Raw genomic sequence first — 55,586 nt, forward strand, 5'->3', positions numbered from 1 at the left:
GGTGTCGTAGGGGGCGAGAAGCGGTTTGAGGCTGCCGCTCGTGCCGTCGTTGACCAGGACGCCGCGAAGCACCTTCCAGGACGGGTGGCCGACCCAGCCGCCGAGCCCCGACGACCAGTCCGCGGCGTAGAGGACCGTGGCGGTCCCGCCCGGGTCCGCCGCCGTGGTGGTGTCGACGGTCAGATCGAGCGCGCCGGCGTTGTCGCCGAGGCAACGGTCGTCGTCGTGGATCCGGAACGCCACGTCACCCGCGGCGGGCGCGGTCAGGGCGGTGTCCGTGGGCACCACGAAGGGCGGGCCGTCGCCGATGCGGGCCAGCAGGCGTCCGTAGGGTTGGTCGGTGAGGATCTTGCAGCCCTGGTAGATCTGCCGGTCGACCTCGGGCGTGTACCCGGCGGGTCCGACCCGGGGAAGGCCGGGGGATCCGACCGTCCAGTCGCCCGACCGGTGACCCACCCGGAACGTCTGTCCGGTGTCGACCCGGATGCCGGTCGGCTGCCACCCGGTCTCCGATCGCACCGTGACGCCGGTGGGGGCCGCCCCGGCCGGCCCGGCCACGGCCAGGAACGATGCCGCGACGACGGCGATCTGGGCGACCGTTCCGAGGGCTTTGTCATGCGTCAACGGTAGGCTCGTGCCCGCCCGGGGATACCCGGAATCGATCACCTGGCCGCCGGGGGCACCCAGGCCCGCGGGCCGGGCGGGTCGTCGTCGAACTCCTCCTCGGTCAGCCCGGTCGCGAACGGGAACAGGCGGAGTTCGTAGCGGCGCCCCTCGTGCGGTTCCGCCGCGGCAAGATCTTCGAGGACGTCGAGCAGGCGGCGCCGGTGCGCGGCCGGCAGTTCGTCGAGGTCGGAGACGACGCTCTCCAGCACCTTCACCACCACGTGGGAGTCGACCTCGTCCTCGTCGCACGTGTCGAGCCACCACGCGAGGTCCACGACGACGCCGGCCATCGCCGTCACCGACGCCGGATCCGGCTCGCCGACCGCGTGCCGGAAGGCCGCCACGGCGGCCGGGTCGACCTGGTCGGCCAGGTACCAGTCGAGCCACTCGAGGACGCCGGTGTGGATGCCGTGGAGCACGCCGGCCAGCGCGGCGTCGTCATCGACGGTCATGCCCGCCGACGGTACCGGACAATCAGGGGGTGTCGACCACCATCGCCGGCCTCGCCGCCGACCCCGAACCGTTGACGCGGCGGTTGACCGTCGCCGGTACCGCCTTCACGTTCCGGGCGTTGGTCGCCGGTGACGCCGCTGCGATGGCGGCGTTCCTCGCCGGTCTCGGCGACCCCGCCCGCGGGTTCTGGCACGGCGACGCCGATCCGCACGCGCAGGCGGCCGAGTGGACCGACGCGATCGGGCGGTACGACAAGCTGCGACTCGTCGTGCACGAGCCCGACAGGCCCGACCGCCTCGACGGCATGGTCGACCTCAGCTTCTCGCTGCCCGACGGGTACGAGATCACCCGGTACGCGCGCCACGGCATCGCGCTGGACCCGGACCGCACCGTCCGGTTCGGACCGTGCGTCGCCGACGCCCGCCGGGGCGGCGGTCTCGCGGCCGCGCTGCTCCCGCCGACGTGGGACGTCGTGCGCATGCTCGGCTGCCACCGGGTCGTGCTGTACGGGGGAGTGCATGCGGAAAACGGTCGGGCGCAACGGTTCTACCGCCGTCACGGGTTCGTCGACGTCGGCCCGTTCGTCGACGACACCGGGACCGACGGCATCGACATGATGCTCGACCTCGCGTGAGCCGGCGCCGGAGCGAACACCCCCGCCGGATCGTGCCGCGCGCGGATGCGCCGCAGCCGGTCGGTGTTGCCGAGGTGATAGCTCTCCGGCGGCAGCCCCGGCTCGGGAAAGTTCGGGTACGCCCCGCCGGTGCCGTGCGGATGCGTGATGGCGTACGACTCGTCGAGCCACCCACCGGGACGGTCCGCGGGCGCGACGGTGGCCGTCTGCTTGAGCAGGAACCGGGCGTCGCGGTGCGGGAACGCGGTCGCGTCGGCGGGGACGCGGTTGTAGGCACCGCCCCACGGTGAGAAGTCGAGTTCGCGCTCCTCGCCGGGTACCCGGTCGGCGGTCAGCCGCCCGATCAGGTCGGCCGCGGGCACCGTCGACCGGAAGAACTCCGAGTGCAGGTAGGCGAAGCGGGTGTCGGGGGAGTCGTCGCCGGCGAGCCGGCGCTTCGTGTCGCGGTGGGTGCCGTGCTCACGTGCGTCCGACATGGTCGTGCCGCCGATCAGGGTGACGAGGCCCGAGACGGCCGCGGGCGAGGGCGCCGCGCCGAAGACCGCGACCACGAGTGGCCGGGCCGGGTCCGCCGGAGCGGTGACGACCAGGCTCGGCGCGAACGCCTCGTCGAGGCCGGGCACCGCCTGCTGCCACGATTCGAGGACGTCGACGGCCGCGTCCGCCGGGAAGGTGAGGCGGAACGCGGTGGAGTCCGGTGCCGGGACGGTGCGGAACGTCAGCGACGTGACGACGCCCGGCGCCCCGCCCCCGCGCAGCATCCACAGCAGCTCGTCGTCGGCCTCCGTGACGCGGCCGTCGGCGAGCACGAGCGTGGCGGCGAGGAGGCTGTCGCAGGTGAGCCCGTGGCGGCGGCCGAGGATGCCGAGCCCGCCACCGAGCGTCAGCCCCGCGATGCCGACGGTCGGGCCGCAGCCGGCCGGGATGGTCCGCCCGTGCGCGGCCAGCGTGTCGTAGACCTCGGCGAGGCGGGTGCCGGCACCGACGACGGCCCGGTCGCCGTCGACCTCCACGCCCGCCATCGGGCCGACGTCGAGCACCAGGCCGGTGGTGCTGGACCGGCCCGCGAAGCAGTGCCCGCCGCCGCGCACGGCGACCGGCAGATCGTTGTCGCGGAGCGCGGCGACGACGTCGGCGGGCGTGGCGCAGGGGCGGACGGCGGCGGCCCGGATGCCGGCGAAACGCGGAAGGACCATCGAACCACCCTAGTAGTCGGTGCCCATCGCGGTTCTCACCTCGGCCAGGGTCGCGTCGCCGATCGCGTTGGCCGTCGCGTTCCCCGTGCGCAGCACGGAAAGCACGTAGCCTTCGTCGGCGGCGAGTTCCGCGCGCCGTCGCCGGTGCTCCGCGAGGAAGCCGTTGACCGCTTCGGTCGTGAGCTGCTTGAGCCGGCCCGCACCCGCGTCGCCGATCTGGTCGGCGAGCGCCTCCGGCGTCGTCCCCGAACACACCGCCGCGGTCGTGAGCAGCGCCGAGACGCCGGGCCGCGTGGCCGGGTCGAACGTGATGCGGCGGTCGGTGTCGGTGCGGGCCTTGCGGATCGCGGCCGCGGTCTCGTCGGCGGTCATGCCGAGGGCGATCGTGTTCCCGTAGCTCTTCGACATCTTGCGGCCGTCGAGGCCGGGCAGTTCGGGGACGGCCGTGAGCAGCACCTCGGGCACCGGAAACACCGGCGCGTACCGCTCGTTGAACCGCCGCGCGATGACGCGGGTCTGCTCGACGTGCGGCGCGTTGTCCTTGCCGACCGGCACCAGGTTGCCCTTGCAGAACAGGATGTCGGCGGCCTGGTGCACCGGATACGTGAGCAGCAGCCCCGACAACGCCCGGTGGGAGTCGGCCAGTTCGGCCTTCACCGTCGGGTTCCGGTGCAGTTCGGCCTCGGTCACCAGGCTGAGGAACGGCAGCACCAGCTGGTTGAGCGAGGGCACGGCGGAGTGGGTGAAAATGGTGGTCCGGGCCGGGTCGATGCCGGCGGCGAGATAATCGGTGACCGCGTTGAGCACGTGCCTCCGCACGTCCCCGATCGAGTCGCGGTCGGTGATCACCTGGTAGTCGGCGACGATCACGAACGTCTCGACGCCGGTGTTCTGCAACCGGACCCGCTCCAGGATCGAGCCGAACAGGTGACCCAGGTGCAGCGCGCCGGTGGGCCGGTCGCCCGTGAGCACCCGGTAGTTCTGCGGTTCGGCTTCGAGCCGGTCGGCCAGCACGGCGGAGCGCTCGATCGTGGCGGTGAAGGTGTCGGTCATGGTGGGCTCCCTGTCGCTTTCGGGCTTGGGAGGCCGCACGGCTGCACCGGTGGTTTCGTCAGGGCTGCCATGCAGCCCCGGAACATGCGTCGCGAACGGCTGCTAGTGCAGCCGCCACCAGGAGAGGTTCGTCGAACGCATGGCGTCCACTCTACCGTGCCGGGGCTTGCCGGATATAGTAAGCGCGCATACTATCTCCGGCATGAGCATCGAGTTGGGTTCCGGCCAGATGATGTCGACCGCGCCGCCGACGGCGTTCTTCGCCCGGTGGGCCGACCATGCCACCTGGCCGGAGTGGGACCCCGACACCCTCTGGGTGCGGATGGACGGGCCCGTCGGGCCGGGCGCCACCGGGCGCATCAAGCCGCGCGGGGGACCGGCCGTGCGGTTCACCGTCTCCGTCTACGACCCGCCGACCGAGTACACCGACGTCGCCGCGCTGATGGGCGCCCGGCTCACGTTCCGGCACACGGCCACCGTCACCGAGGACGGGAAGACGGTGGTCACCGCCCACGCGAGCCTTGCCGGGCCGTTGTCCCGGCTGTGGGCGACGGTGATGGGACGCGGTTTCCGCGACGCCGTGCCGACCGCGCTCGCCCGACTGGTGGAGCTGGTGGAACAGTGACCGGATGCTCGACACCGGGTTCGCCGACGCCGACGACAGCACCGGCCTCCTGCTCTGGCGGATCACCAACGCCTGGCAGGCCGCCCAGCGCGCCGCGCTCAAACCCTACGACCTGACCCACGTTCAGTTCGTGCTGCTGGCCGGCCTCACCTGGCTGGCCGGCGACGAACCGGTCACCCAGAAGGCGGTCGCCGCGCACACCGGCACCGATCCGATGATGGCGTCGCAGGTGCTGCGGGCGCTGGAGGCCAAGAGCCTGATCGAGCGCGGCCGGCACCCGACCGACAGCCGGGCCAACGCGCTCACCCCGACGCCGGCCGGGCGTGACCTGGCTAACCGCGCGGTGCGGGCGGTGGAGGACGTCGACCGGCGCTTCTTCGGCCCGCTCGGCGCGGACCAGGCGGCGTTCACCGCGGCCCTGCGCCGCCTGGACAAGAGCCACCCGCGCGGCTGACGGTCACGGTGAGCACGTCGGCGTCGGCGGGAAGCAGGGTCAGCGCCGCGTACCCGCCAGCGCTGTCGGCGATCGCGCTGGTGGCACCCGCGTGCACGTAGCCGTGCTGCTGCGTCACCTCGCGGCGGTTGGCGAGCTCGATGTGCACGCGGCCCGGCTCCACCCGGGTCAGCCGGGCGGCGAGATGGCGCATCAGGCCCTGCCGGTCGAAACTCTCGGCGATGCGCCGGTGCAGGTCGTCGTCCACGGGCCCCATCATCGCCCACCCACCGGGCAGAATGACGGCCGGCAGCGGGGGAGGTGCCGGGTGGACGCCGGCGAGCTTCGGGTGTGGTTGCTGGGCCGGATCCGCGTGACGCGCGGCGGGGTCGACCTCGAGCTGGGACGCCCGCAGCGGCGGGCCGTCCTCGCCTGGCTGGCGCTCGCCGGCGGCCGTCCGCTCGGGCTCGACGACCTCGTCGCCGCGCTGTGGCCGGCCGGTCCGCCACCGTCGGCGACGAACATCGTCCAGACGCACATCAAGCACCTGCGCCGGCTCCTGGAACCGGACCGGCCGGCGCGCACTACGTGCCGGCTGCTGCCCTCCGTCGGCACCGGGTACCGCCTCGCCCTCGACCCCGACAGCGTCGACCTGTTCCGGTTCCGCCGCCTGGCGGAGCGGGCGCGGGCCGCGCACCGGTCCGGCGACCCGGCCGGCGCCGGCGACCTGGCCGGCGAGGCGCTGCGGCTGTGGCGGCCGCCGCCGGCCGACCTGCCGGAGCTGGCCCGCCATCCCGGGGTCGCGGCGGCGACCGCGGAGGCCGACCTCATGTCGTCATGGCGCGTCTCCCGGCCCGTCGCGGACACGACCGCTCCGGTTCCGGAACAGCTCCCGCCCGATCTGGAAATCGTTACGGGACGCGGTGAGCAGCTGCGGTGGCTCGACACCCTGGTCTGCCGGAGCACCGCCCCACGGGTGGCCGTGATCAGTGGCCCGGCCGGGATCGGCAAGACCGCGCTCGCCGTCCACTGGGCGCACCGCGTCGCCGCACACTTCCCCGACGGGCAGCTCCACGCCGACCTCGCCGGCCCGGTCCGACCCGACGAGGTGCTGCGGGCGTTCCTCATCGCGCTCGGCGTCGCGCCGCACCGCGTCCCGGTGGACCTGTCCGCGCGGATCGGCCGGTACCGGAGCCTGCTCGCCGGTCGGCGCGTGCTCGTGGTGCTCGACGGCGCCCGCCGGGCCGATCAGGTCCGCCCGCTGCTGCCCGGAACCGCCGGCTGCGTCGTGCTCGTCACCGGCCGCGACGACCTGCCCGGCCTCGTCACGGACGGCGCCCGGTCGGTCGCCCTGCCGCTGCTGACCGCCGCCGAGGCCCGTGACCTGCTGGCCACCCGGCTCGGCACGGCCCGGATGGCGGCGGCGCCGGAGGCCGTCGACCGGATCGTCGAGGCGTGCGCCGGGCTGCCGTTGGCGCTGGCGCTCGTGGCCGCCCACGCCGTCACGCGCCCGGACGTCCCGCTCCCGGAACTGAGCGGCCGGCTCCGGCCGGGCGGCGTCATCCCGTGGTCCTGTCGTGACCTGGAACCCGACGCGGCCGTACTGTTCCGGCGGCTCGGCGTGCATCCCGGCCCGGACGTCTCGACCGCGGCGGCGGCCGCCCTGGCCGACCTGCCGGCCGACCGGGTCACGCGGGCGTTGGGCGAGCTGACCGGTGCCGGCCTCGCCGTCGAGCACCGTGCCGGCCGGTTCGCGCTGCCCGACCTCGTGCGCGCCCACGCCGCCCACCTCGCCGGTGCCGCCGACCGGTGCGCGGCCCTTGCCCGGGTCGCCGAACACTATCTGCGTCGGGCCGACGCCGGGCCCGAATGGTTCGCCACCGAGCACGCCGTGCTGCTCGCGATGCTCGGCGCGCTCGCCGCCCACGGCCTCGACCGGCACGTGTGCGACCTCGCCCGGCGCATGGCCCCGTACCTCGACGACCGGGCCGGTCAGGTGGTCGTCCTGCGGGCCGCGCTCGGGGCCGCCGAGCGGCTCGGCGACCGGCCCGCGCAGGCCCGCACGCACCGCGCCCTGGCCCGGGCGTACTCCCGGCTGGACCGGCACGGTGCCGCCCGCCGCGAACTCGGCCACGCGCTCGCCCGGTACACCGCCCTCGGCGACGACGCCGGCCGGGCCGACACCGAACTGAGCCTCGCCGAGGTGAGCCTGACCGAATCGAGGCTGGCCGAAGTGAGCCCGGCCGGCGCGGGTGGGCGGGTCCGCGCGGCGCTGGCGCACGCCGAACGCGCGCTGGACCTCCACGAGGCCGCCGGCCACCCGCGGGGACGGGCCACCGCGCTCACCACGGTCGGCCGGTGCCACGGGCTGCTCGGCGACCATGATCACGCGTTGACCTACTGCGTGCGGGCGCTGCGCGTCCACGAGGATCTCGGTGATCGGCGCGGCGCCGCCGACGCGTGGGACGCCATGGGCGACGCCAACCGGGGGCTGGCCCGGTACCGGTCGGCCACCCGGTGCTACCGCCGGGCGGTCGCGCTGTTCGCCGAACTCGGCGACCGGTTCGCGGAGGCGACGTCGTCGACCCGCCTCGGCGACAACCACCGTGCCGCCGGTGACCTGTTGGCCGCCCGCCGCACGTGGTCGACCGCCCTCGCCATCCTGACCGACCTGGACCATCCCGACGCCGAGCGGGTACGGGCGCGGATGCGATGAGCCGGCGGGTTCAGACCGGCGCCGGTAGGCGCGCGGCAGCCGCGAGTTCGGCGAGGCGGCGGCGGGCCGTCGCGGTCGTGTCCGGCCCGGCGGCGAGCAGCGGCAGTCGCACCGCGGCGGTTGGAATGCGTCCCTGCGCGTGCAGGACCGCCTTGATCACGGTCGGGTTCGGCTCGGCGAACAGCGCCGTCGACAGGAGCCCGAGCCGGCCGCCCAGCGCGCGTGCCGCGGCGACGTCGCCGGCCCGCCACAACGCGATGAGCCGGCCGAAGTCGGCGGTGGCCACCAACGCGGACGCCAGGATGCCGCCGTGCGCGCCGAGTGCCAGCAGCGCCGAGACGAACGGGTCGTCGCCACCGAGGATCGCCAGGCCGGCGGGTGGATCGGCGAGCAGGTCGACGGTGTCGGCGGTGATGCCGCCCGGGGCGTACTTCAGTCCGACCACACCGGGCACCTCGGCCAGCCGCCGCAACGTGTCCGCGGACAGGTGCTGGCCGGTGCGGTACGGGACGTCGTACACGACGAGCGGCACCGGACTGTCCGCGGCGAGCCGCGTGAAGTAGGCGAGAACGCCCGCCTCACCGGGACGGACGAACGGCGGCACCAGGCTGAGCGCCGCCACCACCTCCGACATGTCACCCAACGCGCGCAACGCCTGCGGGCTGTGGGCACCGACCAGCAGTTGCGCGCCGCGTTCCCGGCATACGCGCGCGGCCACGTCGAGCACCAGGCGCTGCTCCGGTGCGGTGAGCGTGGCCGGCTCGGCGGTGGTGCCCAGCGCCACCAGGCCACGGGCCCCGGCGTCCAGCACCCCGTGCGCGAGGGCCTCCAGGGCGTCGGGCGCGACCTCGCCCGTCCGGTGGAACGGCGTGATCAGCGGAACGTACAGCCCGGTCAGCGTCATGCCGCCAGCCTGCCCGACGAGGTCATGCAGAACCAGTTCACCTTTCTCGACTCAACCGTAAGCTGAGCTAATGCTCGACGTACGCCGGCTGCGGCTCCTCCGGGACCTGTCCCACCTGGGGACCATCGCCGCGGTCGCCGCGGCCCACTCCTACACGCCGTCCGCCGTGTCGCAGCAACTCGCCGCGCTGCAACGCGAAGCCGGCGTTCCGCTGCTCGAACACGCCGGCCGGGGCGTCAGTCTCACCCCCGCCGGGGTGGCCCTCGTGCACCACACCGAGACGATCCTGGCCACTCTGGAAGCCGCCGGCGCCACGCTGGCCGCCGCGCGCACCGGGCTGTCCGGAACCCTGCGCATCGGCGCCTTCCCCAGCGCCGTGCGCACGTTGCTGCCGCCGGCACTGGCCGCGTTCGGCCGCGACCACCCCGCCCTCGACCTCATGGTCACCGAACTGGACCCGGTCGCGATGCCCGACCAGCTCCGCGACGGGCGGCTGGACGTGGCGCTGCTGCACGACTACGACATCGTGCCGGTCGCGCCCGACCCCACCCTGGACTCGACCCCGCTCCTCGACGAGACGGTCTACCTCGCCGTGCCCGCCGACGCGGATTTCGACGCCGACCCCGTTGCGGGCGCCCGCGGCGCCGACTGGATCGTGGGCACCCCCGGCACCCTGTGCCACACCGTCGCCGTGCGGGCCTGCCAGGCGGCCGGGTTCACGCCCAGGGTGCGCCACCACGCCGACGACTTCACCGCCGTCCTCGCGCTGGTCGCCGCCGGACAGGGCGTGTCCGTGGTGCCGCAACTCGGCGCGGCCGACCCACCGCCCGGCGTCCGGCTCCTCCCGCTGGCCGCCCACCGGCGCACGCGCGTGGCCTACCGGCGGGGCGCGGGCACCCATCCCGCGGTGGCCGCGTTCAGCGTCACCCTCCGGGCCTCGACCGACGCGTACCTGCGCCGGTAGGAGGGGGCGCGGTCGACTCGCGCAGCACCAGCGTGGGCGGTTCGAGCGTCACCTCGGGCAGCGGCCCGCCCGCCACCTCCGCGACCACCGCGTCGAGGCAGGCGCGGCCCAGCGCCACGAAGTTCATCCGCACCGTCGTCAGCGCCGGCGTCCAGTAGGCGGCGCCGGGGACGTCGTCGAAGCCGACGACGCTCACGTCGCCGGGGACGTTGCGGCCGGCCTCGTACAGGGCGCGGCGCACCGCGAGGGCCGTGTCGTCGTTGCCGCACAGGATCGCCGTGACGGCCGGGTCGGCGGCCAGCCGCACTCCGGCGGCGTGGGCCGACTCCGGGTCCCAGCCGCCGGCGAGGACCGGCGGGACCGGGGCGCCGGCCCGTTCCAGCACGTCGCGCCAGCCGGCCCGGCGGGCGCTGGTGCCGGTCTCCGACGGGATCGCCACGTGGTGCACGGTGCGGTGGCCGAGGTCGAGCAGGTGGCGGGTGGCCTCGGCGGCGGCCTGCCGCTCGTCGAGGAACAGCATGGTGCGCGCCGACCCCGTCAACCCGCCGGCCTCCGTGGCCGCCACGGCGGGCACGGACGCGGGCAGCGCCCGCACCACCCCGGAGCCGGCCGGGTCGAACGCGATCACGATGACACCACCGGCGCTCGGGTCGCTGACGTGCTCGACGGCGTGGCGCACGTCGTCGGCGCGGTCGGACTCGACCACCCGGATCCCGACCGCCAGGCCGGCCGACCGGGCCGCCTCCTCGATGCCGCGCAGCGTCGACGCGTAGCCGTAGAGCGTCGTGTCGGCGGTGACGACCGTGACCGCGCCGGCCCGGCCCGACCCGAGCGCCCGCGCCGCCCGGTTCGGGCGGTAGTCCATCCGGCCGATCACGTCGAGCACCAGCTGCCGGGTGCCGGCGCTGACCTTCGGCGAGTCGTTCAGCACCCGCGACACGGTCTGGTACGACACCCCGGCGGCCGCCGCCACGTCGCGGATGCTGGGCGTGCTGTCCCGCCGCCGCCCGGCCGGCCTGTCGGGGAAAGATCGCACCACACGAGACATGGTGGCACGGTCACATCGGGTCGGCCGGCCAGGTGGCGGGGTCGGTGCCGCCGGTCCACACCAGCCCGTTGCGGATGGCCCGGACCAGCGCCACGTCGTAGGCGCCCGACGCCGTCAGCGACACCGCGCCGCCACCGGGCTGCTCGGCGGTCGATTCCATGATCGACGCGCCGCCGTCGCCCGGGTGCTGCGTTTCGGAGACCGACCGGCCCGACCCCTGGGTGGTCGTGTCGAACAGGACGTGGAACGCTCCGTCGGACACGCTGAGCGTGGTCATCACCACCCCGTCGCCGGTGAACACCATGCTGCAGGACTCCGCTGTCATGCCGGCGGGCAGGTGTCCGAGCCGGAACGGCACCACGCAGCGGAACGCGCCGTCGGTGCGCACGCTCGCCGCGATCCGCAGTGCCTCGGTCTCGTCGGCGGCGCCGACGATCTGCAGCCACCGGCCGTCGGCGGTCCGCCAGCGCAGCACCGTTCCGTTGCCGCGATCACTGCGGTCCACGGCGAACGTCGCCGGCCGGCCCGACACGGAGACGGACCTCGTCTGGCCGTCGAGCGGCTCGAAGTCCTGCGTGGTGGCGCCGAACCGCACCGTGAGACGGCGCTCGGCACCGTCGACGTACAGGTTCTCCTGCCGCTCGTCGACGAACAACTGGTGCTGCACGCTGGTCATCGCGAACGGCGGCTGCGCCAGGCTCAGCCGCAACCGCAACGCGGTGGTCGCGGTCGCGGCGGGCGGTGCCGGCCACGTCGTCAATTCCCGGTGACGCGGCGGAGCCGCCGATTTCGAGGATCCGACCGGCGACCCGGGCGTCGACCCGTACTGCGGCGCCGACGCCGGCCCGCCGTTCGGGCCCAGCACCGTCATCGTCACCACCAGCGCGGCCAGGCCGGCCGCCAGGCCCGCGCCCGTCACCAGCCCGACGCGGCGCCGCCGGTACCGGACGCCGGCCCGGCGGGCACCCGCCAGCAGCCCCTCGACGTGGACGTCGTCGCCGGCCGCCCGTTCCAGGGTGGCGCTCAAGGACCTGTCGAAGTCGGTCATCGGCTTCCCCCGGTCGAGAACAGTTCCGTGTCGGTGTCCAGCGCGCCGCGCAGCGCGTCCAATGCCCTTTTCACCTGCGTGCGGACCGTGACCGCCGAGCAGTTCAGCAGCTCGGCGATCGTCGCGTCGTCGAGGTCCTCGTAGTAGCGCAGCACCACGGCGGCGCGTTGCTTGGCGGGCAGCCGCCGGACGTAGGCCCACAACACGTCGCGGTCGGCGACCTCGGCCTCGAGATCGGATCGACCCGCGGGATCACCGGTGTCGGCGACGACGAGCTCGCGGCTCGACATCCGACGCCCGCGCGTGATCGCGGCGTTGACCAGCATCCGCCGCAGGTACGCCTCCGGTGCCCGCATGGCCGCGATCCGCTTCCAGCTCACGAACGCCCGCGCCAGCACCTCCTGGGTGAGGTCCTCGCCGCGGTGCCGGTCGCCGGTGAGCAGCCGGGCCAGCCGCACCAGCGCCGCACCGCGCGCCCGCACGAAGTCGTCGAATTCCAACGGCCCCCCTTTGTCCTCCGATGAACGACGCGGACCCGCCGAACTGTTGCACGTCCCCCGAGCGAGCTACCCACAGGTGTCCACCGGACGGTGACGACTCCGGAGCGTGAGATCCATAGCGTTCAACGCGTCGATTTCAACAGGGAGTGGTCATGCGTCTGGTGAAGCAGCTTGTCGTCGTCGGAGCGGCCTCGTTGGTGGGTTCGCTCGCCGTGGGCGCGGTCGGCGGTAATCCCGTGCTCACGCTGGTGCTCGGCGTGGCGACGGCCGTCCTCGTGATCTTCGCGTACCGGTGGGTGGTGCGCCGGACCGAGCGCCGCGCCGTGGATGAGCTGTCGCGGCCGGGTGCGGCGTCGGCGGTGGGGCGCGGAGTGGTGCTCGGCATCGCGTTGTTCGCGGCGGTCATCGCGGTGATCGCGCTGTTCGGTGGTTACGAGGTGGACGGGTGGGGGTCGGCGTCCGGCGCGGTGACGCTGCTCGGGTTCTCGATCGGCGCGGCGGTCACCGAGGAGGTGGTCTTCCGCGGGGTGCTGTTCCGGATCGTCGAGGAGCGCCTGGGCACGTGGCTCGGGTTGGTGCTCACCGGCCTGCTGTTCGGCCTGATGCACCTGTTCAACGAGAACGCCACGCTGTGGGGCGCGCTGGCCATCGCGATCGAGGCCGGCGGGATGCTCGGGGCGGCGTACGTCGCGACCCGCCGCCTGTGGCTGCCGATCGGCCTGCACCTCGGCTGGAACTTCGCCGAGGCCGGCATCTTCGGCACGATCGTGTCGGGCAAGGACGAGGCGCACGGCCTGCTCGACGCCACCGTGTCGGGGTCGACGCTGCTCGGCGGCGGCGACTTCGGCCCGGAGGCGAGCCTGGCGGCGGTGGTCGCGGGCGTCCTGGTGACGGTCGTCTTCATGCGCCTGGCGTACCGGCGGGGGAATGTGAGGCCCCGGCGCGCGGCCGTTACTGTCGCTCCGTGATCAGCCTCCGCCGGGTCCCGGACCGGTGGCGTCGCGTCGACGTCACGGTCCGGGACCTCCCGTTCGCGCTGCTGCTCGCGGCCGCGTCGCTGGTGCCGTGGCTGCACAACTACGGGACGCGGCTGGGCGACCTGCCCGACCGTCCCGCCGACCCGCTGGCGGCCGCGACCGTGCTCCTCGAGTGCCTGCCGCTCGCCGTGCGGCGACGGTGGCCGGCGGTCTGCCTGGCGCTGGTGTCGATCGGCTTCGCGATCGACCAGCTCCGCGGGTACCACACGGTCGCCGGAACAGCGCTGCCGATCGCCGTCATGTCCGCGGGAGCCCACCTGACCCGCGGCCGGCGCGTCACCGCGGTGCTCGCGTCCCTCGCGTACGTGCCCCTCGCGCTCGCCCTCGACCGGGCCGGATCGCCCGAGGGCGTCGCCGGGTTCGTGACGTTCTACCTCTTCGGGCTGGCCCTGCCGTGGGGCGTCGGGGTCTGGTTGCGGCAGACGCGGGCGGTCGAGGCGGAGCGCCGTCGGCACGTCGCCGAGGCCACCCGGCTGGCCGAGCGGACCCGCATCGCCCGCGAGCTCCACGACGTGGTCACCCATCACGTGACGGCGATGGTGGTACAGGCCGAGTCCGCCCGGTACCTGACCGCGGCGCCGGACCGCCTCGACCGGACGCTGACCGCGGTGACCGACACCGGCCGCCGGGCCATCTCCGACCTGCGGCACCTGCTCGACCTGCTGAACCCCGACCACGACACCGAACCCGTCGGCGACCTCCACACGCTCGTGGAGCAGACCCGGCGGGCCGGCCAACCGGTGGAGTTCACCGAGGACGGCGACCCCGCCGAGTCGGCCGGCAGCGCGGAGGCGGCCGCCTACCGGGTGGTGCAGGAGGCGCTGACGAACGCGCTCAAGTACGCCCACGGCAGCCCCACCGTGGTCCGCGTGCACCACGGGGCGAGGGAGATCAGCGTGGAGGTCACCACCGGGGGCGCATCGGCGTCCACGAAGCACAGCAAGCGTGGCCCGGCGACCGTGCCGCGGATTGGGCCGATCGGCGGAAGTGGCCGTGGCCTCGGCGGCCTCCGCGACCGCGTCGACGTCCTCGGCGGCGAGTTCACGGCCGGTGAGCAGGCGGGCGGCGGCTTCGTCGTGCGGGCCCGCATCCCGGCCGGGAGCGCATCGTGATCCGCGTGCTGGTCTGCGACGACCAGGCCCTGATCCGCACCGGCTTCACCACGATCATCGACGCCCAACCCGACCTGGAGGTGGTCGGCGAGTGCGGCGACGGCCGCGCCGCGGTCGACCTGGCCGGTGCCCTGCGCCCCGACGTGGTGGTGATGGACGTCCGCATGCCGGTGCTCGACGGCATCGGGGCGACCCGGCTGCTGGCCGGCGCCGGGGTCGCGCACCCGGTGAAGGTCCTGGTGGTGACGACGTTCAACCTCGACGAGTACGTGTACGAGGCGCTGCGGGCCGGCGCCAGCGGCTTCCTCCTGAAGGACGCGCCGCCGGCCCAGCTGCTGCACGGGATCCGCACGGTGGCGACCGGCGCCGCGCTGCTCGCCCCGGAGGTGACCCGCCAACTCGTCGGCCGCTACGCGGCCCGCATCCGCCCGGCACCCGCGGGCTCCGCGGACGGGATCCCGTTGACGCCGCGCGAGCTGGAGGTGCTGCGGTTGATCGCCGACGGCCGGTCGAACAGCGAGATCGCGGCCACGCTGGTGATCAGCCACGAGACCGTGAAGACGTACGTGTCGAGGATCCTGACGAAACTCGATCTCCGGGACCGCGTGCAGGCGGTGGTGTACGCCTACCGCCGCGGCCTCGTCTCCTGAGAACCGGGTGGTCGAGAGCCGCCCACGTGCGCGAGCAGCCTGTCCAGGGTGTCGAGCGTGGATCCGATGTCCTGTGTCGTGGTTTCCGGGTGGATCGTGCACATCCGGAGGACCGGTCCCGATCCGAGGTCGGTGGTGAAGACCATCGCGTGGCCGTCGGTCAGGGTGTCCTGTGCGATCTGGCGGGTGATTCTGTGGACGGTGTCGTCGTCCAGTCCGGGTAGGTGCGGGCGGAAGGTGACGACGCCGAGCCGGGCCGGTGTGACGACGTCCCAGCGGGGGTTCGCCCGGATCAGGGACTCCGTCTGCTCGGCCAGGGTGATGCCGTGCTCTACCGCCTCCCGGACGGTGTTGAGGCCGAATGTCTGCAGGGTCATCCAGATCTTCAGGGCGCGGAACGACCGGGTGAGCTGCGGCCCGTAGTCGTAGAAGTTCACCGGATCGTCGGCGGCGCGTGCCTCGGTGAGATAGACGGCGTCGAGGGTGTACGCCCGGCGGAGCTTCTCGGCGTCCCGGACGAGTGTGCAGCCGGCCTCGTAGGGTTGGAACCACCACTTGTGCGGATCCATCGCGATGGAGTCGGCGCGTCCGATCCCGTCGAGCAGCGGCCTGGCCCGCGTACTCAACACGGCGGCACCTCCGTAGGCGGCGTCGACGTGGAACCAGACCCCGCTCCGGTGGCACACGTCGGCGATCGCGTTCAGCGGGTCGATCGCGCCGGTGCTGGTGGTTCCGGCGGTCGCGACGACGCACAGCGGCACGGCGCCGGCAGCGTGGTCGGCGTCGATCGCCGCCTGTAACGCCGCGGCGTCCATGACCTGGTCGTCGGTGGTCGGCACCGCATGCACCTGGTCCGGGATGAATCCCAGGTAGGCCAGACCGCGCACGATGGCCGCGTGGGTGTGCCTGGTGACGTAGATCCTGGCGCCGGGATTCCCCGCCTGCAGCCGGTCCATCCGGGCGGCGTGGATCGCGACCAGGGTGGCCTGGGTTCCGCCGCTGGTGAGGATGCCACCGGCCGACGCCGGCAGGCCGAGGAGGTCACGCAGCCAGTCGAGCACGATCAGTTCGACCTGCGCGGCGCCGGCACCGGCCAGCCAGTGGCCGGCGAACACGTTCGCGCCGGACGCGAGGAAGTCCGCCACCGCCGCGACGAAGTTGCCGGGCGAGGGCACGTAGGCGAAGAAGCGCGGATGATCGGTGGCGGCGCATGCCGGCAGGATGTCGGCGGCGACCCGGTCGAGGACCCGCAACGGATCGCGGCCGTCGGTCGGTACCGGTTCACGGAGCGCCTTTTCCAGCTCCTCCCGCGTCCACCGTCGGGCCACCGGGCGGTTCCCGAGGTCGTGTGTGCGCTCCGCGATGAGGTCCACCGCCGCATGGCCGAGTTCGCGCATCTCGTCGACGGACAGTCGCATCTGATCCATGACCGGGAGGCTGACACGGCCGGTCGGCCCGCGTCTTGGACGATCGTGACCGCTCAACCGCGCTGGTATGCGCCGGGCGGCACGCCGACCATCCGGGTGAAATGGCGGTTGAGATGTGGCTGGTCGTAGAAGCCCGCCCGACCGGCCACCTCGATCGGCTGCACGCCGGCGTCCAGCAACTGGCGGGCGAGGTCCACGCGGCGGGACACGACGTAGGCATAGGGCGACAGGCCATGGCTCCGGCGGAACGCCCGGATGAGCGCGGCGGGTGTGACGCCCAGGTGGCCGGCGATGTCCAGGATCCGGACCGGTTCCGTGAAGCACGCGTCGAGGCGCAGTTTGACCGCGGTGGCCAGACGCCGCGCCGACCGCGTGCCCGGCTCGCCCGTCGTCACGACGCGGCTGTGCGCGAACACCGAACACAGCGCCGCGACCGTTTGCTCCCGTTGCTCCTCCGGCGCGCCGCTGTGCGTCGAGTTCACCAGGCGGCGCACCGGTTCCGACGGCTGGATGATGTCCGTGAAAGAGGGAGAACGCCCACCGCCCAACAGGTCCGCGACGACGTCCTCCGGAACCGTCACCGCCACGTACGACAGTGCACGGTCCTCGTCGACGACGCCGTCATGCAGTTCGCCCGGGTGCAGGACGGTCGCGGAGGCCGGCGTCGCCTGGCTCCAGACGCCGTCGCGTCGCAGCCGGACGGACCCGCCCCGCAACAGCCCGAAGGACCATCCCTGATGGGCGTGCCGGGGGAACCGGTGCCCGGGGCTCAGCCGCAGCCGCCGGGCGATCAACGCCATGGCCGTGCCGCTCCGGTGACGGAGCCGTCGGGGTGCATGTCTGATCTCCTCCGGTGGCGGCGTCGGTGCGGACGATACCGGGCGCCGGCGCCACCTGCTGTCGCCGTGTCGTCACCGGAACGGCGGGGGCCGCCGCCGCGAGGTGCGCGGCGACGGCCCGAGTGGTGATGCGGTCAGCCGAGCATGCACATCAGCCCGGGTAGTGACGTGACGGACGCGCCGTTGGCCAGGAAGCCTATTTCGGCGCTGCCGTTGGCGGGGATGCTGGCGTTCCACGATTCCGGATTGACGGTCACGAACGAGCCGTCGGAGGTGGCTTTACCTCCCCACGCCTGGGTCAGGGCCTGGCTGGCGGGCCAGCTCCAGTGGACCATCCAGTTCGACACCGCTCCGCCGTTGGCGCCGCGGACGGTCACCTTGCCCTGGAAGCCGCCGCCCCACGAGCTGACCACGGCGTACTGGGCGGTGCAGCCGGTGGTCGGGTTGCCCGAGGTGCTGGGGCTACCTGGGTTGCTGGGGCCGCTGCTCGAGTTCGACGGGTTCGGGTTGGGGTTCCCGCCGATGCCCGTGACCTCACCGTTGCCGCCGTCGAAGACCACGTCGGAGCAGCCGTAGAACGTCTCGGTGCTGTCCGACCGGGACCACACGGAGTAGATCAGGTGCCGGCCGGACTTGTTGGTCGGCAGGCGGCCGGTCCAGGTGTAGCGGCCGTCGTTGGTGCCCGGGCCACCGATCGACTCGGGGTTGGTCACCTGGGAGAACGGGGCGGCCTCCAGGTCGCTCCAGGCCAGGGCGCGGGTCGGGCTCCACGAGTCCTTGGTGATGTAGAGGTAGAACGTGCCCGGGTGCTTGGCCCAGTTGTTGTAGTCGAAGCGGAAGTTCGCGCCGGACGTCAGGTGGGTCACCGGCCAGTCGTTGCGGGCGAGGTTGAAGCCGGTGAAGTTGTACGGGCCTCCGGTGCCGCCGCTGCACGCCTGGCCGTCGGGGATGAAGCCGGCGGTGCGGCCGGCGCCGTCGGACCGAAGCACGGCGAACCAGTTGTACAGCGAGGTCGCTCCGCTCTGCGCGACCGCCGCCGCACAGGCGGGGTTGCGGGGGTTGATCGCACCGGTCGAGTCGAGACCGTCGCGCCAGCAGAGGTAGGTGCGGCTGCCGGGCGCCATCATGGCGCCGTGCGCCTCGGCGGGGGTGGGGGAAGAGAGCACGACGACCAGGCCCGTGGTGACGGTGACCACGGCCGCCGCCGCGAACGCCATCAGGTGTCTGACTTTCATGCGGGGGTCCTCTCGACAGACTGGGAGAACAGGGGGGTGGGAGCGCTCCCACAACCATCGACCCTCATCAAAATCCTGTCAAGAGCCGAAACAGCCCCTCAACCTGCCGGACATGTTTCCGCGGGTCCGTTCACCGGAACGGCGACCGGGCGGCGGGCCCGGAGGCCGAACGCCGTCACCACCACGGCGAGCACCGCGGCGACCAGCGGCACCCACAGCGCGACCCTGATCGCGCCGAAGCCGGCGTCGCCCGGTGCGAAGCCGGAGATCGCGAGCGTGGCGGTCACCGCCGACAGCCCCAGGGCGGTGCCGAACTGCAGCGCCGTGTACAGCAGGCCGGCGGCGAGGCCGTGCTCGTCCGGGTCGATGTCGTCGCTGGCGGCCATCGTCAGCGGACCGTAGGCCAGCGCGAACCCGAACCCGAGCAGCACCAGCGACGGCAGCATCGCGGCGTAGGTCCAGTCGAGGTCGACCCGCAGGAACACCGCGTACGCGACCGCCGCCGACACCAGCCCACCGAACAGGACACGCGCGTTGCCGAACCGGTCGACGAGCCGCGGCGTCAGCGTCGGCGCGAGCACCGTGTCGAGGGCGACCACCAGCATCGCGAGGCCGGTCTGCAGGGTGCTCCAGCCACGCAGTTCCTGCAGGTACAGGGTCATCAGGAACTGGAACCCGGCGAACGCCGCCAGGAACGCCCCGGCCGCCAGGTTCGTCCGCACCAGCGCGGCGGACCGCAGGATGCCCAACCGCACCAGCGGTGCCGGTGACCGGCGCTCGACCGTCACGAAGAGGAGCAGCGCTCCGGCGGCGGCCGCGAACACGGCCACGGTCACCGGCGTCCCCTCGCCCGGGTGTTCCAGGCGGATGACGCCGTACACGGTCAGCAGCATCGCGGCGGTGATCGCGACGGCGCCGGCGAGGTCGAACCGCGCCCAGGCGAACGCGGGCCGCCGGGCTCCGTCGTGGTCCTTCAGCAACGGGACGGCCGCCAGCAGGATCAGCGCCGACAACAGGACCGGTGCGAAGAACACCCAGCGCCAGCCGAGCGAGGTGAGGAGTCCACCGGCCACCAGGCCGAGCGAGAACCCGCCGGCCGCCGTCCCGGCGTAGACGCCCAGCGCCTTCGTCCGCTGCGGGCCGGCCGGGAAGTTCGTCGTGATCAGCGCCAGGCCGGCGGGGGTCATGAACGCGGCGGCGACGCCGGTGACGAACCGGGCGACAAGGAGCGTCCAGCCGTTGGTGGCGAGGCCGCCGATCCCGGAGAAGACCAGGAAGACCACCAGCCAGAGCACGAACATGCGACGGTGGCCGAGCAGGTCGGCGGCCCGGCCACCGAGGAGCATGAAGCCGCCGTACCCGAGGACGTACGCGCTCACCACCCCGCTGAGCACCCCGGTCGACAGGCCGAGGTCGGCCCTGATCTCCGGCAGCGCGATGTTGACCATCGCGACGTCGATCCCCTCCAGGAAGATCGCGCCGCACAGCACGAACAGGACACCCCACGCGCGCGGTGTGAACATTGACGAACCCATTCCGGTTACTCCCATGCGTGCCGGTTCCTTCTTGTAACCAGGAGCATCGTGGGGCACCATCGGTGACCATGGAAGAAGGCACTTCCCCGTCCCTCGGTAACTGCTGTGATACCGACCAGGACTACGACGTCCGGCAGTGGGACACCCGGGAGGACTGCGAAGTCCGGCAGATCCTCGACCGGATCGCCGACAAGTGGTCGCTGCTCGTGATCGCCCTGCTCGACCGGCGCAGCCTGCGCTTCACCGAGCTACGCCGGGCGGTCGACGGGGTCAGTCAGCGGATGCTCGCCCGCACGCTGCGCCAGCTCGAACGCGACGGCCTGGTGAGCCGGACCGTGCACGCCGCCGTCCCGCCCCGCGTCGACTACGAGCTGACGCCGCTCGGCGCGACCCTGCACACGACGATCCGGGCGCTCGTCGACTGGACCGAGCAGCACCAGAACGAGATCGCCACCGCGCGGGCGGCCTACGACCGGCGCGAGGTCGCCGACCGCGAGGCCCAGGACCGAGAGACCGCCCGCCGCGACGCCGTCGCCCGCGAGATCCTCGCCGGCCTGCGCTGACGGCCCTGTCGGGAGAGAAAGTTCGGTTCCGGGCTGACGTTCTCTCCCGAAACCGGCGGTCGGCGCGGGGAAGCGTGTTAATCACAACAAGGTAACGGACCCTTTCGGGCGGGGATGTGACCGGTCACACTGCCATCGAGTGTGACCGGTCACATCGATGAACGGAGAGGTGATGAGGGTTCGGAACTGCGTCTGCGCGATGGTGGTCACGTCCCTCGTGGCCGGCACCGTGGCGGCCCTCGCGGCGGCACCCGCCACCGCCGCGCCGTCGCAACTGACGGTGGATCTCGGTGCGAGCACCGGCGCGCCGCGTTACGGGGCGACCGGGTTCCTGTACGGGCTCGGCGACGAGGGGATCCCGAACGAGACCGTGCTCGCCGCGCTGCGGCCGCAGGTCACGGCCCAGAAGGCACCCGACGGGCTGCAGCACCCGAACGGCGACGCGCTGAAGGTCGCGCCGATGTTCAAGCGTGCCGGGGGCCGCGACATCCAGATCTACATGCAGGACGTCTACAAGCAGTGGCCGTACGACAACCTCGGCCTCGCCGATTATCTGTCCAAAGTGGACGTGATGACGCGGAAGGTGGTCGCCGACCCGAACCGCTCCTCGTACGTCTACGTGCCGTTCAACGAGCCGGACCTCATCTGGTACCAGGGGAACCTCAGCGGCTTCCTCGGCGCCTGGCGCACGGTGTACCAGCGGATCCGGTCGATCGACCCCACCGCGCGCATCGCCGGCCCGAACTTCGCCAGTTACCGGTCGGGCGACCTGCGCTCGTTCCTCACCTATGCCCGCGACAACGCCGTGCTCCCGCACGTGACGACGTGGCACGAGCTCGGCAACGACTTCTTCACCGACTGGCAGAACCACTACAACGACTACCGGTCCATCGAGGCGAGTCTGGGCATCATCCAGCGGCCGATCAGCATCAACGAGTACGGCCGCTCGTCGGGCGACCTCGGCGTGCCCGGCAACCTGGTGCAGTACGTCGCCAGGTTCGAGGCGTCCAAAGTGGACGGTTGCCTCGCCTACTGGACCACCGCCGGTGGCCTCAACGACCTGGTGACCCGCAACAACCAGGCGACCGGCGGCTGGTGGCTGTACAAGTGGTACGGCGAGCTGACCGGCAACACGGTGGCCGTCACGCCGCCGTCGCCGGGCGGGTCGCTGCAGGGCGTGGCGGCCCTCGACGCGGCGAAGAAGCAGGCGCGGATCGTCTTCGGCGGCAACAACCCGTCGTCGGGGACGTATGACACGAACGTGGTCGTCCGGAACGCCACCGCGCTGGGCGCCACCGTGCACGCGACGGTGTGGGGCGTCGACACGTCGGGGCTGAACCCGTCGGGCGGGCCGTACCTGGTGCGCGAGGGTGACTTCGCCACCAGCGGCGGGCAGGCGACGATCCCGTTGACCGGGCTCAGGGGCAGCTCGGCGTACCACGTGATCCTCACCCCGAACACCGATCTCACCGCCGCCGGCCCGACTACGCGCTACCAGGCCGAGTACGCGCGGATCGACGGCTCGGCCCGCGTCACGTACGGGACGAACACCGGCTACTCCGGGACCTACTTCGTCGAGGGGTACGGCGCCAGCACCACCGCCAGCACGAAGTTCGTGGTGACCGTGCCGGCCGACGGCTACTACAACCTGGGCCTGCGGTACTCGGCCGGACCGTACAGCGGCGCACCGGCGGGCCGGTCGGTCCGGATCAGGCTCAACGGCACCGATCTCACCGACCTCGCGCTGCCCGGCACCGCCGACTGGAACACCTGGAACACCGTCACCGCCAAGGTGTTCCTGCCCGCCGGCATCAGCCGCGTCGACGTCAACGCCTACGCCGGCGACGACCGCGACGCCGTGAACCTCGACTACCTCGACGTGGCCGCCACCACGGGCACCGTCACGACGTACCAGGCCGAGGCCGGCGGCAACACGCTCGGCGGCACCGCCGTCGTGGCCAGCGACGCGGCGGCGTCGGGCGGCCGGTACGTCGGCTGGATCGGCGCGGGTGCGGCGAACACGTTGCGGTTCAACGGGGTGACCGTGCCGGCGGCCGGCCGCTACCGGATGGTCGTCGGCTACGCCAACGGCGAACTCGGCGACGGTGCCACGAATTACAACAGCAACATCGTGGACCGCTACGCCGACATCAGCGTCAACGGCGGCGCGGCACGGCGGAGCTACTTCCGGAACACGCTCGGCTGGTCGAACTACCGCACGACGGTGGTCGACGTCGACCTCGCGGCCGGCGCCAACACGATCACGTTCGCCAACGCCGGACCCGGTTTCGCGCCGAACGTCGACCTCGTCCAGATCGCCGCACCCATCAGCTGAGAAACGAGCACAGCATTGGAAACCGAGGTGGTGTGGGGCCATTCGGCCCTGACCCTGGTGGTCGACGTCGGACCGGACGGACCGGTCGGTGTCCGGTCACTGTCCACAAGGGAGCGTGCCAACGAGCCGGGACAAACCCAGGCGCTCGTCGAGGTCCTGACCGCGACGGAGGGCCGGGCCCACGTCTCGCACCGGTTCGCGGAGACGGCCGTGGGGCGGCGCCTGGCCTACACCGGCAGCACCCGCGACCGGACCGGTGCCTGGCACGAGCTGCGGATCCGGTCCTGGGACGAGTGGACGGGCCTCACCGCCGAGACGTCGTTCCGGTCGGTCGACGGCGTCAGCGCGTTCCAGGCCCGCACCCGGGTCACCAACGAGGGGCCGGAACCGGTGCTGCTGCTGGGAATCACGTCCCTCGCGATGGGTCTCGGAAGGGTCGACGACCTGGACGTCCTCACGGGCGACAGCGAGTGGCTCGGCGAGAGCCGGTGGACCCGGAATCCCTTGCGGCAGAGCGTCCCCGACCTGAACCTCGGCCGGCACGGTCAGGACGGTCGCGGCTGTCTCGCGGTCACCAGCCGCGGCACCTGGTCGACCGGCGCGCACCTGCCGACCGGCGGGCTGATCGACCGGACCACCGGACGGGCCGTGCTGTGGCAGATCGAGCACAACGGCCCGTGGCGGTGGGAGGTGGGGGAGCGGCGGGACGGCGTCGCCGGTCTCGCCCTCCTCGGTCCGACCGACCTCGACCACCAGTGCGCGACACGACTGGCGCCGGGCGCAAGCCTCACGTCCGTCCCCGTGTCTGTCGCTCTTGGGGACAACGGCCAGGACAGCGCGATCGCCGCGCTCACCGCGCATCGCCGCGCCCTCGTGCGCCCGCACCGCGACCGGACCGCGTTGCCGGTGGTGTTCAACGACTACATGAACACGCTGATGGGCGACCCGACCACGGCGAAGCTGCTGCCGCTAATCGACGCGGCCGCCGACGCCGGCGCGGAGGTCTTCTGCGTCGACGCCGGCTGGTACGACGACGACGGCACCTGGTGGGACAGCGTGGGCGGGTGGGAGCCGTCGCAGACCCGCTTCCCGCGCGGGATCGAGGAGGTGCTCGCCCGCATCCGCGGGCACGGCATGGTGCCGGGGCTGTGGCTGGAACCGGAGGTGATCGGGGTGCGCAGCCCGGTTGCCGACAAGCTGCCGCCCGAGGCGTTCTTCCAACGGGACGGTGTGCGCGTCGCCGAGCACGGCCGGTACCACCTCGACCTGCGCCATCCGCGGGCGGTCGGGCACCTCGACGACGTCGTCGACCGGCTGGTCGAACAGCTCGGCGTCGGCTACCTCAAGCTCGACTACAACATCGATCCCGGCGCCGGCACCGACCACGCCGCCGACAGCGTCGGCGCCGGCCTGCTGGACCACAACCGGGCGCACCTGGCCTGGCTCGACCGCCTGCTCGACCGGCATCCCCACCTCACCCTGGAGAACTGCGCGTCGGGCGCCATGCGGATGGACTACGCGCTGCTCGCCCGGCTGCAGCTGCAGTCGACCAGCGACCAGCAGGACTTCCTGCGGTACCCGCCGATCGCCGTCGCCGCGCCGATGTCGGTGCTGCCGGAGCAGGCGGCCAACTGGGCCTACCCGCAGCCGGACATGTCGCCGGAGGAGATCGCGTACACGATGTGCACCGGCATCCTTGGCCGGCTCTACCTGTCCGGGCACCTCGACCGGATGTCGCCGGAACAGCGCGATTCGGTCCGGGACGCGGTGCACGTCCACCGGGCGATCCGCGCCGACCTGGCGACCGCGTCACCGTCGTGGCCGCTCGGCCTGCCCGGCTGGGACGACCCGTGGCTCAGCCTGGCGCTGCGCACCGGGAGTTCCACGTACGTGGCCGTATGGCGGCGCGGCGGTGCCGCCGCCGTCGCCCTGAGCATGCCGCACCTCCGCGGCCGGGCCGTCCGCGTGGAGGTCCTCTACCCGACGCACCTGCCCGCGTGGACGTACGCGTGGGACCCGGAGGCCGCGCTCCTCTCCGTCACCTCGACCGGCGAACCACCCGCCGCCCGACTCCTCCGAATCATCTGAAGGACCCCGCCATGAGAAGAAGGACCATCCTCGCCACCGTCGGCGCCCTCGCCCTCGCCGCCTGCAGCGACCCGTCGGCCGAGACCGCCGACCCGGCCACCGACGTCACCTGGCCCGACCCGACCGCGAAACTCGACGGCGTCAAGCTCACGATCTGGGCCGCGCAGAACAGCAACAAGGTGCCCGCGAAGGTGGTGGCCGGCTTCACGCGGGCGACCGGCGCGGGCGTCGAGGTGGTGACGATCCCGGACCCGTACGAGCAGGGCATCCAGACGAAGGTCGCCACCGGCGACAAGCCCGACCTGGCGTTCTGGCAACCGACCGCGTCGATGCTCACCGCGATCAACGCGAAGACCCACCTCCAGCCGCTGACCGACGCGCCCTGGCTGCCGCAGACCGCACCGGAGCTGCGCGACATCACCGGGCTGCTCAACGGGACCCGGTACGCCGCGCTGGTGACCAGCCCGGCCGTCGAGGGCGTCTACTACAACAAAGAACACGTAACGGCCGTCCCGAAGACCTTCGGCGAGATGGTCGACCTCGCGCGGTCGTTGAAGGCCAGGGGCGTGACCCCGTTCTACGAGATGGCCGCCGACCGGTGGGCGACCCAGTGGTGGGTGCAGATCCAGCTGGCCGACGCCGCGAAGGGCGGGTTCTGGGAGAAGGTCAACACCGGCAAGGCGAAGTTCACCGACCCCGTGGTGGTCGACGCGATCAAAAAGTACAAGGCACTGATCGACGAGGGACTGTTCAACACCGACATCAAGACCGCGAAGTTCGAGGACCAGGGTGCGGCCCTGCTCGACGGCAAGGCGGCCATGGTGGTGCAGGTGAACTCGTTCTTCGGCCAGTTGCAGGCGAAGGCCGACACGGCCACGCTCGACCGGAAGATCGGCTTCTTCCCGATCGCGCCGTCGGGCAACGTCGGCACGTTCATCCCCGACCAGTCCAACGCGCTCGTCGCGTTCCGCACCGGCGACGCGAAGCGCGAGGCGGCGGCCCGGCAACTGCTCGCGTACTGGCTCGGCCCGGGCTACAAGGACTTCGTCACCGACCGGAACACCGTCTCGCTGCAGACCGGCGTGCCCAACCCGCCCGGCGTCCCGAAGGCGCTGCTCGACGTCCACGCCGCGCTGCCGACGTCGGTCGGGTCGATGCAGGCGCTCGCCGTCGCGAACCCCGACCTCTACATCAACCTCGCCGACATGATCACCGGGACCATGTCGCCGGACCAGGTCGCCAAGGCCACCCAGGACCAGTTCGAGCAGCTGGCCAGGGCCGCGGGCGCGCCGGGGTTCTGATGGCGGCACCCGTGCTCGAACGGCGCGCGGCGGCGGTGTCGAAGGACCCGCCGCGCGCCCCGCGCCGCGCGATCGGGCGGCACACGCACCCGTGGTGGTTCCTGGCCCCGGCGTTCGCGATCCTGTTCGTGTTCTTCCTCGTGCCGACGGTGTTCAACTTCGTCTACGCGTTCACCGACTGGTCGAGCTTCAAGGCGTCGATCCAGCCGGTCGGGCTGGCGAACGTCGAGTCGCTCGCCTCCAACGGGACGCTGTTCCGCGCGCTGCGGATCACCGTCGTGTACGCGGCGCTGGTGGCCGTCTTCCAGAATCTCTTCGGGTTCGGCCTGGCCGTGCTGCTCGAACGCGACACCCGGCTCAACCGGTTCGCGCGGGTGATGTTCCTGGTGCCGGTGCTGATGTCGGCGCTCGCCGTCGGCTACATCTTCCAGGCGCTGCTGCGGCCCGACGGCAGCCTGAACCGGCTCACCGGCGTCGACTACGCCTGGCTGGCCGACCCGACGTGGACGATCGTGGTCGTCGCCGTCATCCACGCGTGGAAGTGGATGGGCCTGTCGATGCTCATCTACCTCGCCGGGCTGAAGACCATTCCGGAGGACCTCGTGGAGGCGGCCCGCATCGACGGCGCGTCCCGCTGGCACACGTTCTGGACGATCCGGGTGCCGCTGCTGGCGCCGGCGGTGACGTTCAACGTCGCGACCGCGCTGCTCGGCTCGATGAACGGCTTCGACATCGTGCAGGCCACCACCGGCGGCGGCCCGGCCCGCACGACCGAGATCCTCAACATCTTCATCTACCGGACGTTCGGGCAGGGCCTGTTCGCGCAGGCGACCACGATGAGCCTGGTGCTGTTCCTGCTGATCGCCCTGCTGGCGTTCCCGGTCATCTATCTCCTGCGGCGAAGGGAGCGGGTGCTGTGAGCGATTCCGCGTTCTGGCGGCGTCTCCAGCCCGTGGTGGCTGTGCTGCTGGTGGTCGTCGTCATCGGCATACCGTTGTGGCTCGTCGTGGTCACCGCCGGAAAATCTCAGGGTGACGCGCTGCGCCCTGACCTGTCCCTGCCGTCGGACTGGCAGCTGTGGGCGAACCTGCGCACGGTCTGGGCCGACGGCGAGGTTCCCGCCGCCCTGCTCGGCAGCCTGCTCGTCGTCGCGCCGACGGTGCTCGGGGTGCTGACGTTCGGCTCGATGGCGGCGTGGGTGCTGGCCCGGCGGGCCACCCGCGTCACCGCGGTGCTGTACGCGGTGGCGATCAGCGGCATCGTGCTGCCGCCGGCGGTGATCACCGTGGTGCTGCTGCTGCGTCAGCTCGGCATCGCCGGCACGGTGGTCGGGATGATCGGCGTCTACATGGGCATCTACATGTCGACCGTGGTCTTCTTCGTGACCGGGTTCGTGCGCACGGTCCCGGAGTCGCTGGAGGAGGCCGCGCGGATCGACGGCGCCGGACCGCTGACGGTGTTCCGGCGCGTGGTGCTGCCGATGCTGCGTCCGGTGCTCGCCACCGCGACGATCCTCATCTGCCTGTTCGTGTGGAACGACGTCTTCTACGCGTTCTTCGTGGTCGGTGGGCGGCTGGACACGTTGCCGCTCAACCTGTTCCGCGTCGCCAGCGCCGGCCTGTACCTGAACAACTGGCACCTGATCTTCGCCTACGTGATCCTCATGAGCCTGCCGCTGATCGTGGTGTTCGCGGTCGCCCAGCGGAAGATCATCTCCGGGATCAGCAGCGGCGCCGTGAAGTGACCGCGGCGGGTGATCAAGGTTCGTTCAAGAAACCGGTCGAGCGCCGCCGTCCACCATGACCGCGTTGTGACGCGTCATGAAAGGACAGCAATGAGTTTCAGGAAATCAATGCGGCGGTGGGCGGCCCTGGCCGTGGTCGCGGTCGTCGGCGTCACCGGTGGATCGGTGACGGCGGTCCGACCGGCCGCCGCTGCCGTGTCCGGCCTGCAGGCGGTCAGCGCCACCCTGGCCGCCAGCACCGATCCCGTCCAGACCGTGACCGTGACCTGCCCGTCCGGCACGGAACTGGTCAGCGCCGCCGGCTCCATCACCGGCGCCTTGGGCAACGCGACCATCGACGACGCCTTCCCGGACGTGGCCCGGAACCGGGTCACGGTCACCGCGATGGTGACCGATCCGCCGTACGCCACCGCCTGGCGCCCGACGGCGGTGGCCTACTGCGCCGACGACATGCCGGGGCTGGAGTGGGTCGACGCCCGCAGCCCGTACGACCCGCGGGACAAGGCCGCGACCGCGACCTGCCCGTCGAACAAGAAGCTGGTCGGCACGGGCTGGTCGACCGAGGACGCCATGGGCAACGTCCTCGTCACCGGCGTGGTGCCGAAGAACGGCGACACCACGCATGCGGCGGACTCGGTGACCGTGAGCGCCTACGAGGAGTCCGCGTTCGTCGACGACGCGTGGGGCGTCACCGCGTTCGCGGCGTGCGCCACGCCGTTGACCGGCCAGCGGGTGGCCGTGACGAGCACCGGCTTCGACGCGGTCGACCCGAAGCTCATCGGCGTGGCCTGCGACCCCGGCGAGGTGGCCACCGGTGGCGGGGTGTCGCTCCTCGCCGGTCCCGCCGCGATCGGCAACGTCGTCGTCGACGATCTGCTCCCCAGCAACCTCGACTCCGGCAACCCGCCGACCGCGACCAACCTGGCCGCGTACGTCGAGGACTCGCCTCCCGGCGACAACTGGACGCTGAAGGTCTTCACGTTGTGCGCTGACGGATGACCGCTGCCGCCGCCTGCTGCCCGCTACCCGACATGACGGGCGGTGGTTGCCGCAGGCGGCGGCGGGGACAATGTCGCCATGTCGGCGCCGACGGTCGAGTTCCGGGTGCTCGGCGCGGTCGAGATGTACGTCGACGGCCGCGGCGTTCCGCTGGGCCACGCCCGCCAACGGCAGGTGCTGGCCGCCCTGCTGGTGGAGGCGAACCGTCCGGTGCCGGCCGACACGTTGCGGGAACGGGTCTGGGGCGACGGCGCGCCGCAGGGGGCGCAGGGTTCGCTGCACACGTACGTGTCCCGGCTGCGCCGCACGCTCGGCGCGGTCCCGGACACGGTGATCCGGCGCGGCACCGCCGGCTACGTGCTCACCGTCGATCCGGACGCCGTCGACCTGCACCTGTTCCGGCGCCTGGTCGGCGAGGCCCGCGCGGCCGACGACGACGCGGCCGCCGGGCTGCTCACGCGGGCACTGGACCTGTGGCGGGGCGAGGCGTTCGCGACGCTCGACAGCCCGTGGCTGGCGGGGATCAGGACCACCCTCGACGGGGAACGGATGGCGGCCGAACTGGATCGCAACGACGCGGCGCTGCACTGCGGCCGGCACGCCGACCTCGTCACCGAACTCGCGGCCGCGGCGGTGGCCCATCCGTGGGACGAGCGGCTCGCCGCCCAGGTGATGGTGGCCATGTACCGGTGCGGGCGGCAGGCCGAGGCGCTGGAGCACTACCGGGCGGTGCGGGCGCGACTCGCCGACGAGCTGGGCGCCGATCCCGGTCCGGCGCTGCAGCAGACGTTCCAACGGATCGTGCGGGCCGATCCCACGCTCACGGTCACATATCAACCCCCGCGGGCCGCGACCGACGCCCCCGGCCCGGATCCACGGGGTCCGATACCACGGCAGCTGCCCGCCTCGTCACCGTCGTTCGTCGGCCGGGCGGCGGAGCTCGACATGCTGGACCTGTTGATGGGTCCGGATCCCGGGCGGCCGGCCACGGTCCTCGTGTCGGCCATCGGCGGCGCCGGCGGCATCGGCAAGACCTGGCTGGCCCTGCGGTGGGCGCACCGCAACAGTCACCGGTTCCCGGACGGCCAGCTCTACGCCAACCTTCGCGGCTTCGAGCCGGCGACCGCGCCGGTCGAACCGCGGGTCGTGCTCCGGCGCTTCCTCGACGCGCTCGGGGTGGAGCCGGCGCGGATGCCCGCCGACCTCGACGGCCTGGAGGCCCTGTACCGCAGCCTGGTCGCCGGGCGGCGGATGCTGATCGTCCTGGACAACGTCCGGGACGCCGCCACGGTGGCGCCGTTGCTTCCCGGCTCGCCCACCTGCGCGGTGCTGGTGACCAGTCGACACCGGCTGCCGACGCTGGTGAGCGCGCACGGCGCCCGTCCGCTCGCGCTCGACGTGCTCGCCGAGGCCGAGGCGCTCGACCTGCTCGCCGCCCACATCGGTGCCGCCCGGCTCGCGGCCGAGCCGTCGGCCGCGCGGTCGCTGCTGCGCCACTGCGCGGGGCTGCCGTTGGCGCTGGGCACGGTCGCGGCCCGCGCGGTCCTGGAACCGGGCATCGACCTGCGGACGCTGGCGGCGGAGCTGGACGCGGCCGCCGGTCGGCTCGACGCCCTCGACGCCGACGCACCGGAGACCGGCCTGCGCTCGGTGCTCTCGTGCTCGGTGCGCGCCGTCACCCCGGCCGCGGCCCGGTTCTTCGCGCTGCTCGGATCGGCACCCGGGCCGGACATCGGCGTGGCGGCCGGGTCGAGCCTCGCCGCGCTCCCGGCGGCATCCACGCGGACGGTCCTGCGCGAACTCGTCGCCGCGCACCTGGTGCAGGAACACCCGCCCGGCCGGTACCGCATGCACGACCTGGTGCGGCTCTACGCGACCGAACTCGCCGGCCGCGACGAGCCGGAACGCGGGCGGGCGGTGCGCCGCCTCCTCGACCACTACCTGCACACCGCCCACCGGGCGGCGATGCTGCTCTCACCCCACCGCGACCCGCTGGACCTGCCGGAACCGGTCGCCGGTGCGGGCGTCCCCCCAGATCCTTCCGATCTCGACGCCGCGATGGCCTGGTTCGACGCGGAGTACCCGGCGCTGATCCCGGCGATCCGGCTCGCCGACGAATGCCGCCTCGACGTGCACGCCTGGCAGCTCCCGTGGACGCTGGCGACCTACTGCGACCGGCGCGGCCACTGGCAGGACTGGGCCGCGGCGCAACGGATCGCGATCGACGCGACCGGGCGGACCGGCGACCTGGAGCACCTGGCCCAGGCCCACCGCCTGGCCGCCAACGCCTACTCCAACCTGCGCGACGTCGCCACCGCCCGCGACCACCTCGACGAGTCGCTGCGGTTGTACGAACACCTCGGCGACGGTGCCGCGGGCGCGCACGTCCAGTTCGACCTGGCGCTGCTGTCGGACCGGGAGGGTCGCCCGGAGCAGGCCCTCGGCCACGCCCGGCGCAGCCTGGACCTGTACCGCGGGTCGGACGCCGCGCCGATCAAGGTCGCCGTCGCGCTCAACGCCGTGGGCTGGTACCTCGGGCAACTCGGCCGGTACCGGGAAGCCGTCGACCACTGCCGGGAGGCGCTGGCTATCGCGCAACGGGCGGAGAGCCCGTACGGCCAGGCCAACACCTGGGACAGCCTCGGCTACGCGTACCACCATCTCGGCCAGCACGACGAGGCGATCAGCTGCTACCGGCAGGCGGTCACCCTTTTCCACGGCATGGGCGACCGCCACGCCGAGGCGCTGACGCTGGACCACCTCGGCGACAGCCAGCAGGCCACCGGCGACCGTGCCGCGGCCCACGACACCTGGCGACGGGCCGCGGACACGCTCACCGAACTCGGTCACCCCGACGCCGGAACCGTCCGCGCGAAGCTCAGCTCTTCCGAAGTGGCCTGAAACACGCCCGGACCTCGTCGACGAACAGCGCGGGCTGTTCGAACGCGGCGAAGTGGCCGCCCCGGTCGGGCTCGTTCCAGTAGTGGATGTCGACGAACCGCTTCGCCGCCCAGCGGCGCGACGGCCGCGGGTTCTCCTTCGGGAAGATCGAGCAACCGGTGGGCACGGTGATGGTGTCGGTCGCGCCGGTCCGGAAGTTCTTCTGGACCCGGCGGAAGCTCTCCCAGTACAGCCGCGCCGACGACGCTCCGGTGCCGGGCAGCCAGTAGAGCATGAGGTTGTCGAGCAGGTCGTCGCGGCTGAACACGCTGTCCAGGTCGCCGTCGCAGTCGCTCCACGACCGGAACTTCTCGATGATCCAGGCGCACAGCGCGGCGGGGGAGTCGACCAGCCCGTACCCGAGCGTCTGCGGCTTCGTGGCCTGTTCGAAGGAGTAACCGTCCTCGGACTCGCCGGCCGTTTCCAGGTCGTGCAGGGCGCGGCGTTCGGCGTCGGTGAGGTCGTCGAACGTGTCCGGGTCCGGCGGGGCCAACGGGGGGACGAGGTGGACGCCCACCACGTGCCCGGTGTCCCGCTGGGCCAGGGCGGTGCTGACGCTCGTCCCCCAGTCATGGCCCTGCGCCGCGTACCGGTCGTAGCCCAGCCGCGCCATCAGCAGCGCCCAGGCGTCGGCGATCCGCTCGACCGTCCACCCCGGTCGGGAGGGTCGTTCGCTGAACCCGTAGCCCGGCAGCGACGGGCACACGACGTGGAACGCGTCGGCCGGGTCGGCCGGGTTGGTCAACGGCCCGATCACCTTGAGGAACTCCACGACCGACCCCGGCCACCCGTGGGTCATGATCAGCGGCAGCGCTCCCGGATGCGGCGACCGCGCGTGGAGGAAGTGGACGTCCAGGCCATCGAGCGCGGTGGTGAACTGGGGGACGGCGTTGAGGCGGGCCTGGCGCGCCGGCCAGTCGTACTCCTCGGCCCAGTACCGGCACAGGTCCTTGAGGAAGGCGAGCGGGACGCCCTGCGACCAGTCGTCGACCGTCTCCGGGTCCGGCCACCGGGTGGCCCGCAGCCGCCGGCGCAGGTCGTCGATCGCTGTCGCGTCGACGTCGATCCGGTACGGGATGATCTTCTCCGACATCCGGTCCACGGTAAACCGGTTGGCGCGGTTCGGCGCCCGCTGCGACGATCCTGGGCGTGCTGGACGGATGTGTGATCGTCACCGGCATGCCCGGTGCGGGCAAGTCGACGGTGAGCACGCTCGCGGCCCGCCTGCTGCCCCGGGCGGCCCGGGTCAAGGGCGACGACGTCAACCAGATGATCCTCACCGGCCGGGTGCCGTTCAACGCCGAACCCGTCGACGAGGCCGACCGGCAGGACGGCCTGTGCAACCTGAACATGGCCACGCTGGCGAACAACTTCGTCGACTACCGGTTCACGGTCTTCATGGACACCGTCGTGGCCGACCGCGCCGAGTTCGACCAGCTGATCGGCCTCCTGGCCGCCCGGCCCGTGCGCATGGTCGTCCTCGCGCCCGGGATCCAGGTGTGCCGCGACCGCAACGCGACCCGCGACCCCAGCGAGCGCTTCGACTTCGACGGCTACGAGCACCTCGACGCGCGGATGCGGGAGGACCTCGCGGAGTTCGCCTGGTGGTACGACACCTCCGCCGTGACACCCGAGGAGACCGCCGCCCGCCTCGTCACGGAGGCCGAACGGCGCTGCCCCGCGCTCGGGCAATGACCGGTTCCACCACACGTTGATCGTCGAATTGGCACAATTGCGGTTGTTTGCGTCCAAAACAACCCAGTGAGGTGCTCGGTGTCGCTCCGTCGATACGCGGTCGCGGTCATGATCCTGCTCGGCGTGGCCCTCGCGCCCGCGGCCGCCTCCGCGGCGGACTCTCCCGACCGACCGTCCCTGCTGTTGGCCTGGACGAGCGTGGGACCCGACAGCTACCGGGCCTGGGACGCCGCCCGCACGGATCCGGAACGCCGGCGCGGATACCACTTCGACTGGAGCACCGACTACTGCACGGGCGGCCCCGACCAACCCCACGGCTACGATTTCCGCCTCGCGTGCTGGCGCCACGACTTCGGTTACCGCAACTACCGCGCCGGCGGCGGGCTCCGCCCACACAAGGACCGCATCGACGCCGCCTTCTACGCCGACATGATGCGCGTGTGCGACCGCCAACCGTCCGCCGACCGCCGGGACTGCGCCCGCACCGCCCGCGCCTACCACTGGGCCGTCCGGATCTTCGGCGGCTCGAAGGTCCAGCTTTGATGCCCGTCTACGGTCTGGGCTTGCGGGCGACGCCGATCAGGTTGTGCAGGACGGGCGTCTCGGTGTCGGTGTCGGGCCGCCACCGCGTCACGTCGACCAGGCCGGGCTCGACGAACTCGAGACCGTCGAAGTAGGCGCGGATCTCGGCCGGCGGGTGACGTCGCGGGCCTCCTCGGCCGTCGGCAGGTGCGCGAGGATCCCGGACAGGATGACGGCCACCGGCCGGTCGAGGTCGAGCGTGCGGGCGGCCTCGGCGAGCACTCGGTCGACGTCGCGGACGTCGGCGTGGACGAAGTCGGTGGCGCCGTCGGGTCCGCTGGTCAGCAGGGTGCGGGCGTGCGCCTGGACGAGCGGGTCGTAGTCGACGTAGACGATGCGGGCGGTCGGCGTCACCGCCTGCGCCACCTCGTGGGTGTTGTTCGCGGTGGTCTCGTCGATCGGGCTCACCGCGTCACCTTTCGATAGACGCGCACAGATTACCGTCGATCCGGGTCGCGGAGGGCGACCGCCGCGACCACGCCGCACCCCACGAACACCGCGGCGCCGACCGCGACCGGGACGGCGATGTGCACGGTCGCCAGCAGGCCGCCCGCCACCGAGCCGACCACCAGGCCGAGCAGGCCCAGCACCCGTGTCGCGGCGTTGACCCGGCCGCGGAGGCCGTCCGGCACCAGCGGCTGCCGCAGCGACACCGAGCAGACACCCCAGACCACCGCGTGCAGGATGTACAGCGCCAGCAGCCCCGCGGCGACCACGGCGTCCGTCGTCACCGACAGTGCGGCCAGCGACGCGGCGCCGAGGCCGAGGCTCGCCACGATCGTCCAGCGGTAGCCGATCCGGGCCCGGATCGGGGCGGCCACGGCCGTGCCGGCCAGGCCGCCGAGCGCCGACGCCGCGAGGATCACGCCGTAGCCGGTGCCGTCGAGGCCGAGCCGCTCGTCGGCGAACAGCACGAGGATCGAGAACGGCACCATGTAGCCGACGCGAGCAACGGCATCGACACGAACGCGAGGCCGTCGGCCAGGTTGGACATCGCGTTCGCGCTCCACAGCGCCCCGAACCCCCGTGTCATCCGTGATCAGGTCGGCGGGTCTTCCGCCGGGCCGAGGAGGTCCCAGCGGTTGCCGGCGAGGTCGAGGAACACCGCGACGCGGCCGTACGGTTCGGCGCGGGGTTGCGTGACGAACGGGACGCCGGCGTCGACCATCCGACCGTAGGTCGCGTCGAAGTCGTCCACGCGCAGGAAGAATCCGACCCGGCCGGCCGCCTGCTGGCCCACGGCGGCGCGTTGGTCGTCGCCGTCGGCGCGGGCGAGGAGGATGCCGGTCTGCGCGCCCGGCGGCCGGACGACCACCCACCGCTTGGGCCGCCCGTCGTTGGTGAGCGACGGCACGTCCTCGACGAGGTCGAAGCCGAGGACGCCCGTGAAGAAGGCGATCGCGGGGTCGTACTCGTCGACGATCAGGGCCACCAGGTCGATCCGCATCGCGGAAGCCTATGCCGATCATCGCGGTACGGTCGGCCGGTGACAGCATGGATCACCCGCTTCGATCCGCCTCCCGGTGAGCCGGCGGGGAACGTGGTACGGGTCGCCGTCAAGGATGCCATCGACGTCGCCGGCAGCGTCACCACGGCCGGGTGCGTGGCGGTCCGGGCCCGGGCCGTCCCCGCGACCGTCGACGCGGCGTGCCTGGCCGGCGTCCGCGCGGACAGGACCGCCGTCATCGTGGGCAAGACGACGCTCACGGAGCTCTGCGTCAGCCCGGTCGGCGACAACCCGGTCTTCGGGACCCCGGTCAATCCGCTGGCGCCCGATCGCATTCCGGGCGGCTCGTCCAGCGGCAGCGCGGTCGCGGTCGCCGCCGGGGAGGCCGACGTCGCGTTGGGCACCGACACCGGCGGGTCGGTCCGCATTCCGGCCGCCTGCTGCGGCGTCGTCGGGTTGAAGCCCACCTGGGGGCGGATTCCGACCGCCGGCGTCTGGCCGCTCGCGCCCAGCCTCGACGTCGTCGGTGCGCTGGCCCGCGACGTCGCCGGGGTCGTGACCGGCATGCGGCTGCTGGAGCCGGGATGGTCGGTCGCCGCCCGCCCGGCCGGCACCGTCGGACGGTTGCGGTTCGCCGGGGTCGAGGCCGTGGTGGATGAGCGGGTGGACGCGGCGCTGAGCGCCGCCGGTCTCGACGTGTGCGAGGTGGAGCTGCCCGGCTGGGACGCGACCGTCGACGCGTTCTACGCGATCATCCTCGGCGAACTGTGGCGCGCCCACCACGGTCTCCTCGACGCCGCGGGGGTGGGCGACCACGTCAATGGCGGCATCCGCGTGGGCCGGGCGATCACCGACGAGCGGCTCGACGAGGCGTACTCCGCCCGCCTGGCGTGGCGGGCGGAGCTCACCGCCGTCCTCGAGAATGTCGACGTTCTCGCGCTGCCGACGCTCCCGACGCAACCACCGACCCTCGACGACTACGCCCACCACCGGCTGACCGAACTGACCGCGCCGGTCAACCTCGCCGGCAACCCGGCGCTGTCGATGCCGGTGCCGTCGCCCGGGCTGCCCGTGCCGGTGAGCCTGCAGCTGATCGGGCCGATGGACGGCGAGGACCTGCTCTGCGCCACCGCGCTCGCGATCGAGGCGCGGCTCACCCGCCCGGGGCCGGCGATCACTCGCCCGGGGCCAGGACTGATGCCATGAGCCGGGCCGCGTCGGCGATCAGCGGGTTCGTGACCGGCGCGTCCTTCGTCGCCTTGGTCGACAGCACCGCCAGCACGACCGGGGTGCCCCGGGTGGTCCAGGCGACGCCGACGTCGTTGGCGGTGGCGTAGTCGCCGGTGCCGGTCTTGTCGCCGATGACCCAGCCCGACGGCAGGCCGGCGCGGAACCGTGCGGCGCTGGTGGTGTTGCCCTTCAGCCAGGTGACGAGCTGCTCGCGGTCGCCGCCGGACAGCGCGCCGCCGAGCGTCACGCGCTCGTAGCCGCGGCCGATCGCGTCCGGGGTGGTGGTGTCGCGCAGGTCCCCGGGGACGGCGGTGTTCAGGTCGGTCTCCCAGCGGTCGAGCCGGCTGACGTCGTCGCCGATCGAGCGGAGGAACCGGGTCAGGCCCGCCGGTCCGCCGATCTGGCGGAGCAGCAGGTTGCCGGCGGTGTTGTCGCTGTACTGGATCGCGGCGGCGCAGGCGTCGCCCAGGGCGATGCCGGTGTCGACGTGCTGGCCGGTGATCGGCGAGTTCGGCAGGATGTCCGCGGGCGGGAAGGCGATCACCGTGTCGAGGCCGGTCCGGGCGCGCAGCACGGCGGCCGCGGCGAGCGCCTTGAACGTCGAGCACATCGCGAACCGCTCGTGCGCCCGGTAGGCGACGACCCGGCCGGTCCGGAGGTTGCGGCCGTAGACGCCGAGGCGCGCTTCGTGCGTCTGCTCGAGCTCGCGGAACCGGGCGTCGAGATCGGTGGGCGCGGCCGTCGCGGGGTGTGCCGCGGCGGACGCGGTGGCGGCGACCACCGAGGTCGCGACGCCGACCTTGAGCAGGCCGCGGCGGGTCACAGAAGGTGCGTTGGTCATGCGCCCAGCCAAACAGGACGCGGGCGATCATGTCCAAGATGCATTATTGAAGGAGCCATGACTATTTGATATAGATGCCGGGTGGACCTGCTCGCGCACCTCGCCGCGTTCGTCGCGGTGGCCGACGAGGCGAGCTTCTCCCGCGCCGCCGACCGGCTCGGGATCGCCCAGCCGCTGCTGAGCCGGCGGGTGAAGACCCTCGAGGACCACTTCGGCGCTCCGCTGTTCGACCGTTCGCCCCGGCAGGTCGCCACCACCGAGTTCGGCCTGCTGCTCCTGCCGTACGCGCACGACGTCCTCGACCGCACCCAGCGGCTGCGGCACGTCGCCCGGTCGGCGCGGGAGTCGGCGGCCCTCGCGGTCGGCGTCCCCGCGGACTGCGACCCGGCGGCGCTGGCCCGGATCATCCGCGCCGGCACCGACCACGACCTGACGCTGAGCGTCCGCGAACTGCCGCCGGACGCGCGGGCGGCCGGGATCACGGACGGGTCGCTGGCGTACGCGCTGGTGCGGGTCCCGCCGGAGAACGCGCGGGTGCGGGTGCCGCTGGGGCTCGCGTCCGGGCCGTCGGAAACCGCGGGACGGTCGCACGCCGTCCACCTCGAAGACCTGCGACCGCGCCGCGGCCGCCCAGCCGACGCGCCGCCCCGCTCGGCGGCCGTCGTGTCGCCGAGCCGGGCAGCCCCGACGCCGCCGATCCTCACGATGGCCGAGGACGACGTGCCGGCCGGCCGCGACCGGCTCGACCGCGCCGCCGCCCGGGCCGGCCTGCCGTCGTCGCGGCTGCGGCCGGCCGGATCGTCGGCGTCCGCGCTCGCCGAGACGCTGGCCGGGCGGGCCCTGCTGCTGTGCGCCGCGCCGTTCGCCCGCCGCCACGGCGCGGCCTGGGCGCCGCTCGCCGACGCGTCCCTGCACCGCGGCTACGACGTCGCGGCGTCGGTGTCCCGCGAGACACCCGACTGGCTGGTCGCGGCGCTGGCCGGTGCGGTGGGCGCCGTACGGACCCGTACGGCCGTACGGCACGGTACAGACCGCTTGGCGGCACGCGGATGACCGTTGTACCGACCTTCGTGGCTGGCGACGGTGACCTGCTCGAGGTCGCCGAGTCGATCGCGGCGGACTGGGCGTCGCTCGGGATCCGTGGATCGTTCCTCGCGCGTGACCTCGACACCGGCGAGCACCTCGGCTTCGACGTCGACGTGCCGGTCCCGCTCGCGTCGGTGATCAAGGTGCCGCTCGCGCTCGTCGTGCTCGACCTCGTCGCGCGCGGCGACCTCGACGCCGCCCGACCGGTGACCGTCGACCCGGCCGCCGCCAGCGTCGGGCCCACCGGGCTGGCCGCCTTCCGGCACCCGGCCACCGTCGCGGTCGGCGACCTGCTGCTCCTGATGCTCGCGGTCAGCGACAACGCCGCCGCCGACACCCTGCTCGACCTCGTTCCCCCGCCCGATGTCGACGCCCGCCTGCGGGAGTGGGGCTGCACCGGCATCCGCGTCCGGCACCGGCTCAACCGGATGTACGAGTGCGCGGCGGGCGTCTCCGGCAACGACTTCGCGCTCGCCCTGGAACTCGCCATCCGCGACGAGCGCACCGGCCACCACACCATCGAGACGCTCGACCCGGCCCACGCCAACCTCGGGTCGGCCGCCGCGCTCGTCGACCTGCTCCAGCGCGTCTGGCGCGACGAGGTCGCCCACCCCGACGCCACGGCCGAACTCCGTCGCCTGATGTCCCAGCAGGTCTTCACCCACCGCCTGGCCAACGAGCTGCGCGCCGACACCCTTCAGGTCAGCGGCAAGACCGGCACGTTCCTCCACCTCCGCCACGAGATCGGCGTCGTCGAGGCCGAAACCGGCGAACGGATCGCCATGGCCGCCCTCACCCGCGCCGACCGCCGCGCCCGCCAGGCGCCCGACATCGACCAGGCCATCGGCACCGCCGCCCGGGATGCCTTCGAGGCCCTCCGCAACCACGGACCCTGACGCCTGTTGCAGTGTCCCGATACCACCGCAGAAGGCGTGGCGCTTCGCTGTCGATGAATCGCGGTCAGCGCACCGAGCGGCTGGCCCGACGAGCCCACGGGGCAAGGAAGGTGCGGGTCAGATTTATCGGCATCCCGGTTTATCGGCATCCCGGTGAACCGATCCATTCCTCGAACGGGTGACCGACTCCGAACCAGGAGCTGTGCCAGACCGTCCATAGTGGAGCGACGGGTGACGCCGGCCGCGTGGGCCAGTGAGGACGGGGCAGCGGATCAATAGTCCGTCGGGGGCGGGTGCGGTAGGGCATGCGCGCCCTCCGGGCGCAGGCCGTCGAAGATGATGGCGAGGTACCGGCGCCACAGGTCGGGTGGGGCGTTCGGGACGTAGGTGGTCACGTAGTTCGGCGCGCACATCAGCAGGATCACGTCGGCGCCGGTGACGTCCGTCCGGACCGCGCCGTGCTCCCGCGCCCGGTCGACCAGCCGGTGCACGGTGTCGAACATCCGGGTGCGGGCCTCGGTGACGTCGGTGGTCAGCGCGCTGTGCAGGAACGTCAGGTCGCGTTGCTGCCGCTGGTGGGCGGCCACGGTGAGGAACTCCAGCAGCGCGTCACCGGCGTCGGGGGCGTCGAGCAGCCGCTCGCCGGCGGTGGTGAGCTCGTCGATCCGGTCGAGGACGATCGCCGCCAGCAGGTCCTCCTTCGTCGCGAAATGCCGGAACACCGTCCCCTTGCCGAGGCCGGCCCGCCGGGCGATGTCGGCGACCGACGCGTCCAGGCCGCGTTCGGCGAACTCGTCCGCGGCGGCGGCCAGGAGGAGGCGACGGTTGCGCGCCGCGTCGGTTCTGAGGGGACGGGTCACGCGGCGACCCTAGCAAGTTGACCGCCCGGTCCGCTTTTGCTAGCGTCCCCCGCGAAACATGACCGCCCGGTCCGTTTCAGCGAAAGAGGAGACGACGATGAAGGCTGTCGTGGTGAACGCCTACGGGCCGCCCGAGACGTACACGGTCGGCGAGGTGCCGACGCCCCGGCCCGGTCCGGGTCAGCTGCAGGTGCGCATCGCCGCCGCCTCGATCAACCCGGGCGACCTGCGGCTGCCCAGCGGCGACTTCCACGCGGTCACCCCGCTGCCGTTCCCGCACGTGCCCGGCAACGACTTCGCCGGCACCGTCACCGAGGTGGGCGCCGGGGTGACGACGTTCGCGGTCGGCGACGAGATCTTCGGGTTCGCCGCGCCGCGGGCGTTGCGCGCCATGGTCGGCGCCCGGCCGTCGGTGGGCACCGGCACGCTGGCCGAGTACGCGGTGGTGGAGGCCGACACCCCGTTCCTCGCGCACCGCCCGGCCGGGCTGCCCGTCGAGGAGGCGGCGGCGCTGCCGACCGTCGGGTTGACGGCGCGGGCGTTGATGGCCGTTGCCGGGGTCGAGCCGGGGGAGACGGTGCTGGTGATCGGCGCGACCGGCGGCGTCGGCACCACCGTCGTCCCGTTGCTCGCGGCGGCGAAGGCCCGCGTGACCGCGACCGCGACCGACGCGGACGCCGCCCTCCTGCGCACGCTCGGTGCTGCGGAGACCATCGGCTACGCCGGGTCGGAGTACCCGGCGGACGTCGACGTGGTGCTCAACCTCGTCGTGCCCGGCGACCGGCTCGCCGGCTTGGCGCGGGCGCTGCGGCCCGGCGGTCGTCTCGTCACGATCACGTTCCCGGTGCCGCAGCCGGAGTGGCTCGGCCGCGACGACGTCGACCTGCGGTTCGTCCTCGACATGGACGGCGTCCACGGCGGGATGCGCGAGGTCGCGCTCGACGGGTTGACCGCGGTGATCGGCGGCCGCTACTCCCTCGACGACGGCGTGCGGGCGATCGTCGACTTCGCCGGCCGGCACACCACCGGCAAGCTGGTCGTCACGATGTGAGCCACCCCGATACGCTCCTCGGCATGTCGACGCCGCCCGATGAGCCGGGAACCGGGCCCGAACGCATCGGGGACGCGCAGCGGGCGGCCGTGCTCGACCTGGTCGACCGCGCGTACGTCGAGGGGTTCCTCGACAGCGGTGAGCACGAGACCCGCCGCGCCGGCGTGACGGGGTCGAAGGCGGTCGCGGAGCTGCACGCGCAGGTCGCCGACCTGCCGCCGCAGTTCCACTGGGTCCCCGCCCACCACCCCGTGCCGCCGTCCAACCGGGGCATGGCGGTGATGAGCGTCGTGCTCGGGGTGGTGTCCATCCCGATGTTCCTGTGCCTGGGCACCGGCGCGGCCGTCGGCGGGCTGGCCGTGTTCGCCGGGACCCGCGCGCTGCGCCAGGACTCCTCCCGGCCGACGGCGATCGCCGGCATCGTGCTCGGCGCGGTCGGCGTGGTGCTGGGGCTGGGGTTCCTCGCCCTGCTGGTCTTCTCGTCGGACCAGACCACCGTCCGGACCAGGTGACGGCGTCAGTCCCGGTTGCGGCGGCTGTGGGCGCGCACGCGGACGCGGTTGCCGCAGACGGCGCTGTCGCACCAGCGGCGGTCGGGGCGGGACGCGACGAAGAGCTTGCGGCAGTCCTCTCCCCGGCAGGCGGCGAACGACGGGCCGGTCACCACGAGGTCGACCGCGGCCGAGACGAGATGGTGCGCGATCACCGCGGCCGCCGTGCCGTCGGCCGGGACGGCGAGGGTGAGCCGATCCCCGTGCCAGCGCAACTCCGGCTCCCGCGCCGGACGCACGAGTAGCGCTGGGTCGGGCCGGTGGCCGGCGGCGACGTCGCGCAACAGCAGTTGCAGGTCGTCGCGGGTGCTCCGCAGTGCGAGCAGGCCGTCGGCGTCGACGGCGTGGCCCGCCGGGCGCAGGCCGGGCCAGGCGTCGACCCAGGCGCGCCACTCGGTGAGAGTCGCGATGCGGTCGCGATCCGCGGACGAGCGGGTGTTCGCGAACGCGATCGCGACCGGTTCAGCCGGCATCGCGGGACCGCAGCACGTTGCGGCCCGCGGTCCCGTCGGACCACGTGAAGTCCTCGATCAGCCGCAGGTGTCCGTCGGCCGCCGGTTCGACGCGCATGGTGGCCGTGCCGGTCCGCGCGCGGCCGTCGACGCCGACCTGGGCGTACGCGGTGGTCACGCGGTCGTCGACGCGGGACCCGAGCAACGTGCCCCGGCCGATCGGGCCACCGGCGTAGCTGGCCTCGACCGCCCCGGCGTGCTCGCGGAACTCGAACACGGTGCCGGCGGTGATCGCGCTCGCGGCCGACGTCTGCTCGACGTCGAACACGCGCAGGTCGAGGTCGAGCGGGTCACTGCCGACCGGCCGGCGCAGCTCGTCGATCAGGGCGTGGACGGCGGCGGCGAGCTCCAGCGGGTAGCCGAGGTAGTCGAAGATGCCGCCGCGGCCCGGATTGTCGCCGCAGACGACGAAGACCCCGCTCCCCAGGCGCTGCTTGATCACCGTTGCCAGCCACCCGACGTAGCCGCTGTTGTCGACGTCCGGCGCGAACGTGCTCATCGTGAGGCCGAACCGCTCGCCGGAGTCGCGCGCGGCGGGCACCAGGGCGCACCAGCCGTCGACGTCCCGGACCGTGGCGATGGCGTCGGCGGACGGCGCACCGGCGATGCGCCGGAAGCACCAGGCCCCGGGCAGGTGGGCGAGCCGGGTGGTGCGCAGCACCGCCCGCAGCCGCCGTTCCGACTCGACCGGACGCTCCGCGGAGATCGACACCATGCCCGCAGTATAGCTAATGGGAAGTCCCATTAGCTCCGGCGTTCGGAATCAATCGGGGTCGTTGGATTCAGGGGGCGATGTCTGATATCAAGATTCCACCCGGTGGGGGAGGGGCCCGAACGTTGCATGTCACCAGAACCGTCGCGAGCGACGGTGTCACGACGGTCGCCCTGAGCGGTGACGTCGACATGGTCGTCGCCGACGGGCTGCTCGGCGCGTTGTCGGAGGTGATCGACGACGCCGCGACCACCGGCGTGGTCATCGACATGTCCCGCGTCCGGTTCTGGGACTCGTCCGGTGTCGGCGCGCTGGTCACCGCGTACCGCAGGGCGTCCGAGCGCGGCACCTCGCTCGTGATCGGCGACATGTCGGAACAGGTCCGCCAGATCCTGCGCCTCACCGGCCTGCTCGACCTGCTCACCGACCGCCGCACGGTGCGCCGAATTCAGGGTTGATTCGTAGCTTTCCCTGAGGGCGACCCACGGTCTGCCGACCACACTGGACGGACAGCCCAAGGAGGTCGCCATGTCCGTTCGTCGCACCCTCGGCGTCGTCGGGGCCGTGCTGGCCGGCACGGTCACCGCGTCCGGGTCGAGCGTCCCACCGGCCGATCCGAAGACGGTACGCGCGCTGCTCGTCGAGATCGGCCTGCTGCGGCGGCACGCGGCCGAGGCCGCGGTGCCGGTCGCGCTGCGTCGGTTCCAGGCCCGGGTCGGGGTGACGGTGGACGGCGTTGCCGGTCCGGAGACGTGCCACGCGCTGGCCCGTTACGCTCGTGAGGCGCGGGAACTGCAGGCCCTGGGCCTGGCCGCATAGCGTCCCCGCACCTCCCCCGAAAGGCGGACATCGGGTCCGTCGTCCGGCCCCCCGGCGCCAGTCAGAGTGACCCGGGGGCACGGTGACGGGAAACGGGGCGGATCGGGGTTTGGATCAGGTGTGGCATCGCGCTGGCCGCTGGGTGACAGCGGCCGTTCTCCTCGCCCTGGCCCCGCTGCCGGTGCGCGTCGGCCAGACCCTGCTGGCCGATCGCGGCGCCACCCCGCTGACCGCCAGCGCCGTCGCGATCGCCGCCGCCGTCACCGTCGCGTGCCTGGTCGGAAGCGTGACCGCGCTCCGGTTGGCGTACCGCCCGGTCCGGGACGAGCGGGCCACGCACCAGTCGGCCCGGCAGTCGGCTCGGCAGTCGGCCCGGCACTCGGTCCGGGGTCCGGAGCGGCGGGTCGCGGTGCTGCCGAAGCAGGCGCGGCGCCGCTCCGGGTAGACCCCGACCCATTCATATCGACGAGGGTCGACATTAAGGTGTATGGACACCCACCCTTGCGAGGTTTCGATGAAACGTTCCAACCGGGCGGTCGGGGCCGCCGCGTCGATCGTGCTGGCGACGGCCGCCACCGTCGCCGGTGGGCCGGTGCCGCCGGCCGCCGCGGCAGCCCCGACGGTCAGCCACCTCGGTACCAGCACGCTGACCACCACCGGCCGCACCGCGGTGAGCTACTCCGGCCTCATGAACGGCGAGTCGTTCCAGCAGGACGGCATCGTCACGGCCAACGGCTGGCAGTACGCCGCGTTCTGGGACGAGAGCGGCTACGTCAACCTGTCGCGCCGGCAGCTGCCGTCCGGCGGGTGGCAGAACCTGCGGCTGACCGACTACCGCACCACGTCGACGGACTCGCACAACGTCATCTGCATCGGGATCTCGCCCCGCGACGGCACCGTCCACCTGGCCTTCGACATGCACTCCAACCAGTTCAAGTACCGCCGCTCGGTGGCCGGGCTGGCGACGAACGCCGCGGCCTGGGCCGCCGGCAGCTTCGGCGCCGTGCAGAACAGCATCGCCGGCACGGCGATGCCGACCGTGACCTACCCGCAGTTCCTCGCCGCCCCCGACGGGACGCTGCAGCTGGCGATCCGCACCGGTGTGAGCGGCAACGGCGACGAGGTGCTCTACGAGTACACCACCAACGGAACCTGGACCTACGTCGGCGAGTTCATCGACGGGACGTCGTACGACAACAACGCCTACCTGTTCGGCATCGAGTACGACCGGGAGGGGCTGCTGCACGCCACCTGGACCGTCCGCGAGACGTCGAACGGCAGCAGCAACCACGACCTCTACTACGCCTACAGCCGCGACAAGGGGCGGACCTGGCGCGACAACGCCGGAACCGTGCAGGCGCGCCCGTTGGCGTCGAACGCCGCCGGCCTCCGGGTCTGGCCGAACAGCCAGAACCGCGGCCTGATGAACCAGGAGTCGCAGGTCGTCGACTCGACGGGGGTGGTGCACGTTCTCCAGTCGCACCTGCCGGCGAACACGCCGAGCGTCACCGATTTCAACACCGCCCGCAACAGCGCGGTGCTCGTGCACTACTGGCGCGACAAGGCGTCGAAGGTGTGGAACCAGCGGTATCTCGGGTGGACCGAGGGCCTGAGCCGCGGCGACATCGCCGTCGACGCGCGCGACAACCTGTATGTCGTGAGTGGACACTCGGGCACCAACGTCCTGCAGATCGCGACCGCGTCGAAGGCGTCGGGCTGGTCGGACTGGACCGTGCGGAACCGGTCCGGTGCCCAGTACATGTCGGACCCGCTGATCGACCACGCGCTGCTGGTGTCGCAGAACATCCTGAGCGTCTACTGTCCGCGGGTCGGCGGCAGCCGGATCGACGTTCAGAACTGGTCCACCGCCTAGGAAGGAAGCTCACGCAGCCGGCGGAGCGGGGTGAACAGCAACGCGACGCCCACCAGCGCCAGGAACGTCGCCGCGCACCAGATCGCCGGCCGCACGCCCAGCCAGGCCGCCAGCGCGCCGCCGGCCAGCGCCCCGACGGGCATCGTCCCGAAGTTCAGCAACTGCATGCTCGCCACCACCCGCCCCAGCAGGTGGTGCGGCGTGTAGGCCTGCCGCCAACTGCCCTTGATGACGTTCCCGGCCACCACGCCGGTCCCCACCAGGACCCCGCCGGCGACGGCCGCGGCGAGGCGGGGACCGGCGCCGGTCAGCGGGATCAGCAGCGACGACGGCATCGCGACCAGTTGGCACAGCAGGATCGCCCGGGCGGTGCCGAACCGCCGCCCGAGCGCCGGCGCCAGGGTCGCCCCGACGGCACCGCCGACGCTCATCGCCGCCACGATCCCGCCCACGCCGCCCGGGCTCAGCCCGACCTCACGGGCCAGGAACACCACCAGGATCGACTGGTAGGCGACCAGGCCCAGGTTGCTCGCCGCGCCGTAGACGGCGAACAGCCGCAGGTACCGGTCGCGGCTGACGAACCGGATCCCGTCGGCCACCGCGCGTCGCAACGGCGGACGGCCGACGGGTCGTGGGCGCCTAGCGGGCCGGATCGCGGCCAGGCACAGCGCGGACGCGAGAAACGTCGCCGCGTCGAACACCAGCGCCCAGACCGCGCCGACGGCGCCGGCGATCAGGCCGGCCAGGCCCGGTCCGCCGACCTGGGCGGCGGCCTCCGTGCCCTGCAGCCGGGCGTTGCCGGCCGGCAGGTCGGTGGGTCGGAGCAGGGTGGGCAGGAACACCTGGTACGCGGTCTTGAAGAAGACGCTCGCGGTGCCGGTGCCGAAGGCCACCGCGAACAGGTGCGGCAGGGACAGCGCGCCGGTGCCGGCCGCGACCGGCACGCTCAGGTACAGCAGCAGCGACGCGACGTCGCAGTAGATCATCAGCGGCCGGGGCGGCAGCCGGTCGACCCAGGCGCCGGCCGGCAGGCCGATCAGCAGCCAGGGGAGCCAGGCGGCGGCCGACAGCAGCGCGACCTGGAACGCCGTGGCGTCGAGCACGGTGAGCGCCACCAGCGGCAGCGCGACCGACGTGACGCTGCTGCCGAGGTCGCTGGCCGCCTGTCCGGTCCACAGCAGGCGGAAGTCCCGGCCGCCCACCCGGCCGGGCGCCGCGCGGGGGATCGCGGTGGTCGTCATGCCGGGTCCCCACTTCGTGGTGACCCGCCCTGACCGGGCGGGCTCTGCTGAATGATGCCCTCGCGCAAGCGCTCGGTCATGGCTGTGCCGGGACGCCGTGGGCGAAGAAGAACACCGGTTCGCGCGGCGCGCCGTCGTCGGGGACCGCACGGGTCGCCCACCGGTCGACGAGGGTCTGCAGGTCGCGTTCGAAGGCGGCCAGTTCCGCGGGCGTCATCGAGAACCACTTGTCGGTGGAGAACGCCGCGTCGCCCCAGACCGCCTGCCGGTCGTCGGGCTCGGCGTACCAGCCGCGGACCAGGCCGACGTGGCGGTCGAGGTTGATCGACGCGGCGGCGCTGGCGACGGCCTGCCCCACCGGGTCGTCGGCGAAGTCCGAGTCGGTCCAGCGCAGGCTGCGGGACGCCAGTTCCCACCAGCGCTCGCGCCGGTTCCGGGCCCGCTCCGGCACCTCGACGATCAGCCCGGCCTCGGCGAGGACCTTGAGGTGGTGGCTGATGTTCGCGACGGCCTGTTCGGTGTGCGTCGCCAGCGCGGTCGCCGTGGCCGGGCCGTGGACCCGCAGGACGTCCATGAGCCGCCGCCGCAACGGGTGCGAGGCGGCGGCCAGGACGCGGGAGTCGCGGACCCGGGTCACATCGTCGTTCGGCATGGGTCCACGGTGACATAACAAGAGACGTTGCGCAACAGCTCTTGCGCAACGCCTCTTGCTAGATGGTCAGACGGGCGCGGTGAACGTGTACGAGCCCGCGCCGACGTGGAACGTGCGTCCACCCATCGGAACCGCCTGCGCGGGCGCGGTCACGCTGCCGGCACCGGGCACGGTGACCGACGCGGCGACGCCGGCCGGAACCGTCACCCGCAGCGTCACCACCGATCCCGCGACCGACCAGTCGCTGACCGCGCGGCCGTACGGCGTCTCGAAGGCCGACGCCGCCGACGTGAGACCACCGCCGACCACCGGCGCGATCTGCAGCGCCGCGTAGCCGGGCGCCGCCGGCGCGAGCCCGCCGACCCGCCGGTAGAGGAAGTCGCCGACGGACCCCAACCCGTAGTGGTTGAACGAGTTCATGCCGGGGTCGTTGAACGTGCCGTCGGTCCGGATGCCGTCCCAGCGTTCCCAGATCGTCGTGGCGCCCCGGCCGTTCATGTAGCCCCAGCCGGGGAAGCCGGGCTGCAGCAGGATCTGGTACGCGGTGGCGGCGTGCCCGTTGTCGGCGAGCACCGGCAGCAGGTTCTCCACGCCGAGGAAGCCGACCGTGAGGTGACCGCCGGCGGCGTTCACCCGGGCGACCAGTTTGTCGGCGACGGCCTGGGTGCGGTTGCCCGTGAGGCCGAACGCCAACGCCAGCACGTAACCCGTCTGCGTGTTGCCGCTGACGGTCCCGTCGGCCGCGACGAACCGGCCGGCGAACGCGGCCGCGACGCGGTCGGCCAGGGTGCCGTACGACGCGGCCTCGGCCGTCCGCCCGGTGGCAGCGGCCATCCGCGACACCAGCCGTGCCGACCACGCGAAGAACGCCGTCGAGATGAGGTCCTGCGCGGTGTTGTCGTTGACGTTGAGCCAGTCGCCGTACGTCGTCTGGTTGCGGATCAGGTCGGCGCCCGACGTCGCCCGCAGGTAGTCGACCCAGCGCGCCATCGCCGTGAAGTTCTCGTCGACGACGCGCAGGTCGCCGTACCGCTGCCACAGCGTGTACGGCACGATGACCCCCGCGTCGCCCCAGCCCGCCGCACCCGCGCCGCAGCACACGTTCGGCGCCACGTCGGTGAAGGCGCCGTCGGCCCGCTGCGCGTCGACGAGGTCGTCGGTGTACTTGTCCAGCAACGCCTGCATGTCGACGTTGAACGTCGACGTGGCCGCGAAGATGGCGATGTCGCCGGTCCAGCCGAGGCGTTCGTCGCGCTGTGGACAGTCGGTCGGGATCGTCAGCATGTTCGACCGTTCGCCCCAGAGGATGTTGTGCTGCACCTGGTTCACCAGCGCGTTGGAGGTGGTGAGCGTGCCGAGTTGGGTGCCGCTGGTCCAGGCCGCGCGTCCGGTCACCGTCGGCGCCGACGCGGTGCCGGTGACCTCGACGTACCGGAACCCGTGCACGGTGAACCGCGGCTCGTACGTCTCCGTGCCGCCGGTTCCGGCGAGCGTGAACCGGTCGGTGGCCTGTGCCGCCCGCAGGTTCGCGGTGTAGAGCGTCCCGTCGGGGTTGAGCACCTCGGCGTGCCGGACGGTGAGCGTGGTTCCCGCCGGCCCGCTCGCCGCGATCCTGGTCCAGCCGGTGAAGTTCTGCCCGAGGTCGAACACCCACCGGCCCGGCTGCGGCTGCGTCACCGCCACCGGCGCGAAGTCGCGCTGCACGGTGACGCCATTGTCCACTTGGGACACCAGGGTCGGTTTGGCGCCCGCCTTGACTTGCACGGGTTCCCAGACGGAGTCGTCGAAGCCGGGCTGGTCCCAGCCGGCGACGGCCAGCCGCGCGTCGTAGGTCTCGCCGTGGTACAGGTCGTCGGAACGGATCGGGCTTCCGGCGGTCCGCCACGTGCCGTCCGTGCGGACGGTCGCGGTGGTTCCGTCGGTGTAGGTGACGACGAGCTGAGCGCCGTACCACGGCTGCGTGCCGTACCGCTGGTTGCCGGCGAAGCCGAGACTGCCGGAGTACCACCCGTTCCCGAGCCAGGCGCCGAGCACGTTGTCACCCTGGCGCAGCATCGGGGTGACGTCGTACACCTTGTACTGCAGGCGTTTGGTGTAGTCGGTCCAGCCGGGTGCGAGCACGTCGGCGCCGACCTTCGTGCCGTTGATCCGGGTCTCGTGCAGGCCCAGGGCGGTGGTGAGCAGGCGCGCCTGTTGGACCGGCTTGGTGACGCCGAATGCCTTGCGCAGCAACGGCGCCGGCCCGCTCACGGCCACACCGGAGGCCCATGGCCCGCTGCCGTACGTCGCGACCGCCCGGGCGGCGGGCCACGCTCCGTCGTTGAAGCCGACCGTGGTCCACCCCGCGGCTGCGCTGGGGAACGCCTTCCACGCTGCGTCCGTCACAATGGTTGTTCCGCCGGAAGCCGTGAGTTTCGCGACCACGCCGGCCGGCGACTGGGTGGTGTTCTCCGCCGCGACCGCGATCACGTTGGTGCCGGCCACGAGCCGGCCGCGCAGGTCGACCACCGCGGCCCGGCGCCAGGAATCCGTGACGCGCGGCGACGCGCTCACCGGAACGCCGTTGACCCACACGTCGGCGGTGTCGTCGCCGGTGATGACGAGTTGCGCGTTCGGCGGGGCGGACGGGAGGCTGAACGTGCGCCGGAAGTAGCGCGTCGCGGGTGGCACGCCCGCGGCCGGATCGCCTTCGGGGTACCAGATCCAGGTGGCGCCGACGAGGTCGAGGCCGGTCGCGGTCCGGCCGACGAAATCGGCTGTCCACTGTGTACTCGACTGCAGCAGACCGGTTTCGAAGGACCGGGTGGCACTCCACGCGCCGGTGCGGCCCTCGGCGTCGAAGACGCGCACACGCCAGTAGTACCGCCGGAGGCTGGTGAGCGGCGGGCCGCCGTACGCGACGTCGACCTGTTGCGCCGTCGCGACCCGGCCGGTGCTCCACACGTCACCGGTGTGCGCGGTGGTCGTGGAGACCGTGAGTTCGTAGCCGGCCTGGCGTTGCCCGGTCGCGGAAGACGCGAGCTTCCACCCGAACCGGGGACGCGCCGCGTCGACGCCGAGCGGATCCGTCCGCCGTTCCACGGTGGCCGACGCGACCGTCAGTGGTGACGCGGCGTCCGGGTTCGGCGCCGACACGTCGGAGTTCCAGGGGGAGATGCCGTACGCGCCGGAGTCGCGCGCCGGCGTCCACCCGCTCTCGCCGAATCCCGGTTGTTCCCACCCCGATGCCGGGTCGCGGCCGGACCGCCACGCCGCGTCGGTGACGAGTTCCGTCGTGCCGCCGGCCGCGACCACCCGCAGCCGGCCGAGCACGCCGGCCGGCCCGTCGGCGGTGTTGCGGGCGGCGACCGCGATCGTGTTGGTTCCGGTGCTCAGGTTCGCGCGCAGGTCGAGGTACAGCGCCTGGTGCCACGAGTCGCCGGTCCGCGGTGACGCGCCGACGGGCTTGCCGTTGAGCCAGACGTCGACGCTGTCGTCACCGGTGACGACGAACTGCGCCTCGCTGACCGCTCCACTGTGGACGGTGAACGTCGTGCGGAAGTAGCGCGACGCGGCCGGGACGGAGACGCGGGGATCGCCCTCCGGGTACCAGATCCAGTGCGCCCCGGCGAGGCTGACCGGTGCGGCCGTGGCCGCATGGGGGAAGGGGACGACGAGCAGGGCCGCGACGAGCACGGCGGTGAGGAATGCCGGGCGCAGCGCGCGGCGTCGTGGGGAGGCCGCCGGGCGCAGCGCGCGGCGATGTGTCAGGGGCATGGGCGGTGCTCCTGTCCAGGGGTGTATGAAGTTGCGACCAGATCGCGTGAATCGTTTCATTAAAACGTTTCACGCATCGGGCCGTGTCGATACTGTAGTGAGGCCCGCCCCGATGCGCAACGTCCTCCGGAGGACCCGCCGCTGTTCGACTGGTTCTCGCAGCGCAGTCCCGGACGCCTCGGGTACATGGTCGAGAGCCTGGTGCAGGTGAAATCGAAGCTGACCAACGAGGTCGGCGAGATGGCCCGGGCCGCCGCCGACGTCAACGACTGGGAGGGAACCGCGGCCGGAGTTCGGGCACACCAGTGGCTGGAGCGTCGTCCTCGCGGTCGTCGGGGCCATCGCGGCGGTCGTCAGCGACATGCTCAAGACCGAGCGCACGCTGGCCGAGCGGCTCGCGCAGGACATGGCGATCGTCCGCGCCAACCGGCACACTCACCTGCTGCCCGATCGGCCCGACGCGTCGCGCGATCCGATCCTCAGCCTCGCCGAGTTCCGGTTGCCGTCGATCCTCGTGTCATGACGGGAGCGACGTCACCTAACTGAAGACGCCGGCGACGAACTGGGCGGCACCGCTCGCGGCTTCACCGAGCACGCCGACCATGTTCTTGACCGCCGATGCCGACTCACCGGGGCGGAACGCGATCATGAAAATGAGGAGGGCGATGGCTGCTGGCTTGATGAGCTTCTTCATCTGTCTCGGCCTCGTTCTGGTTGAACGGATGTCGGGACTGCGGGGGATCCGACGGTTCGGGTGACCGTGGGGACAGTCAGCGTAAGCGGTGCCGCTCCGGTAACAGAAGGTCGCGGTCCATTCACTCATTCAGGAGATTGGGTACACGTTTCGCGAATGGCGCCGGCTCTGCCGCCCGGTCGGGGGATCGGGGTTTGACCTGGCCCGGGGCGGGCAAGTCAGGGGTGCCGCACGCACCCACCCGAAGGCAGGATTGTCATGATCGCCACCGGCATCACCTCGGTTCTGCTGGTCGGTATCGGCATCGGTGCGCTGGGGCGCATCGCGGTTCCGCGGCGGCGCGCCGGCGTCGCCGTGACCGTGGCGATCGTCGTGGTGGCGGCGCTGGTCGGAACCGTGGTGGCACGGATGACCGGCGTGATCGGCACCGCCGAGCCCGAGTAGTCAGGTGGGGGGCCACAGGCTGGGCAGGTTGACCACCACGGCCTCCTGGCTGCTCCGCGCGATGACCACCACCGCCTCATCCGCACCGGGGTTCTCCTCGCGGTGCGGCACGAACGGCGGGACGAAGACGTAGTCACCGGGTTCGGCCTCGATGCGTACCTCGGCCTCGCCGTCGGCGAAGACGAACACCGGGCGACCCGACACCACGTAGATGGCGGTCTCGGTGTCGCCGTGGTGGTGGTCGCCCGAGGACGTACCCGGGCCGACGTGCGTGCGTCCCATCCAGAGTTTCGCCGAACCGACGGTCCGACCGGAGATCGCCTCCAGCCGGGTCATGCCGCTCGTCTGGCCGGTGTCGCCGCTGAGTTCGGTGCCGCGGATGTGCCGCAGGGGCCGATGCCACTCGTCCGTCATGCCTCATTGTGCGCGCCGCTGACCTGCGGCATCGTCGTCCATCGTTTTGACCTTCATTAGTGCAACACGTTTGATCTATGGGATTGGGCACCTCCTTGTCCCGTTTTGTCGCCTGGTGAGCGGGCACGACTGAACGGACCGATACGACACAACAAGGCAGCACAAGGAGGAACCATGAAGCGAGTTCCGTTCGCCGCGGCACTCCTCGCCCTGGCGTTGACAGCGACGTTCGCACTTTTCGCGTCGCCCGTGTCAGCCGCTCCGGCCGCGCCGCAGGCTCCGGCCGCCGATCTCGGCACCATCACCTCCCAGGTGACCGGCACGTTCACCGACGCCGCCGGCGCCGGCACGTTCACCGGTACGTTCGTCCCCTCGGAGTTCACCACGGACGGCACCAGCACGTTCGCGAACGGGGTGCTCTCCGGCAACCTGGTCAGCGCCGACGGCACCTCGCAGTCGGTGTCGCAGAACCAGACCTTCGAGGTCAACCAGATCCAGGCAATCGGTTGTGAGGTGCTCGACCTGGTCCTCGGACCGCTGGACCTGGACCTGCTCGGGCTGGTCGTCCACCTGGACCGCGTGCACCTGAACATCACCGCGGTCCCGGGTCCGGGCAACCTGGTCGGCAACCTGATCTGCGCGATCGTGGGCCTGCTCGACGGTGGCCCGCTGGCGTCGATCGTGGCGCTGCTCAACCAGATCCTGGCTCTGCTGCGTCCGTAAGTTCGTCACATCCGCAAGGTCCGTCGCGCGTGGCCGCCGTCAAGGCGGCCACGCGCTTCGGCGTCACCTTTACCGGGACGCACGTGAGCGCCGCGCCTCGACCCGCGCGGCCACCGAACCCGCCACCAGCGCCACGCCGACCCCGACCAGTTGGAGCACGGTGCCGATCACCCCGCCGGTGCCCGCGTCGCCGGTCAGGTTCCCGGTGCCGGCGCCGCTGGCCACACTGGACAGGACGAACCCGGCGATCACGAACAGTCCCAGGAACGCGCCGACGGCCGGTGCCCAGGACCATGTCGCCAGCGCCACGAACACCGCGCCGGCTCCCAGGATCAGCAGTCCCGGGGGCGGATAGAACGGGAACTCCACCCCGGACGCCCACAGCGTCCCGATCCCGAGAGCGCCGACCACCAGACCCAGGACCGTCAGTCCCCGTGCCGAAACCGTGCCGCGCATTGTGATCCTCCGATTCCGCCGAAGCGGTCCAGTGATTGCGTGGTCCAGGATCGTGACGTTCGGGTCCGGCGGCGTCCGTCCGGGAGCGGCGGTCGCCCTACGTCGGCGGGCGTAGGGACCGGCGGAGGTCCTCCGCCGCGTAGGCGGCGACGCGGGCCGCGTCCGTCCGGCCGCGGGCGGCCTCGATCAGCGACCGGACGGCGAACGCGTCGGCCTCCAGCACCCGGTACCCGTTCGCCCGGACCAGGCGCACCGCCTCGCGGAGCGGGACGTCGGCGTCGTCGGGCCGGCCGGCGCAGGCGAGCGTGCGGGCCATTCCGAGGAGGGCGCACGCCCGCACGTGGCGGCAGTCGGTGTCGCCGGCCAGCCGCGCCGCCTCCCGGCACCGGTCCAGCGCCGGCCCGTGACGGCCGAGCCGGTGTTCGACGGTGGCGAGGGTGATCAGCGACTGGGCCTCCTCCCGCCGGTCACCGATGGCCTGTGCCAACGCGAGCGCCTCGCGCGCCGGCGGCAGCGCGACGCGCGGACGCCCGGCGCCGCAGTGCACCTCGGCGATCCCGCGCAGGCAGGTGGCGACCCGGCCCCGATCGCCGGCCCGGCGGTGCAGCGGGAGGGCGGCCCGGAAATGCTCGAGGGCCTCGTGCGGCCGCCCGCTGTCCAGGAACACCGCGGCGAGGTTGTCGATCGCCGTCGCGTGGCCGAACGGCGAACCCGACTCGACGTGCAGGACGATCGCCCGCCGGTGCAGGTCGGCCGCGACCTCGAGGTCGCCGAGCTCCCGCCGCACGATGCCGAGGTTGTCCAGCGCGACCGCCTGCTGCCGGGGCCGGCCGTCGCGCTCGTGCAGCGTGACCGCCTCGGTGAAGCGGGCCGCGGCCTCCCGGTGCCGTCCGGTCTGCGACAGCGCCACCCCGACGTTGTTCAGCGCGGCGGCCCGCCCGGCCGACCAGCCGGCGCGTTCCGCGAGCGTCATCGACTCGGTGTAGTGCGTGCTCGCGGCCGCGTA

The 55,586-nt window shown here is 72.7% G+C and carries 57 protein-coding genes and 1 pseudogene (2 of these 58 running past the window's edge); 30 read left to right on the forward strand and 28 right to left on the reverse strand.

Features of this window, described 5'->3' with window-relative positions; translation table 11 throughout:
• A protein-coding gene (locus tag Vau01_RS19755) for a LamG domain-containing protein (protein ID WP_203994825.1) crosses the window boundary here: on the reverse strand, positions 1–624 show its 5' portion. It extends 375 nt beyond the left edge of the window; 624 of the gene's 999 nt are visible here — the first part of the coding sequence; it begins with the start codon at positions 622–624; its stop codon lies beyond the left edge, outside the window.
• Between the two features lie 38 nt (positions 625–662).
• Positions 663–1,118 carry a hypothetical protein gene (locus Vau01_RS19760; RefSeq protein ID WP_203994827.1) on the reverse strand — a complete coding sequence of 152 codons (456 nt, stop codon included), beginning with the start codon at positions 1,116–1,118 and terminating at the stop codon, positions 663–665.
• Between the two features lie 29 nt (positions 1,119–1,147).
• Here Vau01_RS19760 and Vau01_RS19765 point away from each other — a divergent pair, with 29 nt between their 5' ends.
• Complete coding sequence (locus Vau01_RS19765) at positions 1,148–1,753, forward strand: GNAT family N-acetyltransferase (RefSeq protein ID WP_203994834.1); 606 nt, start codon at positions 1,148–1,150, stop codon at positions 1,751–1,753.
• Here the strand turns inward: Vau01_RS19765 and Vau01_RS19770 are convergent.
• Both Vau01_RS19770 and trpS read right to left on the reverse strand, forming a co-directional pair.
• Positions 1,675–2,949 carry an FAD-binding oxidoreductase gene (locus Vau01_RS19770; RefSeq protein WP_203994836.1) on the reverse strand — a complete coding sequence of 425 codons (1,275 nt, stop codon included), beginning with the start codon at positions 2,947–2,949 and terminating at the stop codon, positions 1,675–1,677. The genes Vau01_RS19765 and Vau01_RS19770 overlap by 79 nt on opposite strands.
• Before the next feature lie 9 nt (positions 2,950–2,958).
• Positions 2,959–4,002, reverse strand: coding sequence for a tryptophan--tRNA ligase (gene trpS / locus Vau01_RS19775; protein ID WP_203994838.1), 1,044 nt, complete (start codon positions 4,000–4,002; stop codon positions 2,959–2,961).
• A 202-nt stretch (positions 4,003–4,204) separates the two neighbouring features.
• On the opposite strand from trpS, the gene Vau01_RS19780 reads away from it, so the two are divergent.
• A complete protein-coding gene (locus Vau01_RS19780) occupies positions 4,205–4,627 on the forward strand; it encodes an SRPBCC family protein (RefSeq protein WP_203994840.1) in 423 nt (140 codons plus the stop codon).
• 4 nt (positions 4,628–4,631) lie between these two features.
• On the forward strand, positions 4,632–5,081 hold the full coding sequence (locus Vau01_RS19785; protein WP_203994842.1) for a MarR family winged helix-turn-helix transcriptional regulator: 450 nt from the start codon (positions 4,632–4,634) through the stop codon (positions 5,079–5,081).
• On the opposite strand, the gene Vau01_RS19790 is transcribed toward Vau01_RS19785, so the two are convergent.
• Positions 5,035–5,328, reverse strand: a complete 294-nt coding sequence (locus Vau01_RS19790) for a PaaI family thioesterase (protein WP_203994843.1) — start codon at positions 5,326–5,328, stop codon at positions 5,035–5,037. The two genes, Vau01_RS19785 and Vau01_RS19790, sit on opposite strands and share 47 nt — an antisense overlap.
• 60 nt (positions 5,329–5,388) lie before the next feature.
• On the opposite strand from Vau01_RS19790, the gene Vau01_RS19795 reads away from it, so the two are divergent.
• The gene (locus Vau01_RS19795; RefSeq protein ID WP_203994845.1) at positions 5,389–7,776 is read left to right on the forward strand and encodes a tetratricopeptide repeat protein; all 2,388 of its coding nucleotides are present in this window, start codon (positions 5,389–5,391) and stop codon (positions 7,774–7,776) included.
• A 10-nt stretch (positions 7,777–7,786) separates the two neighbouring features.
• Here the strand turns inward: Vau01_RS19795 and Vau01_RS19800 are convergent, their stop codons facing one another.
• Positions 7,787–8,680, reverse strand: coding sequence for a dihydrodipicolinate synthase family protein (locus tag Vau01_RS19800; protein WP_203994855.1), 894 nt, complete (start codon positions 8,678–8,680; stop codon positions 7,787–7,789).
• A gap of 70 nt (positions 8,681–8,750) precedes the next feature.
• On the opposite strand from Vau01_RS19800, the gene Vau01_RS19805 reads away from it, so the two are divergent.
• Entirely contained in the window at positions 8,751–9,644 is an 894-nt protein-coding gene (locus tag Vau01_RS19805) for a LysR family transcriptional regulator (RefSeq protein ID WP_203994858.1), read from the forward strand.
• Here the strand turns inward: Vau01_RS19805 and Vau01_RS19810 are convergent.
• From Vau01_RS19810 to Vau01_RS19820, 3 genes are read right to left on the reverse strand one after another with little or no spacing between them, the layout of a single operon-like run.
• The gene (locus tag Vau01_RS19810; RefSeq protein ID WP_203994860.1) at positions 9,604–10,692 is read right to left on the reverse strand and encodes a LacI family DNA-binding transcriptional regulator; all 1,089 of its coding nucleotides are present in this window, start codon (positions 10,690–10,692) and stop codon (positions 9,604–9,606) included. The genes Vau01_RS19805 and Vau01_RS19810 overlap by 41 nt on opposite strands.
• 10 nt (positions 10,693–10,702) lie before the next feature.
• A complete protein-coding gene (locus Vau01_RS19815; RefSeq protein WP_203994861.1) occupies positions 10,703–11,740 on the reverse strand; it encodes a hypothetical protein in 1,038 nt (345 codons plus the stop codon).
• On the reverse strand, positions 11,737–12,240 hold the full coding sequence (locus Vau01_RS19820) for a SigE family RNA polymerase sigma factor (RefSeq protein WP_203994862.1): 504 nt from the start codon (positions 12,238–12,240) through the stop codon (positions 11,737–11,739). The genes Vau01_RS19815 and Vau01_RS19820 overlap by 4 nt, the downstream gene beginning before the upstream one ends.
• Positions 12,241–12,392: 152 nt before the next feature.
• On the opposite strand from Vau01_RS19820, the gene Vau01_RS19825 reads away from it, so the two are divergent.
• Genes Vau01_RS19825 through Vau01_RS19835 form a run of 3 tightly spaced genes read left to right on the forward strand, consistent with a single transcriptional unit; the run spans position 12,393 to position 15,039 of the window.
• A complete protein-coding gene (locus Vau01_RS19825; RefSeq protein WP_203994863.1) occupies positions 12,393–13,208 on the forward strand; it encodes a type II CAAX endopeptidase family protein in 816 nt (271 codons plus the stop codon).
• Positions 13,205–14,389, forward strand: a complete 1,185-nt coding sequence (locus Vau01_RS19830; RefSeq protein ID WP_203994864.1) for a sensor histidine kinase — start codon at positions 13,205–13,207, stop codon at positions 14,387–14,389. The genes Vau01_RS19825 and Vau01_RS19830 overlap by 4 nt, the downstream gene beginning before the upstream one ends.
• Positions 14,386–15,039 carry a response regulator gene (locus Vau01_RS19835; RefSeq protein WP_239151713.1) on the forward strand — a complete coding sequence of 218 codons (654 nt, stop codon included), beginning with the start codon at positions 14,386–14,388 and terminating at the stop codon, positions 15,037–15,039. The genes Vau01_RS19830 and Vau01_RS19835 overlap by 4 nt, the downstream gene beginning before the upstream one ends.
• Here the strand turns inward: Vau01_RS19835 and Vau01_RS19840 are convergent.
• The 4 genes from Vau01_RS19840 to Vau01_RS19855 all read right to left on the reverse strand — a co-directional run bounded on the left by Vau01_RS19840 (position 15,015) and on the right by Vau01_RS19855 (position 20,063).
• Positions 15,015–16,466 (reverse strand): pyridoxal phosphate-dependent decarboxylase family protein, encoded by a 1,452-nt coding sequence (locus Vau01_RS19840; RefSeq protein ID WP_203994866.1) that lies wholly within the window; start codon positions 16,464–16,466, stop codon positions 15,015–15,017. The genes Vau01_RS19835 and Vau01_RS19840 overlap by 25 nt on opposite strands.
• Positions 16,467–16,519: 53 nt before the next feature.
• Entirely contained in the window at positions 16,520–17,266 is a 747-nt protein-coding gene (locus Vau01_RS19845) for a helix-turn-helix transcriptional regulator (RefSeq protein ID WP_203994868.1), read from the reverse strand.
• Positions 17,267–17,439: 173 nt separating this feature from the next.
• The gene (locus Vau01_RS19850) at positions 17,440–18,540 is read right to left on the reverse strand and encodes a lytic polysaccharide monooxygenase auxiliary activity family 9 protein (RefSeq protein WP_203994875.1); all 1,101 of its coding nucleotides are present in this window, start codon (positions 18,538–18,540) and stop codon (positions 17,440–17,442) included.
• A 98-nt stretch (positions 18,541–18,638) separates the two neighbouring features.
• Positions 18,639–20,063, reverse strand: a complete 1,425-nt coding sequence (locus tag Vau01_RS19855; protein ID WP_203994878.1) for an MFS transporter — start codon at positions 20,061–20,063, stop codon at positions 18,639–18,641.
• Between the two features lie 80 nt (positions 20,064–20,143).
• On the opposite strand from Vau01_RS19855, the gene Vau01_RS19860 reads away from it, so the two are divergent.
• The 8 genes from Vau01_RS19860 (at position 20,144) to Vau01_RS19895 (ending at position 32,006) form a co-directional block, all read left to right on the forward strand.
• A complete protein-coding gene (locus Vau01_RS19860; protein WP_203994881.1) occupies positions 20,144–20,638 on the forward strand; it encodes a winged helix-turn-helix transcriptional regulator in 495 nt (164 codons plus the stop codon).
• A gap of 172 nt (positions 20,639–20,810) precedes the next feature.
• Entirely contained in the window at positions 20,811–22,973 is a 2,163-nt protein-coding gene (locus tag Vau01_RS19865) for a carbohydrate-binding protein (RefSeq protein WP_239151714.1), read from the forward strand.
• A 15-nt stretch (positions 22,974–22,988) separates the two neighbouring features.
• The gene (locus Vau01_RS19870) at positions 22,989–25,061 is read left to right on the forward strand and encodes a glycoside hydrolase family 36 protein (RefSeq protein ID WP_239151715.1); all 2,073 of its coding nucleotides are present in this window, start codon (positions 22,989–22,991) and stop codon (positions 25,059–25,061) included.
• Positions 25,062–25,072: 11 nt separating this feature from the next.
• On the forward strand, positions 25,073–26,362 hold the full coding sequence (locus Vau01_RS19875) for an ABC transporter substrate-binding protein (RefSeq protein WP_203994883.1): 1,290 nt from the start codon (positions 25,073–25,075) through the stop codon (positions 26,360–26,362).
• Positions 26,362–27,282 (forward strand): carbohydrate ABC transporter permease, encoded by a 921-nt coding sequence (locus Vau01_RS19880; RefSeq protein WP_203994886.1) that lies wholly within the window; start codon positions 26,362–26,364, stop codon positions 27,280–27,282. Before Vau01_RS19875 ends, Vau01_RS19880 begins: the two co-directional genes overlap by 1 nt.
• Complete coding sequence (locus Vau01_RS19885; RefSeq protein ID WP_203994889.1) at positions 27,279–28,106, forward strand: carbohydrate ABC transporter permease; 828 nt, start codon at positions 27,279–27,281, stop codon at positions 28,104–28,106. Before Vau01_RS19880 ends, Vau01_RS19885 begins: the two co-directional genes overlap by 4 nt.
• 90 nt (positions 28,107–28,196) lie before the next feature.
• A complete protein-coding gene (locus Vau01_RS19890) occupies positions 28,197–29,105 on the forward strand; it encodes a hypothetical protein (protein ID WP_203994898.1) in 909 nt (302 codons plus the stop codon).
• Between the two features lie 78 nt (positions 29,106–29,183).
• The gene (locus Vau01_RS19895; protein ID WP_203994900.1) at positions 29,184–32,006 is read left to right on the forward strand and encodes an AfsR/SARP family transcriptional regulator; all 2,823 of its coding nucleotides are present in this window, start codon (positions 29,184–29,186) and stop codon (positions 32,004–32,006) included.
• On the opposite strand, the gene Vau01_RS19900 is transcribed toward Vau01_RS19895, so the two are convergent.
• Positions 31,984–33,138: an epoxide hydrolase family protein gene (locus Vau01_RS19900; protein ID WP_203994902.1), complete on the reverse strand. Its 1,155-nt coding sequence runs from the start codon at positions 33,136–33,138 to the stop codon at positions 31,984–31,986. The two genes, Vau01_RS19895 and Vau01_RS19900, sit on opposite strands and share 23 nt — an antisense overlap.
• A 56-nt stretch (positions 33,139–33,194) precedes the next feature.
• Here Vau01_RS19900 and Vau01_RS19905 point away from each other — a divergent pair, with 56 nt between their 5' ends.
• Positions 33,195–33,740, forward strand: a complete 546-nt coding sequence (locus tag Vau01_RS19905; RefSeq protein ID WP_203994904.1) for an AAA family ATPase — start codon at positions 33,195–33,197, stop codon at positions 33,738–33,740.
• 78 nt (positions 33,741–33,818) lie between these two features.
• Entirely contained in the window at positions 33,819–34,283 is a 465-nt protein-coding gene (locus Vau01_RS19910; protein ID WP_203994906.1) for a phospholipase, read from the forward strand.
• A 7-nt stretch (positions 34,284–34,290) separates the two neighbouring features.
• Here Vau01_RS19910 and Vau01_RS19915 read toward each other — a convergent pair.
• The 3 genes and pseudogenes from Vau01_RS19915 to Vau01_RS19925 form a co-directional block, all read right to left on the reverse strand.
• Positions 34,291–34,808: pseudogene (locus Vau01_RS19915) on the reverse strand (SAM-dependent methyltransferase).
• Positions 34,760–35,332, reverse strand: coding sequence for an MFS transporter (locus Vau01_RS19920; RefSeq protein WP_373320276.1), 573 nt, complete (start codon positions 35,330–35,332; stop codon positions 34,760–34,762). Before Vau01_RS19920 ends, Vau01_RS19915 begins: the two are co-directional and overlap by 49 nt.
• A gap of 29 nt (positions 35,333–35,361) precedes the next feature.
• The gene (locus Vau01_RS19925) at positions 35,362–35,769 is read right to left on the reverse strand and encodes a VOC family protein (RefSeq protein ID WP_203994918.1); all 408 of its coding nucleotides are present in this window, start codon (positions 35,767–35,769) and stop codon (positions 35,362–35,364) included.
• Between the two features lie 39 nt (positions 35,770–35,808).
• On the opposite strand from Vau01_RS19925, the gene Vau01_RS19930 reads away from it, so the two are divergent.
• Entirely contained in the window at positions 35,809–36,975 is a 1,167-nt protein-coding gene (locus Vau01_RS19930; RefSeq protein WP_203994920.1) for an amidase, read from the forward strand.
• Here Vau01_RS19930 and bla read toward each other — a convergent pair.
• Entirely contained in the window at positions 36,944–37,840 is an 897-nt protein-coding gene (gene bla / locus Vau01_RS19935; protein WP_203994923.1) for a class A beta-lactamase, read from the reverse strand. The two genes, Vau01_RS19930 and bla, sit on opposite strands and share 32 nt — an antisense overlap.
• 81 nt (positions 37,841–37,921) lie before the next feature.
• Here bla and Vau01_RS19940 point away from each other — a divergent pair, with 81 nt between their 5' ends.
• Positions 37,922–38,893: a LysR family transcriptional regulator gene (locus tag Vau01_RS19940; protein ID WP_203994925.1), complete on the forward strand. Its 972-nt coding sequence runs from the start codon at positions 37,922–37,924 to the stop codon at positions 38,891–38,893.
• Positions 38,890–39,822 (forward strand): serine hydrolase, encoded by a 933-nt coding sequence (locus tag Vau01_RS19945; protein WP_203994927.1) that lies wholly within the window; start codon positions 38,890–38,892, stop codon positions 39,820–39,822. The genes Vau01_RS19940 and Vau01_RS19945 overlap by 4 nt, the downstream gene beginning before the upstream one ends.
• 272 nt (positions 39,823–40,094) lie before the next feature.
• On the opposite strand, the gene Vau01_RS19950 is transcribed toward Vau01_RS19945, so the two are convergent.
• On the reverse strand, positions 40,095–40,682 hold the full coding sequence (locus Vau01_RS19950; protein ID WP_203994928.1) for a TetR/AcrR family transcriptional regulator: 588 nt from the start codon (positions 40,680–40,682) through the stop codon (positions 40,095–40,097).
• A 97-nt stretch (positions 40,683–40,779) separates the two neighbouring features.
• Between Vau01_RS19950 and Vau01_RS19955 the strand changes: the two genes are divergently transcribed.
• Together Vau01_RS19955 and Vau01_RS19960 are read left to right on the forward strand one after the other, a co-directional pair.
• Complete coding sequence (locus Vau01_RS19955) at positions 40,780–41,733, forward strand: NADP-dependent oxidoreductase (RefSeq protein ID WP_203994929.1); 954 nt, start codon at positions 40,780–40,782, stop codon at positions 41,731–41,733.
• Between the two features lie 23 nt (positions 41,734–41,756).
• A complete protein-coding gene (locus Vau01_RS19960; protein WP_203994930.1) occupies positions 41,757–42,245 on the forward strand; it encodes a DUF1707 and DUF4190 domain-containing protein in 489 nt (162 codons plus the stop codon).
• Between the two features lie 5 nt (positions 42,246–42,250).
• Here Vau01_RS19960 and Vau01_RS19965 read toward each other — a convergent pair whose 3' ends face one another.
• Positions 42,251–42,757: a CGNR zinc finger domain-containing protein gene (locus Vau01_RS19965; RefSeq protein WP_203994931.1), complete on the reverse strand. Its 507-nt coding sequence runs from the start codon at positions 42,755–42,757 to the stop codon at positions 42,251–42,253.
• Positions 42,747–43,511, reverse strand: coding sequence for a DUF6196 family protein (locus Vau01_RS19970; protein WP_203994942.1), 765 nt, complete (start codon positions 43,509–43,511; stop codon positions 42,747–42,749). The genes Vau01_RS19965 and Vau01_RS19970 overlap by 11 nt, the downstream gene beginning before the upstream one ends.
• 122 nt (positions 43,512–43,633) lie before the next feature.
• On the opposite strand from Vau01_RS19970, the gene Vau01_RS19975 reads away from it, so the two are divergent.
• The 4 genes from Vau01_RS19975 (at position 43,634) to Vau01_RS19990 (ending at position 46,200) form a co-directional block, all read left to right on the forward strand.
• Positions 43,634–43,966, forward strand: a complete 333-nt coding sequence (locus Vau01_RS19975) for an STAS domain-containing protein (protein ID WP_203994943.1) — start codon at positions 43,634–43,636, stop codon at positions 43,964–43,966.
• 70 nt (positions 43,967–44,036) lie between these two features.
• On the forward strand, positions 44,037–44,327 hold the full coding sequence (locus tag Vau01_RS19980) for a peptidoglycan-binding protein (protein ID WP_203994944.1): 291 nt from the start codon (positions 44,037–44,039) through the stop codon (positions 44,325–44,327).
• A 142-nt stretch (positions 44,328–44,469) separates the two neighbouring features.
• Positions 44,470–44,772 carry a hypothetical protein gene (locus Vau01_RS19985; protein WP_203994946.1) on the forward strand — a complete coding sequence of 101 codons (303 nt, stop codon included), beginning with the start codon at positions 44,470–44,472 and terminating at the stop codon, positions 44,770–44,772.
• 69 nt (positions 44,773–44,841) lie between these two features.
• Positions 44,842–46,200, forward strand: coding sequence for a BNR repeat-containing protein (locus Vau01_RS19990; protein ID WP_203994949.1), 1,359 nt, complete (start codon positions 44,842–44,844; stop codon positions 46,198–46,200).
• Here the strand turns inward: Vau01_RS19990 and Vau01_RS19995 are convergent.
• The 3 genes from Vau01_RS19995 to Vau01_RS20005 form a co-directional block, all read right to left on the reverse strand.
• Positions 46,197–47,441, reverse strand: a complete 1,245-nt coding sequence (locus Vau01_RS19995; RefSeq protein WP_203994952.1) for an MFS transporter — start codon at positions 47,439–47,441, stop codon at positions 46,197–46,199. The genes Vau01_RS19990 and Vau01_RS19995 overlap by 4 nt on opposite strands.
• Before the next feature lie 76 nt (positions 47,442–47,517).
• On the reverse strand, positions 47,518–48,093 hold the full coding sequence (locus Vau01_RS20000) for an ArsR/SmtB family transcription factor (protein ID WP_203994953.1): 576 nt from the start codon (positions 48,091–48,093) through the stop codon (positions 47,518–47,520).
• A 66-nt stretch (positions 48,094–48,159) separates the two neighbouring features.
• The gene (locus tag Vau01_RS20005) at positions 48,160–51,849 is read right to left on the reverse strand and encodes a family 78 glycoside hydrolase catalytic domain (protein WP_203994957.1); all 3,690 of its coding nucleotides are present in this window, start codon (positions 51,847–51,849) and stop codon (positions 48,160–48,162) included.
• 361 nt (positions 51,850–52,210) lie between these two features.
• Between Vau01_RS20005 and Vau01_RS20010 the strand changes: the two genes are divergently transcribed.
• Positions 52,211–52,372, forward strand: coding sequence for a hypothetical protein (locus Vau01_RS20010; protein WP_203994959.1), 162 nt, complete (start codon positions 52,211–52,213; stop codon positions 52,370–52,372).
• A 15-nt stretch (positions 52,373–52,387) separates the two neighbouring features.
• Here Vau01_RS20010 and Vau01_RS20015 read toward each other — a convergent pair whose 3' ends face one another.
• Positions 52,388–52,543 carry a hypothetical protein gene (locus Vau01_RS20015; RefSeq protein WP_203994961.1) on the reverse strand — a complete coding sequence of 52 codons (156 nt, stop codon included), beginning with the start codon at positions 52,541–52,543 and terminating at the stop codon, positions 52,388–52,390.
• Positions 52,544–52,801: 258 nt separating this feature from the next.
• On the opposite strand from Vau01_RS20015, the gene Vau01_RS20020 reads away from it, so the two are divergent.
• Positions 52,802–52,987, forward strand: coding sequence for a hypothetical protein (locus Vau01_RS20020; protein ID WP_203994963.1), 186 nt, complete (start codon positions 52,802–52,804; stop codon positions 52,985–52,987).
• On the opposite strand, the gene Vau01_RS20025 is transcribed toward Vau01_RS20020, so the two are convergent.
• Positions 52,988–53,401, reverse strand: coding sequence for a cupin domain-containing protein (locus Vau01_RS20025; RefSeq protein WP_203994969.1), 414 nt, complete (start codon positions 53,399–53,401; stop codon positions 52,988–52,990).
• Between the two features lie 174 nt (positions 53,402–53,575).
• On the opposite strand from Vau01_RS20025, the gene Vau01_RS20030 reads away from it, so the two are divergent.
• Positions 53,576–54,124, forward strand: a complete 549-nt coding sequence (locus Vau01_RS20030; protein ID WP_239151716.1) for a hypothetical protein — start codon at positions 53,576–53,578, stop codon at positions 54,122–54,124.
• A 69-nt stretch (positions 54,125–54,193) separates the two neighbouring features.
• Here the strand turns inward: Vau01_RS20030 and Vau01_RS20035 are convergent, their stop codons facing one another.
• Both Vau01_RS20035 and Vau01_RS20040 read right to left on the reverse strand, forming a co-directional pair.
• Complete coding sequence (locus tag Vau01_RS20035) at positions 54,194–54,580, reverse strand: hypothetical protein (RefSeq protein WP_203994972.1); 387 nt, start codon at positions 54,578–54,580, stop codon at positions 54,194–54,196.
• 97 nt (positions 54,581–54,677) lie between these two features.
• Positions 54,678–55,586, reverse strand: partial view of an ATP-binding protein gene (locus Vau01_RS20040; RefSeq protein ID WP_203994974.1) — the final stretch only. The gene runs 1,914 nt beyond the window's last position; 909 of the gene's 2,823 nt are visible here — the last part of the coding sequence; the start codon falls outside the window, past its right edge; it ends in the stop codon at positions 54,678–54,680.

This window comes from Virgisporangium aurantiacum, assembly GCF_016863635.1.
Lineage (GTDB): Bacteria > Actinomycetota > Actinomycetes > Mycobacteriales > Micromonosporaceae > Virgisporangium > Virgisporangium aurantiacum.

Bases quoted from the DNA above. Each gene is read 5' to 3' on its own strand.
- Vau01_RS19880 (WP_203994886.1), top strand. From the start codon at position 26,362: ATGGCGGCACCCGTGCTCGAACGGCGCGCGGCGGCGGTGTCGAAGGAC.
- Vau01_RS19875 (WP_203994883.1), top strand. From the start codon at position 25,073: ATGAGAAGAAGGACCATCCTCGCCACCGTCGGCGCCCTCGCCCTCGCC.
- Vau01_RS19945 (WP_203994927.1), top strand. From the start codon at position 38,890: ATGACCGTTGTACCGACCTTCGTGGCTGGCGACGGTGACCTGCTCGAG.
- Vau01_RS20020 (WP_203994963.1), top strand. From the start codon at position 52,802: ATGATCGCCACCGGCATCACCTCGGTTCTGCTGGTCGGTATCGGCATC.
- Vau01_RS20030 (WP_239151716.1), top strand. From the start codon at position 53,576: ATGAAGCGAGTTCCGTTCGCCGCGGCACTCCTCGCCCTGGCGTTGACA.
- Vau01_RS19865 (WP_239151714.1), top strand. From the start codon at position 20,811: ATGAGGGTTCGGAACTGCGTCTGCGCGATGGTGGTCACGTCCCTCGTG.
- Vau01_RS19825 (WP_203994863.1), top strand. From the start codon at position 12,393: ATGCGTCTGGTGAAGCAGCTTGTCGTCGTCGGAGCGGCCTCGTTGGTG.
- Vau01_RS19995 (WP_203994952.1), bottom strand. From the start codon at position 47,441: ATGACGACCACCGCGATCCCCCGCGCGGCGCCCGGCCGGGTGGGCGGC.
- Vau01_RS20005 (WP_203994957.1), bottom strand. From the start codon at position 51,849: ATGCCCCTGACACATCGCCGCGCGCTGCGCCCGGCGGCCTCCCCACGA.
- Vau01_RS19845 (WP_203994868.1), bottom strand. From the start codon at position 17,266: ATGGCGTTGATCGCCCGGCGGCTGCGGCTGAGCCCCGGGCACCGGTTC.
- Vau01_RS19895 (WP_203994900.1), top strand. From the start codon at position 29,184: ATGTCGGCGCCGACGGTCGAGTTCCGGGTGCTCGGCGCGGTCGAGATG.
- Vau01_RS19840 (WP_203994866.1), bottom strand. From the start codon at position 16,466: ATGGATCAGATGCGACTGTCCGTCGACGAGATGCGCGAACTCGGCCAT.
- Vau01_RS19850 (WP_203994875.1), bottom strand. From the start codon at position 18,540: ATGAAAGTCAGACACCTGATGGCGTTCGCGGCGGCGGCCGTGGTCACC.
- Vau01_RS19800 (WP_203994855.1), bottom strand. From the start codon at position 8,680: ATGACGCTGACCGGGCTGTACGTTCCGCTGATCACGCCGTTCCACCGG.
- Vau01_RS19780 (WP_203994840.1), top strand. From the start codon at position 4,205: ATGAGCATCGAGTTGGGTTCCGGCCAGATGATGTCGACCGCGCCGCCG.
- Vau01_RS19770 (WP_203994836.1), bottom strand. From the start codon at position 2,949: ATGGTCCTTCCGCGTTTCGCCGGCATCCGGGCCGCCGCCGTCCGCCCC.
- Vau01_RS19785 (WP_203994842.1), top strand. From the start codon at position 4,632: ATGCTCGACACCGGGTTCGCCGACGCCGACGACAGCACCGGCCTCCTG.
- Vau01_RS19965 (WP_203994931.1), bottom strand. From the start codon at position 42,757: ATGCCGGCTGAACCGGTCGCGATCGCGTTCGCGAACACCCGCTCGTCC.
- Vau01_RS19960 (WP_203994930.1), top strand. From the start codon at position 41,757: ATGTCGACGCCGCCCGATGAGCCGGGAACCGGGCCCGAACGCATCGGG.
- bla (WP_203994923.1), bottom strand. From the start codon at position 37,840: ATGACCAACGCACCTTCTGTGACCCGCCGCGGCCTGCTCAAGGTCGGC.
- Vau01_RS19970 (WP_203994942.1), bottom strand. From the start codon at position 43,511: ATGGTGTCGATCTCCGCGGAGCGTCCGGTCGAGTCGGAACGGCGGCTG.
- Vau01_RS19805 (WP_203994858.1), top strand. From the start codon at position 8,751: ATGCTCGACGTACGCCGGCTGCGGCTCCTCCGGGACCTGTCCCACCTG.
- Vau01_RS20010 (WP_203994959.1), top strand. From the start codon at position 52,211: ATGCTCAAGACCGAGCGCACGCTGGCCGAGCGGCTCGCGCAGGACATG.
- Vau01_RS19900 (WP_203994902.1), bottom strand. From the start codon at position 33,138: ATGTCGGAGAAGATCATCCCGTACCGGATCGACGTCGACGCGACAGCG.
- Vau01_RS19760 (WP_203994827.1), bottom strand. From the start codon at position 1,118: ATGACCGTCGATGACGACGCCGCGCTGGCCGGCGTGCTCCACGGCATC.
- Vau01_RS19815 (WP_203994861.1), bottom strand. From the start codon at position 11,740: ATGACCGACTTCGACAGGTCCTTGAGCGCCACCCTGGAACGGGCGGCC.
- Vau01_RS19810 (WP_203994860.1), bottom strand. From the start codon at position 10,692: ATGTCTCGTGTGGTGCGATCTTTCCCCGACAGGCCGGCCGGGCGGCGG.
- Vau01_RS19855 (WP_203994878.1), bottom strand. From the start codon at position 20,063: ATGTTCACACCGCGCGCGTGGGGTGTCCTGTTCGTGCTGTGCGGCGCG.
- Vau01_RS20025 (WP_203994969.1), bottom strand. From the start codon at position 53,401: ATGACGGACGAGTGGCATCGGCCCCTGCGGCACATCCGCGGCACCGAA.
- trpS (WP_203994838.1), bottom strand. From the start codon at position 4,002: ATGACCGACACCTTCACCGCCACGATCGAGCGCTCCGCCGTGCTGGCC.
- Vau01_RS20035 (WP_203994972.1), bottom strand. From the start codon at position 54,580: ATGCGCGGCACGGTTTCGGCACGGGGACTGACGGTCCTGGGTCTGGTG.
- Vau01_RS19860 (WP_203994881.1), top strand. From the start codon at position 20,144: ATGGAAGAAGGCACTTCCCCGTCCCTCGGTAACTGCTGTGATACCGAC.
- Vau01_RS19955 (WP_203994929.1), top strand. From the start codon at position 40,780: ATGAAGGCTGTCGTGGTGAACGCCTACGGGCCGCCCGAGACGTACACG.
- Vau01_RS19980 (WP_203994944.1), top strand. From the start codon at position 44,037: ATGTCCGTTCGTCGCACCCTCGGCGTCGTCGGGGCCGTGCTGGCCGGC.
- Vau01_RS20015 (WP_203994961.1), bottom strand. From the start codon at position 52,543: ATGAAGAAGCTCATCAAGCCAGCAGCCATCGCCCTCCTCATTTTCATG.
- Vau01_RS20000 (WP_203994953.1), bottom strand. From the start codon at position 48,093: ATGCCGAACGACGATGTGACCCGGGTCCGCGACTCCCGCGTCCTGGCC.
- Vau01_RS19890 (WP_203994898.1), top strand. From the start codon at position 28,197: ATGAGTTTCAGGAAATCAATGCGGCGGTGGGCGGCCCTGGCCGTGGTC.
- Vau01_RS19990 (WP_203994949.1), top strand. From the start codon at position 44,842: ATGAAACGTTCCAACCGGGCGGTCGGGGCCGCCGCGTCGATCGTGCTG.
- Vau01_RS19925 (WP_203994918.1), bottom strand. From the start codon at position 35,769: ATGCGGATCGACCTGGTGGCCCTGATCGTCGACGAGTACGACCCCGCG.